This is a genomic window from Burkholderia vietnamiensis LMG 10929 (assembly GCF_000959445.1).
In the GTDB taxonomy this organism is placed as follows: Bacteria; Pseudomonadota; Gammaproteobacteria; order Burkholderiales; family Burkholderiaceae; genus Burkholderia; species Burkholderia vietnamiensis.
Genome location: NZ_CP009631.1, coordinates 1586513 through 1642169 on the forward strand (window position 1 = coordinate 1586513; position 55657 = coordinate 1642169).

51 protein-coding genes and 1 tRNA gene (2 of these 52 cut by a window edge) are annotated in these 55657 nt (G+C 68.2%); 26 read left to right on the forward strand and 26 right to left on the reverse strand.

All coding sequences use genetic code 11. The features are described from left to right. A protein-coding gene (locus tag AK36_RS17245) for a translocation/assembly module TamB domain-containing protein (RefSeq protein WP_045578876.1) crosses the window boundary here: on the forward strand, positions 1 to 1048 show its final stretch. 3008 nt of this gene lie to the left of the window's left edge; the window shows 1048 of its 4056 coding nt (coding positions 3009–4056); its start codon lies beyond the left edge, outside the window; the stop codon is at positions 1046 to 1048. 97 nt (positions 1049 to 1145) lie between these two features. Here the strand turns inward: AK36_RS17245 and metG are convergent, their stop codons facing one another. Both metG and AK36_RS17255 read right to left on the reverse strand, forming a co-directional pair. Beyond that, the gene (metG, locus tag AK36_RS17250; RefSeq protein ID WP_045578877.1) at positions 1146 to 3311 is read right to left on the reverse strand and encodes a methionine--tRNA ligase; all 2166 of its coding nucleotides are present in this window, start codon (positions 3309 to 3311) and stop codon (positions 1146 to 1148) included. 374 nt (positions 3312 to 3685) lie between these two features. Then, a complete protein-coding gene (locus tag AK36_RS17255) occupies positions 3686 to 4327 on the reverse strand; it encodes a YiaD family glycine zipper/OmpA-like lipoprotein (protein WP_011885709.1) in 642 nt (213 codons plus the stop codon). 352 nt (positions 4328 to 4679) lie between these two features. Between AK36_RS17255 and apbC the strand changes: the two genes are divergently transcribed. From apbC to AK36_RS17280, 5 genes are all read left to right on the forward strand, one after another. After that, positions 4680 to 5771 (forward strand): iron-sulfur cluster carrier protein ApbC, encoded by a 1092-nt coding sequence (apbC, locus tag AK36_RS17260; protein ID WP_034192601.1) that lies wholly within the window; start codon positions 4680 to 4682, stop codon positions 5769 to 5771. A 134-nt stretch (positions 5772 to 5905) separates the two neighbouring features. Next, entirely contained in the window at positions 5906 to 6442 is a 537-nt protein-coding gene (locus AK36_RS17265) for a superoxide dismutase family protein (protein WP_014723460.1), read from the forward strand. A 115-nt stretch (positions 6443 to 6557) separates the two neighbouring features. Further along, positions 6558 to 7127 (forward strand): dCTP deaminase, encoded by a 570-nt coding sequence (gene dcd, locus AK36_RS17270; RefSeq protein WP_006398615.1) that lies wholly within the window; start codon positions 6558 to 6560, stop codon positions 7125 to 7127. Positions 7128 to 7208: 81 nt separating this feature from the next. Further along, positions 7209 to 9488: an arginine/lysine/ornithine decarboxylase gene (locus AK36_RS17275; RefSeq protein ID WP_011885706.1), complete on the forward strand. Its 2280-nt coding sequence runs from the start codon at positions 7209 to 7211 to the stop codon at positions 9486 to 9488. Further along, the gene (locus tag AK36_RS17280; protein ID WP_045578878.1) at positions 9488 to 10315 is read left to right on the forward strand and encodes a lysozyme inhibitor LprI family protein; all 828 of its coding nucleotides are present in this window, start codon (positions 9488 to 9490) and stop codon (positions 10313 to 10315) included. Before AK36_RS17275 ends, AK36_RS17280 begins: the two co-directional genes overlap by 1 nt. Before the next feature lie 103 nt (positions 10316 to 10418). On the opposite strand, the gene AK36_RS17285 is transcribed toward AK36_RS17280, so the two are convergent. The 3 genes from AK36_RS17285 to AK36_RS17295 all read right to left on the reverse strand — a co-directional run bounded on the left by AK36_RS17285 (position 10419) and on the right by AK36_RS17295 (position 13772). Beyond that, the gene (locus tag AK36_RS17285; RefSeq protein WP_045578879.1) at positions 10419 to 11102 is read right to left on the reverse strand and encodes an HAD family hydrolase; all 684 of its coding nucleotides are present in this window, start codon (positions 11100 to 11102) and stop codon (positions 10419 to 10421) included. Between the two features lie 103 nt (positions 11103 to 11205). After that, positions 11206 to 12615 (reverse strand): argininosuccinate lyase, encoded by a 1410-nt coding sequence (gene argH / locus AK36_RS17290; protein WP_011885703.1) that lies wholly within the window; start codon positions 12613 to 12615, stop codon positions 11206 to 11208. A 347-nt stretch (positions 12616 to 12962) separates the two neighbouring features. Beyond that, positions 12963 to 13772 carry a helix-turn-helix transcriptional regulator gene (locus tag AK36_RS17295; RefSeq protein WP_011885702.1) on the reverse strand — a complete coding sequence of 270 codons (810 nt, stop codon included), beginning with the start codon at positions 13770 to 13772 and terminating at the stop codon, positions 12963 to 12965. A gap of 185 nt (positions 13773 to 13957) precedes the next feature. Here AK36_RS17295 and AK36_RS17300 point away from each other — a divergent pair, with 185 nt between their 5' ends. Continuing rightward, on the forward strand, positions 13958 to 14710 hold the full coding sequence (locus AK36_RS17300; RefSeq protein ID WP_011885701.1) for a class I SAM-dependent methyltransferase: 753 nt from the start codon (positions 13958 to 13960) through the stop codon (positions 14708 to 14710). Positions 14711 to 14948: 238 nt separating this feature from the next. Here AK36_RS17300 and ppc read toward each other — a convergent pair whose 3' ends face one another. Further along, positions 14949 to 17954, reverse strand: a complete 3006-nt coding sequence (gene ppc, locus AK36_RS17305; protein WP_045578880.1) for a phosphoenolpyruvate carboxylase — start codon at positions 17952 to 17954, stop codon at positions 14949 to 14951. Between the two features lie 209 nt (positions 17955 to 18163). On the opposite strand from ppc, the gene hemC reads away from it, so the two are divergent. From hemC to AK36_RS17320, 3 genes are read left to right on the forward strand one after another with little or no spacing between them, the layout of a single operon-like run. Continuing rightward, complete coding sequence (gene hemC / locus AK36_RS17310; protein ID WP_045578881.1) at positions 18164 to 19165, forward strand: hydroxymethylbilane synthase; 1002 nt, start codon at positions 18164 to 18166, stop codon at positions 19163 to 19165. After that, positions 19165 to 21144 carry a fused uroporphyrinogen-III synthase HemD/membrane protein HemX gene (gene hemDX, locus AK36_RS17315; protein WP_045578882.1) on the forward strand — a complete coding sequence of 660 codons (1980 nt, stop codon included), beginning with the start codon at positions 19165 to 19167 and terminating at the stop codon, positions 21142 to 21144. The genes hemC and hemDX overlap by 1 nt, the downstream gene beginning before the upstream one ends. A 2-nt stretch (positions 21145 to 21146) precedes the next feature. After that, positions 21147 to 22334: a heme biosynthesis protein HemY gene (locus AK36_RS17320; protein ID WP_045578883.1), complete on the forward strand. Its 1188-nt coding sequence runs from the start codon at positions 21147 to 21149 to the stop codon at positions 22332 to 22334. 125 nt (positions 22335 to 22459) lie between these two features. On the opposite strand, the gene AK36_RS17325 is transcribed toward AK36_RS17320, so the two are convergent. The 3 genes from AK36_RS17325 to AK36_RS17335 all read right to left on the reverse strand — a co-directional run bounded on the left by AK36_RS17325 (position 22460) and on the right by AK36_RS17335 (position 26174). Further along, positions 22460 to 23764 (reverse strand): MFS transporter, encoded by a 1305-nt coding sequence (locus tag AK36_RS17325; RefSeq protein WP_011885696.1) that lies wholly within the window; start codon positions 23762 to 23764, stop codon positions 22460 to 22462. 142 nt (positions 23765 to 23906) lie between these two features. Beyond that, complete coding sequence (locus tag AK36_RS17330) at positions 23907 to 24665, reverse strand: SDR family oxidoreductase (RefSeq protein ID WP_011885695.1); 759 nt, start codon at positions 24663 to 24665, stop codon at positions 23907 to 23909. Positions 24666 to 24734: 69 nt separating this feature from the next. Then, positions 24735 to 26174 (reverse strand): aldehyde dehydrogenase family protein, encoded by a 1440-nt coding sequence (locus tag AK36_RS17335; RefSeq protein WP_011885694.1) that lies wholly within the window; start codon positions 26172 to 26174, stop codon positions 24735 to 24737. A gap of 239 nt (positions 26175 to 26413) precedes the next feature. Between AK36_RS17335 and ppa the strand changes: the two genes are divergently transcribed. Beyond that, positions 26414 to 26941 carry an inorganic diphosphatase gene (ppa, locus tag AK36_RS17340; protein ID WP_011885693.1) on the forward strand — a complete coding sequence of 176 codons (528 nt, stop codon included), beginning with the start codon at positions 26414 to 26416 and terminating at the stop codon, positions 26939 to 26941. 56 nt (positions 26942 to 26997) lie between these two features. Here ppa and AK36_RS31280 read toward each other — a convergent pair whose 3' ends face one another. After that, a complete protein-coding gene (locus tag AK36_RS31280) occupies positions 26998 to 27783 on the reverse strand; it encodes a GIY-YIG nuclease family protein (protein ID WP_080938683.1) in 786 nt (261 codons plus the stop codon). An 80-nt stretch (positions 27784 to 27863) separates the two neighbouring features. Next, the gene (locus AK36_RS17350) at positions 27864 to 29042 is read right to left on the reverse strand and encodes a GNAT family N-acetyltransferase (RefSeq protein WP_034192594.1); all 1179 of its coding nucleotides are present in this window, start codon (positions 29040 to 29042) and stop codon (positions 27864 to 27866) included. A 108-nt stretch (positions 29043 to 29150) separates the two neighbouring features. Between AK36_RS17350 and AK36_RS17355 the strand changes: the two genes are divergently transcribed. After that, positions 29151 to 30863 (forward strand): NAD+ synthase, encoded by a 1713-nt coding sequence (locus tag AK36_RS17355; RefSeq protein ID WP_045578884.1) that lies wholly within the window; start codon positions 29151 to 29153, stop codon positions 30861 to 30863. A 92-nt stretch (positions 30864 to 30955) separates the two neighbouring features. Beyond that, complete coding sequence (locus tag AK36_RS17360; RefSeq protein WP_006398637.1) at positions 30956 to 31294, forward strand: P-II family nitrogen regulator; 339 nt, start codon at positions 30956 to 30958, stop codon at positions 31292 to 31294. A 160-nt stretch (positions 31295 to 31454) separates the two neighbouring features. On the opposite strand, the gene AK36_RS17365 is transcribed toward AK36_RS17360, so the two are convergent. Both AK36_RS17365 and AK36_RS17370 read right to left on the reverse strand, forming a co-directional pair. Then, positions 31455 to 32540 carry a porin gene (locus AK36_RS17365; protein WP_011885689.1) on the reverse strand — a complete coding sequence of 362 codons (1086 nt, stop codon included), beginning with the start codon at positions 32538 to 32540 and terminating at the stop codon, positions 31455 to 31457. Positions 32541 to 33114: 574 nt separating this feature from the next. Next, positions 33115 to 34041, reverse strand: a complete 927-nt coding sequence (locus AK36_RS17370) for a LysR family transcriptional regulator (protein ID WP_045578885.1) — start codon at positions 34039 to 34041, stop codon at positions 33115 to 33117. 136 nt (positions 34042 to 34177) lie between these two features. Here AK36_RS17370 and AK36_RS17375 point away from each other — a divergent pair, with 136 nt between their 5' ends. After that, positions 34178 to 34675, forward strand: a complete 498-nt coding sequence (locus AK36_RS17375) for a GNAT family N-acetyltransferase (RefSeq protein ID WP_045578886.1) — start codon at positions 34178 to 34180, stop codon at positions 34673 to 34675. 58 nt (positions 34676 to 34733) lie between these two features. Here AK36_RS17375 and AK36_RS17380 read toward each other — a convergent pair whose 3' ends face one another. From AK36_RS17380 to AK36_RS17400, 5 genes are all read right to left on the reverse strand, one after another. After that, the gene (locus AK36_RS17380) at positions 34734 to 35513 is read right to left on the reverse strand and encodes an ABC transporter ATP-binding protein (protein WP_034192591.1); all 780 of its coding nucleotides are present in this window, start codon (positions 35511 to 35513) and stop codon (positions 34734 to 34736) included. An 18-nt stretch (positions 35514 to 35531) separates the two neighbouring features. After that, a complete protein-coding gene (locus AK36_RS17385; RefSeq protein ID WP_011885685.1) occupies positions 35532 to 36245 on the reverse strand; it encodes an ABC transporter permease in 714 nt (237 codons plus the stop codon). Continuing rightward, complete coding sequence (locus AK36_RS17390) at positions 36242 to 36931, reverse strand: ABC transporter permease (RefSeq protein WP_011885684.1); 690 nt, start codon at positions 36929 to 36931, stop codon at positions 36242 to 36244. The genes AK36_RS17385 and AK36_RS17390 overlap by 4 nt, the downstream gene beginning before the upstream one ends. Positions 36932 to 37170: 239 nt before the next feature. Further along, positions 37171 to 37947 (reverse strand): ABC transporter substrate-binding protein, encoded by a 777-nt coding sequence (locus tag AK36_RS17395; RefSeq protein ID WP_034192590.1) that lies wholly within the window; start codon positions 37945 to 37947, stop codon positions 37171 to 37173. Between the two features lie 491 nt (positions 37948 to 38438). Next, complete coding sequence (locus AK36_RS17400) at positions 38439 to 38987, reverse strand: Spy/CpxP family protein refolding chaperone (protein WP_034192589.1); 549 nt, start codon at positions 38985 to 38987, stop codon at positions 38439 to 38441. A gap of 226 nt (positions 38988 to 39213) precedes the next feature. On the opposite strand from AK36_RS17400, the gene AK36_RS17405 reads away from it, so the two are divergent. Then, positions 39214 to 39939 (forward strand): response regulator, encoded by a 726-nt coding sequence (locus tag AK36_RS17405; protein ID WP_009693256.1) that lies wholly within the window; start codon positions 39214 to 39216, stop codon positions 39937 to 39939. Then, positions 39923 to 41239: an ATP-binding protein gene (locus AK36_RS17410; protein ID WP_011885681.1), complete on the forward strand. Its 1317-nt coding sequence runs from the start codon at positions 39923 to 39925 to the stop codon at positions 41237 to 41239. The genes AK36_RS17405 and AK36_RS17410 overlap by 17 nt, the downstream gene beginning before the upstream one ends. A 40-nt stretch (positions 41240 to 41279) precedes the next feature. Here the strand turns inward: AK36_RS17410 and AK36_RS17415 are convergent, their stop codons facing one another. After that, positions 41280 to 41546 (reverse strand): double-stranded DNA-specific endonuclease, encoded by a 267-nt coding sequence (locus tag AK36_RS17415; RefSeq protein ID WP_011885680.1) that lies wholly within the window; start codon positions 41544 to 41546, stop codon positions 41280 to 41282. Between the two features lie 504 nt (positions 41547 to 42050). Between AK36_RS17415 and AK36_RS17420 the strand changes: the two genes are divergently transcribed. Beyond that, positions 42051 to 43808: an ABC transporter permease gene (locus tag AK36_RS17420; protein WP_034192588.1), complete on the forward strand. Its 1758-nt coding sequence runs from the start codon at positions 42051 to 42053 to the stop codon at positions 43806 to 43808. A gap of 22 nt (positions 43809 to 43830) precedes the next feature. Beyond that, positions 43831 to 45177 carry an ABC transporter ATP-binding protein gene (locus AK36_RS17425; protein ID WP_011885678.1) on the forward strand — a complete coding sequence of 449 codons (1347 nt, stop codon included), beginning with the start codon at positions 43831 to 43833 and terminating at the stop codon, positions 45175 to 45177. Between the two features lie 70 nt (positions 45178 to 45247). Here AK36_RS17425 and AK36_RS17430 read toward each other — a convergent pair whose 3' ends face one another. Continuing rightward, positions 45248 to 45745 carry a hypothetical protein gene (locus tag AK36_RS17430; RefSeq protein WP_011885677.1) on the reverse strand — a complete coding sequence of 166 codons (498 nt, stop codon included), beginning with the start codon at positions 45743 to 45745 and terminating at the stop codon, positions 45248 to 45250. Next, on the reverse strand, positions 45742 to 46332 hold the full coding sequence (locus AK36_RS17435) for a hypothetical protein (RefSeq protein ID WP_224020498.1): 591 nt from the start codon (positions 46330 to 46332) through the stop codon (positions 45742 to 45744). Before AK36_RS17435 ends, AK36_RS17430 begins: the two co-directional genes overlap by 4 nt. A 248-nt stretch (positions 46333 to 46580) precedes the next feature. Here AK36_RS17435 and AK36_RS17440 point away from each other — a divergent pair, with 248 nt between their 5' ends. The 3 genes from AK36_RS17440 to AK36_RS17450 all read left to right on the forward strand — a co-directional run bounded on the left by AK36_RS17440 (position 46581) and on the right by AK36_RS17450 (position 48906). Continuing rightward, positions 46581 to 46778: a hypothetical protein gene (locus AK36_RS17440; RefSeq protein ID WP_014723439.1), complete on the forward strand. Its 198-nt coding sequence runs from the start codon at positions 46581 to 46583 to the stop codon at positions 46776 to 46778. Positions 46779 to 46913: 135 nt separating this feature from the next. After that, complete coding sequence (gene otsA, locus AK36_RS17445; RefSeq protein WP_045578887.1) at positions 46914 to 48335, forward strand: alpha,alpha-trehalose-phosphate synthase (UDP-forming); 1422 nt, start codon at positions 46914 to 46916, stop codon at positions 48333 to 48335. Continuing rightward, positions 48328 to 48906: an AAA family ATPase gene (locus AK36_RS17450; protein WP_045578888.1), complete on the forward strand. Its 579-nt coding sequence runs from the start codon at positions 48328 to 48330 to the stop codon at positions 48904 to 48906. The genes otsA and AK36_RS17450 overlap by 8 nt, the downstream gene beginning before the upstream one ends. Before the next feature lie 25 nt (positions 48907 to 48931). Here AK36_RS17450 and AK36_RS17455 read toward each other — a convergent pair whose 3' ends face one another. Both AK36_RS17455 and AK36_RS17460 read right to left on the reverse strand, forming a co-directional pair. Then, the gene (locus AK36_RS17455) at positions 48932 to 50299 is read right to left on the reverse strand and encodes an MFS transporter (protein ID WP_045578889.1); all 1368 of its coding nucleotides are present in this window, start codon (positions 50297 to 50299) and stop codon (positions 48932 to 48934) included. A gap of 185 nt (positions 50300 to 50484) precedes the next feature. Beyond that, positions 50485 to 50865, reverse strand: coding sequence for a DUF5594 family protein (locus tag AK36_RS17460; RefSeq protein ID WP_014723435.1), 381 nt, complete (start codon positions 50863 to 50865; stop codon positions 50485 to 50487). A gap of 118 nt (positions 50866 to 50983) precedes the next feature. On the opposite strand from AK36_RS17460, the gene AK36_RS17465 reads away from it, so the two are divergent. Then, positions 50984 to 51385, forward strand: a complete 402-nt coding sequence (locus AK36_RS17465; protein ID WP_011885671.1) for a hypothetical protein — start codon at positions 50984 to 50986, stop codon at positions 51383 to 51385. Positions 51386 to 51557: 172 nt separating this feature from the next. Here the strand turns inward: AK36_RS17465 and AK36_RS17470 are convergent, their stop codons facing one another. Then, positions 51558 to 51887, reverse strand: a complete 330-nt coding sequence (locus AK36_RS17470; protein WP_011885670.1) for a hypothetical protein — start codon at positions 51885 to 51887, stop codon at positions 51558 to 51560. 143 nt (positions 51888 to 52030) lie between these two features. Here AK36_RS17470 and eco point away from each other — a divergent pair, with 143 nt between their 5' ends. After that, complete coding sequence (gene eco / locus AK36_RS17475) at positions 52031 to 52531, forward strand: serine protease inhibitor ecotin (protein ID WP_011885669.1); 501 nt, start codon at positions 52031 to 52033, stop codon at positions 52529 to 52531. A 370-nt stretch (positions 52532 to 52901) separates the two neighbouring features. Then, the gene (locus AK36_RS33035) at positions 52902 to 53249 is read left to right on the forward strand and encodes a hypothetical protein (protein ID WP_059862345.1); all 348 of its coding nucleotides are present in this window, start codon (positions 52902 to 52904) and stop codon (positions 53247 to 53249) included. Positions 53250 to 53529: 280 nt separating this feature from the next. On the opposite strand, the gene AK36_RS17480 is transcribed toward AK36_RS33035, so the two are convergent. Both AK36_RS17480 and AK36_RS17485 read right to left on the reverse strand, forming a co-directional pair. Further along, positions 53530 to 53604, reverse strand: a tRNA-Arg gene (locus AK36_RS17480). 150 nt (positions 53605 to 53754) lie between these two features. Continuing rightward, positions 53755 to 53937, reverse strand: a complete 183-nt coding sequence (locus tag AK36_RS17485; RefSeq protein WP_011885645.1) for a rubredoxin — start codon at positions 53935 to 53937, stop codon at positions 53755 to 53757. Positions 53938 to 54132: 195 nt separating this feature from the next. Between AK36_RS17485 and AK36_RS17490 the strand changes: the two genes are divergently transcribed. Both AK36_RS17490 and AK36_RS17495 read left to right on the forward strand, forming a co-directional pair. Then, positions 54133 to 54537: a DUF4399 domain-containing protein gene (locus tag AK36_RS17490; protein ID WP_045578890.1), complete on the forward strand. Its 405-nt coding sequence runs from the start codon at positions 54133 to 54135 to the stop codon at positions 54535 to 54537. Between the two features lie 245 nt (positions 54538 to 54782). Further along, positions 54783 to 55657, forward strand: the start of a protein-coding gene (locus AK36_RS17495) for an ATP-binding cassette domain-containing protein (RefSeq protein ID WP_045578891.1). It continues 1075 nt past the right edge of the window; 875 of the gene's 1950 nt are visible here — the first part of the coding sequence; the start codon lies at positions 54783 to 54785; its stop codon lies beyond the right edge, outside the window.

The following is a 55657-nucleotide window of genomic DNA, read 5'->3' on the forward strand; positions in this document are numbered from 1 at the left end:
CGGCCGCGTGCGGCTCGACGGCGAGGCGCCCGACCTGACCGCGAGCATCGTCGCGGACAAGCTCGAGCTGTTCGCCGCGCCGGACCGCAAGCTGTCGCTGTCGGGCAAGGCGACCGTCGCGAACGACGGGCCGCGCGGCGCGCTGTCGATCGACGGCAAGTTCGTCGTCGATCACGCGCTGTTCGACCTGCCCGAGCAATCGGCGCCGCACCTGTCCGACGACGTCGTGATCGTCGGCCCCGAGGGCACGGTGCGCGGCGACGTGCAGACGGGTACCGCGGCGGCCAAGCCGCAGAAGGTCGAGAACAAGCCCGCGCCGTCGCTCGCGCCGCGCGCGAACATCGACATCGGCCTCGGCAACGATTTCCGCTTCAAGGGGCACGGCGCGGATCTCGGGCTGCGCGGCACCATCACGGTGATGAGCGCGCCGGGCGTGCCGCTGCGCGCGGTCGGCAACGTGCGCGTGACCGAAGGCTCGACCTACACGTCGTTCGGCCGCAAGCTCGCGATCGAGAACGGCTTCTTCACGTTCAACGGCCCCGTGTCGAACCCCGGCGTGAACATCCTCGCGATGCGGCGCAATCAGGAGGTCGAGGCCGGCGTGCAGGTGACCGGCACGATCCAGTCGCTGACGGTCAAGCTGGTGTCGGAGCCGAACGTCACCGACAACGAGAAGCTGTCGTGGCTGCTGTTCGGGCACGGCACCGACCAGGGCAACAACGTCGGCCAGCAGGGCACGATGACGGCCGCGCTCGCGCTGCTCGGCAGCGTGACGGGCAAGCGGGTCGCGCAGACCTTCGGCCTCGACGAATTCTCGATCGGCCGCAGCGACGTCGGCCTGACCGATCCGCAGGTGATCCAGGTGTCGAAGGCGATCAACGAGCGCTTCGTGCTCGGCTTCGAGCAGGGCTTGCAGTCGGCCAGCAACGCGTTCAAGGCGACCATCAACCTGACGCGCTTCTGGTCGGTGTCCGCGTACGGCGGCACGTTCCAGGGCGTCGATCTGAACTACACGCGGCGCTTCGACCGCTGGTTCAGCCAGCGCTGACCGAGCCCACGCACGCACGGCCCGTGGCGCGACCATGAAAAAAGCCCCGCACGTCATCGTGCGGGGCTTTTTCGTTGTGGCGGGTGCGGCGGGCCGCTTACTTCACGCGCATGCCGGGCTTCGCGCCGCTGTGCGGCTCGAGGATGTAGAGGCCCGGCTCGGCCTTCTCGTCGGCGGCCGACGCCGCGAGCACCATCCCTTCGGAGAGCCCGAACTTCATCTTGCGCGGCGCGAGGTTCGCGACCATCACCGTCAGCTTGCCGACGAGCTGCTCCGGCTGATACGCCGACTTGATGCCCGAGAACACGTTGCGGGTCTTTTCCTCGCCGACGTCGAGCGTGAGCTGCAGCAGCTTGTCCGAGCCTTCGACGGCCTGGCACGCGACGATCTTCGCGATGCGCAGATCGATCTTCGCGAAGTCGTCGATCGAGATCGGGCCGTCGTTCGCGGCGTTCGCGGCGGCGGCCTTCGCGTTCGCCTTGGCCGGCTTCGCGTCCTTCGCGGCGGCGGCGCCGGTCGCGCCCGAGGCGGCCGCCGCAGCAGCGCCGTCGGCCTGCAGCGAACCGCGGTTCGCGGCGAGCAGCGCGTCGATCTGCTTCGCGTCGACGCGCGTCATCAGATGCTGGTACGCGTTGATCGGCTGCGCGGACGACAGCGGCTTCGCGGCATCGGCCCATGCGAGCGGCGCGATCCCGAAGAACGCCTCGACGGCCTGCGCGACGCGCGGCATCACCGGCTTCAGCGCGAGCGACAGCAGGCGGAACGCCTCGAGGCTCACGCTGCAGGTCTCGTGCAGCGCGACCGCGTTGGCCGGATCCTTCGCGAGCTCCCACGGTTTCGCGCCGTCGACGTACGCGTTGACTTCGTCGGCGAGCTCCATCGTCTGGCGCAGCGCGCGGCTGTATTCGCGGGCTTCGTAGTGCGCGGCGATCGAGTCGATCGCGCTGCGCAGCTTCGCGACGAGCGGATGATTCATCGCGCTGTCCTGCACGCGGCCGTCGAAGCGCTTGATCAGGAAGCCGGCCGCGCGGCTCGCGATGTTCACGTACTTGCCGACCAGATCGCTGTTCACGCGCGCCTGGAAGTCGTCGAGGTTCAGGTCGATGTCTTCCATCGTCGCGTTCAGCTTCGCGGCGAAGTAGTAGCGCAGCCACTCGGGGTTCAGGCCCGTGTCGATGTAGCTCTGCGCGGTGATGAACGTGCCGCGCGACTTCGACATCTTCGCGCCGTCGACGGTCAGGAAGCCGTGCGCGAACACGTTGGTCGGCGTGCGGTGGCCCGAAAATTCGAGCATCGCCGGCCAGAACAGCGTGTGGAAATACAGGATGTCCTTGCCGATGAAGTGATACTGCTCGGCCGTCGCGCCCGGGCGGACCCACGCGTCGAAGTCGATGCCCTTGCGCTCGCACAGGTTCTTGAAGCTCGCGTAGTAGCCGACCGGCGCGTCGAGCCACACGTAGAAATACTTGCCGGGCGCGCCGGGGATTTCGAAGCCGAAGTAGGGCGCGTCGCGCGAGATGTCCCAGTCGGCGAGCTTCGCTTCGCCGGCGTCGCCGAGCCATTCGCGCATCTTGTTGGTCGCTTCGGGCTGCGCGAGGCCGCTGACCCAGTCGCGCAGGAACGACTCGCAGCGCGGGTCGGACAGGCGGAAGAAGTGGTGCGTCGACGTCTTGCGCACCGGCGTCGCGCCGGACACGACCGAGTACGGGTTCAGCAGGTCGGTGGGCAGGTAGGTCGAGCCGCACACTTCGCAGCTGTCGCCGTACTGGTCCTTCGCGTGGCACTTCGGGCATTCGCCCTTGATGAAGCGGTCCGGCAGGAACATTTCCTTGACCGGGTCGTACGCCTGCTCGATCTCGCGCTCGGCGATCAGGCCGTTTTCCTTCAGCGCGACGTAGATCTTCTCGCTGAGCACGCGGTTTTCGTCCGAATCGGTCGAATAGAAATTGTCGAACGACACGCCGAAGCTGTCGAAGTCGCGCTTGTGCTCGGCCCACACGCGGTCGATCAGCTGCTTCGGCGTGAGGCCTTCCATCTCGGCGCGCAGCATGATCGGCGTGCCGTGCGTATCGTCGGCGCCGATGTAGTAGACCTCGTGCCCGTGCATTCGCAGCGTCCGCACCCAGATGTCGGTCTGGATGTACTCGACCAGATGGCCGATGTGGATCTGGCCGTTGGCATAGGGAAGGGCGGACGTAACGAGGATCTGGCGGCTGCCTTGCGGCGCCGCGGCCTGCACGGAAGCGAGGTCGGTTGCGGACATAGGGTCTGTAGAAGGAACGGCTAAACGACGGAAACTGCGATTCTAGCAGGGGCGCGGGTCGCCCAGTCGGGCCGGGGCGGTGCGAGGGCGGGCGCGGCGTGCGGCGCCCATGAAGTGCGTGCCCGGCGCTGCGATGCTGCGCCGCAGCACGAAAATTCCGGGCAAAAAAAACCGGGGCGGATACGGCCCCGGAGCAACAACGACAAGAGGAGAATGGTGACGCGCCGGCTGCGCCAGCCGCGTACCGTAAAGACAGACCGCGGGTCGCGACAGAAGTTCGAAATTTTTTTCGATTTGTTACGGAGCCCGCGGCAAGCCTTGTGGCACGCGGCCGCGCGCCGAATGCGCGGCCTCGTCTCCGGTCGTCGTGCCGCTTACTGCTGCGCTGCGCGCAGGTAGATTTCGACGCGGCGGTTCTGCGCGCGGCCGGCTTCGGTCGCGTTGTCCGCGATCGGGTTCGACGCGCCCATGCCCTGTGCCGACAGGCGGCCGCCGGCGACGCCGCGCTGCACGAGCGCATTGACGACGCTCTGCGCGCGGTTCTGCGACAGCGTCTGGTTCAGCTGTGCCGAGCCCGTGCTGTCCGTGTAGCCGACGATCGAGGCCGTCACTTGCGGGTTCTGGTTCAGCGTCGTCGCCAGATCGTTCAGCAGCGGCGTGAATGCCGGCGTGATCGCGTACTGGTTGGTGGCGAACGTCACCGAGCTCGGCACGTTCAGCTTCAGCGAGCCGTCCGGCTGCTCGGTCACCTGCGTGCCCGTCTTCGCTGCCGACGGCGCGAGCTTGTTCTTGATCGCCTGCCAGTTGTAACCCGTCACGCCGCCGACCAGCGCGCCGACGCCCGCGCCGATCGCCGCGCCCTTGCCGCCGCCGGCCAGCGCGCCGATGCCCGCGCCCAGCGCCGCGCCCGTGCCGGTGCCGACGGCCGTGTTGTTGCCTTGCTGCGTGGCGCAGCCGGCGAGCAGTGCGCCGGCGAGTGCGAAGACGGACAGGCGAGTCGCGATTTTCATGTTCATCTTGGATTCCTCTGTTGGTTGAACGAGTCGACAACGACGACAAACATCAGGTGCGGCTCCGTTGCACGGACGCCCGGAAAACGGCGGGCAGGCCCGTGTAGACGGTTGCCGCGAAGGCGGCTGCATGCCCTGTTCGCCAGCGGGGCTGTTCGTACAGGGCGACGCATCAGCCTCTACAATATAGGCGGTTCGCGGCCGATTTGGCCCCATAGCATACCGCACGCGAAGATTGCGCCGTCGTGCGCATTCGCGCAATGGCGTGCAACAGATTCTTTCACTTTTCCTGATTTTTGCTGCGTAATTTGATCTTTTTTGACGATTGCGCGTGGAAAAACGATTTCACGGAGTTTCGATGAGCATTGACCGGGCACAAGTCGACGCCGCGCTGGCGGCTGTCGTCGACCCCAACACCGGCCGTCCGTATGCGGCCAACAAGGGCGTGCGCAACGTCGCGATCGATGGCGACGTCGTGGCGGTCGACGTGGTGCTCGGCTATCCGGCGCGCAGCCAGCACGATGACGTGCGCGCGCGCGTCGCGGCGGCCCTCCAGGCCGTGCCGGGCGTGCGTGACGCACGTGTCGCCGTGTCGCAGGAGATCGTCGCGCACACGGTGCAGCGCGGCGTGAAGCTGCTGCCGAACGTGAAGAACATCGTCGCGGTCGCGTCGGGCAAGGGCGGCGTCGGCAAGAGCACGACGGCCGTGAACCTGGCGCTCGCGCTCGCCGCCGAAGGCGCGTCGGTCGGCATTCTCGACGCCGACATCTACGGCCCGTCGCTGCCGACGATGCTCGGCATCCACGGCCAGCGCCCCGAGTCGCCGGACAACCAGTCGATGAACCCGCTGGTCGGCCACGGGCTGCAGGCGAACTCGATCGGCTTTCTGATCGACGAGGACAATCCGATGGTGTGGCGCGGCCCGATGGCGACGTCGGCGCTCGAGCAGCTGCTGCGGCAGACCAACTGGCGCGAGCTCGACTACCTGATCGTCGACATGCCGCCGGGCACCGGCGACATCCAGCTCACGCTCGCGCAGCGCGTGCCGGTGACGGGCGCGGTGATCGTGACGACGCCGCAGGACATCGCGCTGCTCGACGCGAAGAAGGGGCTGAAGATGTTCGAGAAGGTCGGCATTCCGATCCTCGGCATCGTCGAGAACATGAGCATCCACGTCTGCTCGAACTGCGGGCACGAGGAGCACATCTTCGGCGCGGGCGGCGCCGAGCGGATGGCGAAGGACTACGACGTCGACGTGCTCGGCAGCCTGCCGCTCGACATCGCGATCCGCGAGCGCGCCGACAGCGGCACGCCGACGGTCGTGGCCGACCCGGACGGCGCGCTGGCGCGGCGCTATCGCGACATCGCGCGCGGCGTCGCGCTGGCGATCGCGGAACGGGCGCGCGACATGACGTCGAAGTTCCCGTCGATCGTTGTTCAGAATACTTAAAGCCCTTGCGGGGCGGGCCTGCACGCTGTTTACGGCGCCGCGAGGCGCGGTATCATGGCGACTTTTCCCGGGTCCCTTTACCCGCCCGGTATGGCCGCCGTGTTACAACGGCCGCCAGCCGGCATGAGGATCGAATGAACCAACGACACCACGGCGCGTGCGTCGGCCGCGCGCGGCGCGCGCTGCTGACCGCCGCCGCGCTGGGCCTGCTGGCCGGCTGTACCTCCTTTTCCTCGACGCACGAGAAGCGCGCCGACGCCCAGTTGCAGCCGACCGTCGGCTCGCAGGCGCGCGGCGCGGTCACGTTCGTCGAGCGCCCGGACGGCGTCCAGGTCACTTACAACCTGGTCGGGCTGCCGCCGAACACCGATCACGCGCTGCAGGTGCACGAACGCGGCGACTGCAACGCCGGCGACGGCTCGAGCGCCGGCCAGGTGTTCGCGCCGGCCGCCGACCGGCTGCGCGCCGGCGCGCGCGTCGCCGGCGATCTCGGCAACATCCACGCGGACGCGAACGGCGTCGCCGCCGGCTTCATCGTCGCGCCCGATCTGGCCCTCGACGGCGTGCGCTCCGCGTTGAACCGCGCGGCGCTGGTCTACCGCGACCCGAGCGATCCGGCGTTCGCGCAGCACGGCGCGGGGCCCGCGCTGGCCTGCGGCGTGATCCGTTGAGCGCCGCCGCGTACACGCGGCGATCATCGCGTAAAATGTCCGGTTTTCCCGGCTGCCGCGTCGACGCGGCGGCCGCCGTCTGTCACCGTCACGCACCGTTTCCTGGCGCCCCGTTATGAGCATCAAGTCCGACAAGTGGATTCGGCGCATGGCCGAAGAACACAAGATGATCGAGCCGTTCGTGCCCGATCAGGTTCGCGCGTCCGAGGACGGCCGCAGGATCGTCAGCTACGGCACGTCGAGCTACGGCTACGACATCCGCTGCGCGGACGAATTCAAGATCTTCACCAACATCAACTCGACGATCGTCGATCCGAAGAACTTCGACGAAGGTTCGTTTGTCGATTTCAAGGGCGACGTGTGCATCATCCCGCCGAACTCGTTCGCGCTGGCCCGCACCGTCGAATATTTCCGCATCCCGCGCACGGTGCTGACCGTCTGCCTCGGCAAGTCGACGTACGCGCGCTGCGGAATCATCGTCAACGTGACGCCGTTCGAACCCGAATGGGAAGGCTACGTCACGCTGGAATTCTCGAATACCACGCCGCTGCCCGCGAAGATCTACGCGAACGAAGGCGTCGCGCAGGTGTTGTTCTTCGAAAGCGACGAAGTGTGCGACGTGTCGTACGCCGATCGCGGCGGCAAGTATCAGGGTCAGCGCGGTGTCACGCTGCCGAAAACCTGATCTGCTTGCATAACGTCTCACCAGTTTCCGGGTGACCGCTGCGCGTGACGCGCCGCGGTCGTTCTTTTTGGAGAATCGCCCATGAAGTTTCGTTTCCCCGTCGTCATCATCGACGAAGATTTCCGCTCCGAGAACATCTCGGGCTCCGGCATCCGGGCGTTGGCCGAAGCGATCGAGAAGGAGGGCGTCGAAGTCCTCGGCCTCACGAGCTACGGCGATCTGACGTCGTTCGCGCAGCAGTCGAGCCGCGCGTCGTGCTTCATCCTGTCGATCGACGACGACGAACTCATGCTCGGCGAAACGGGCCCGGACGGCGAGCTGCCCGAACTCGCGACCGCGATCATCGAGCTGCGCGCGTTCGTCACCGAAGTGCGCCGCCGCAACGCGGACATCCCGATCTTCCTGTACGGCGAGACGCGCACGTCGCGCCACCTGCCGAACGACATCCTGCGCGAGCTGCACGGCTTCATCCACATGTTCGAGGACACGCCGGAGTTCGTCGCGCGGCACATCATCCGCGAGGCGAAGGTCTATCTCGACTCGCTCGCGCCGCCGTTCTTCAAGGAACTCGTGAAGTACGCCGACGAAGGCTCGTACTCGTGGCACTGCCCCGGCCACTCGGGCGGCGTCGCGTTCCTGAAGAACCCGCTCGGCCAGATGTTCCATCAGTTCTTCGGCGAGAACATGCTGCGCGCCGACGTGTGCAACGCGGTCGACGAGCTCGGCCAGCTGCTCGATCACACCGGCCCGGTCGCCGCGTCCGAGCGCAACGCCGCGCGGATCTTCAGCGCCGATCACCTGTTCTTCGTGACCAACGGCACGTCGACGTCGAACAAGATCGTGTGGCACGCGACGGTCGCGCCCGGCGACATCGTGCTGGTCGACCGCAACTGCCACAAGTCGATCCTGCACGCGATCACGATGACCGGCGCGATTCCGGTGTTCCTCACGCCGACGCGCAACCACTTCGGCATCATCGGGCCGATCCCGCGCGACGAATTCAAGCCGGAGAACATCCGCAAGAAGATCGAGGCGAACCCGTTCGCGCGCGAGGCGCTGCGCGAGAACCCGGACATGAAGCCGCGTATCCTCACGATCACGCAGAGCACCTACGACGGCGTGATCTACAACGTCGAGATGATCAAGGACCTGCTCGGCGACCTGCTCGACACGCTGCACTTCGACGAAGCGTGGCTGCCGCACGCGACCTTCCACGACTTCTACCGCGACATGCACGCGATCGGCGACGGCCGGCCGCGCACCGGCGCGCTGGTGTTCGCGACGCACTCGACGCACAAGCTGCTCGCCGGCATCTCGCAGGCGTCGCAGATCGTCGTGCAGGACTCGGAGAACCGCACGTTCGACAAGCACCGCTTCAACGAGGCGTATCTGATGCACACGTCGACGAGCCCGCAGTACGCGATCATCGCGTCGTGCGACGTCGCGGCCGCGATGATGGAGCCGCCGGGCGGCACCGCGCTCGTCGAGGAATCGATCGCGGAGGCGATCGACTTCCGCCGCGCGATGCGCAAGGTCGACGCCGAATACGGCGACGACTGGTTCTTCAGCGTGTGGGGCCCGGACGACCTGTCGGCCGAGGGCATCGGCTCGCGCGAAGACTGGATGCTCAAGCCGAACGATCACTGGCACGGCTTCGGCTCGCTGGCCGAAGGCTTCAACATGCTCGACCCGATCAAGGCGACGATCATCACGCCGGGGCTCGACGTCGACGGCGAGTTCGGCGACACGGGCATCCCGGCCGCGATCGTCACGAAGTATCTGGCCGAGCACGGCATCATCGTCGAGAAGACGGGCCTGTACTCGTTCTTCATCATGTTCACGATCGGCATCACGAAGGGCCGCTGGAACTCGATGGTCACCGAGCTGCAGCAGTTCAAGGACGACTACGACAACAACCAGCCGCTGTGGCGCGTGCTGCCGGAGTTCGTCGCGCAGCATCCGCGCTACGAGCGCGTCGGCCTGCGCGACCTGTGCACGCAGATCCACGACGTGTACCGCGCGAACGACATCGCCCGCCTGACGACCGAGATGTACCTGTCCGACATGGAGCCGGCGATGAAGCCGTCGGACGCGTTCGCGAAGCTCGCGCACCGCAAGATCGACCGCGTGCCGCTCGACGAGCTCGAAGGCCGCGTGACGAGCATCCTGCTCACGCCGTATCCGCCGGGCATCCCGCTGCTGATTCCGGGCGAGCGCTTCAACAAGACGATCGTGAACTACCTGCGGTTCGCGCGCGACTTCAACGAGCGCTTTCCCGGCTTCCATACCGACATCCACGGTCTCGTCGCGGAAGAAGTGAACGGCCGCGTCGAGTACTTCGTCGATTGCGTGCGCGACTGATGGCGACGCGCGGACGAATCCGGACGATGCGCGCGGCGGCGGCCGCGGTCGTCGTCTGGGCGGCGGGGATCGCCGGGCAGGGCGCCGCGCACGCGGAAGTCGCGGCCGCCGACCCGATCGACGTCGCGATGCGGCAATGCCTCGCGCGGCGCGACCGGTCGTCGACGGCCGGCCAGATCCAGTGCATGGGCGAAGCGCAACGGCAGTGGCAGACGGTGATGGACGGCGCGTACCAGCGCCTGTCGAACGACGCGCCGGCCGACGTGAAGCGCGGCTGGCAGGATAGCCAGCGTCGCTGGGTCACGTGGCGCAAGGACGAGATTCAACTGCTGAAGGCCGTGTACGACACGACGCGCGGCACGTCGTATGCGATGTCGAGCGCCGACATGCAGCTGCAACCAGTGCGCGATCGCGCGCTGGCGCTGCGGGCGGCGGCCGACCGCTACGCGCCGGCGGCGGTGCCGGTCGCGGCCACGAGCGGCGCGGCAGCGGCCGCCGCGGCAACGGCCGCCGCGGCAACGGCCGCCGCGGCAACCGGCGGCAAGCCGGCGAACGCGGCGCCGCGCGATGCCGCGCTCGCCCGCGTGCGGCCGTGCGCGCAGGATGCTTCGTGCGAGCACGCGCTGTTCGACCTGAACCGCTATTACCAGAAGCTGCGCCGCAAGATGCCCGCGCATTCGGCGGCGACGCTGGTGCGCGCGCAGCGCGCGTGGGTCGCGTTCCGCGACGCGACCGCGCCGCTCGTCGGCGAGGAAGGGCGTGTCGATCTGATCGGCGCGCGGATCGCGACGATGAAGCGGCTATCGGAGACGGCGGGGAACAAGTAACGCGCGTTGTACCGCCGGTTGGCGGGCACGTCACGCATGAACGAACGGGCACCTTCGGGTGCCCGTTTGCATATGGGCCGCGCCGGCCGCGCGGTGCAGGGCGTCAAGCCGGTTGCTGCGTGTCCAGTCGGCCGAACCACGACGGCACGAGCGCGAGCGCGTCGTCGAGCGACGCCAGCACGTGCAGGCTCAGCGCGACGATCTCGGGCGTGGGCGCCTTCAGGTCGGGCACCGTGACGACCGAGGCGCCGGCGCCGGCCGCCGACTGCGCGCCGAAGTCGCTGTCCTCGAACGCGACGCACGCGTGCGCGGGCACGCCGAGGCGCTCGGCCGCGAGCCGGTAGACGGCCGGGTCGGGCTTGCCGAGCGCGACTTCGTCGCCGCCCGCGATCGCGTGGAAGTACGGCAGCACGCCGACGGCGTCGAGGCGCGCACGGATCACGTCGCGCGCGGACGACGACGCGACCGCGCACGGAATGCCGGCCTGCGCGAGCGTGTCGAGCAGCGCGCGCGCACCGGACTTCAGCGGAAACTTCGGATGCGGCTCGGGCGCGGCGAGTTGCTCGCGCACGCGGGTGCGTACGGCGTCGAACGTGTCGGTGTCGCCGATCAATCGCGCGAGGATCACCTGGCCTTCGGCGAACGAACGGCCGACGATCTGCAGGTAGTCGATCTCGGTGAGCACCACGCCGTGCGCGGTCGACACGTCGATCCACGTGTTCATGATGGTCCGCTCGGAATCGACGAGCAGGCCGTCCATGTCGAAGAGCGCGGCGGAGAAGGTCATCGTCGGTTTCCGGGAAGCGGCGAAGCGGGGCAGGCAACGGGCGGCGCGACGGCCGCCCGGATCATGGGAATGGGACGCCGAAGCGTCCGTGCGCGACGGCCGCTTACTCGCCGAGGGCGGCGCGCGCGGCCTTGATCGCCGCACGCACCTGGTCGGGTGCGGTGCCGCCCGGATGGTTGCGGCTCGCGACCGAACCTTCGAGCGTCAGGTAGCCGAACACGTCGTCGCCGATCAGGTGCGCGACGTTCGGCAGTTCCTGCTTCATCTCGTCGAGCGTCAGGTCGGCGAGATCGATGCCGCGATCGTCGCAGATCCGCACCGCGTGCGCGACGGCTTCGTGCGCGTCGCGGAACGGCAGGCCGCGCTTCACCAGGTAATCGGCGAGGTCGGTCGCGGTGGAGAAGCCCTGCAGCGCGGCCGCGCGCATCGCGTCCGGCTTCACGGTGATGCCCGCGACCATCTCGGCGAAGATCCGCAGCGTGTCGGCGACGGTGTCGACCGTGTCGAACAGCGGCTCCTTGTCTTCCTGGTTGTCCTTGTTGTACGCGAGCGGCTGGCCCTTCATCAGCGTGAGCAGCGCCATCAGGTGGCCGTTGACGCGGCCCGTCTTGCCGCGTGCGAGCTCGGGCACGTCGGGGTTCTTCTTCTGCGGCATGATCGAGCTGCCGGTGCAGAAGCGGTCGGCGATGTCGATGAAGCCGACGCGCGGGCTCATCCACAGCACGAGCTCTTCCGAGAAGCGCGACACGTGCGTCATCACGAGCGCGGACGCGGCCGTGAATTCGATCGCGAAGTCGCGATCCGACACCGCGTCGAGCGAATTCGCGCAGATGCCGTCGAAGCCGAGCGTCTTCGCGACCGCATGACGATCGATCGGATAGCTGGTGCCGGCGAGCGCTGCCGCGCCGAGCGGCAGACGGTTCACGCGCGTGCGGCAGTCGCGCATGCGCTGCGCGTCGCGCGTGAACATCTCGACATAGGCGAGCAGATGGTGGCCGAACGTGACCGGCTGCGCGACCTGCAGGTGCGTGAAGCCCGGCATGATCGTGTCGGCGTTCTGCTCCGCGAGATCGAGCAGCGCGCCGCGCAGGTCGTTCAGCAGGCCGCCGATCCGGTCGATCTCGCCGCGCAGCCACAAGCGGATGTCGGTCGCGACCTGGTCGTTGCGCGAGCGGCCCGTGTGCAGACGCTTGCCGGCGTCGCCGATCAGCGCGGTGAGGCGCGCCTCGATGTTCAGGTGGACGTCCTCGAGATCCAGCTGCCATTCGAATTCGCCGCGCTCGATCTCGCCCTTGATCTGCGCCATCCCGCGTTCGATCGCGGCGAGGTCGTCGGCGCTGATGATCTTCTGCGCGGCGAGCATGCTCGCGTGCGCGAGCGAGCCGGCGATGTCGACGAGCGCGAGGCGCTTGTCGAAAAACACCGACGACGTGTAGCGCTTGACCAGCTCCGACATCGGTTCCGAGAAGCGGGCCGACCAGGCCTCGCCCTTTTTGTGCAGTTGGGACGTCATGGCGATTCTTCGAAGGGGAGTTGGGCGGCCGTATGCCGCCGAGGGAATCCCGCAATTCTAGCATTCGTGACTCGCGCGGCCGCGCGGGGCATGGGGCGGCGTGGGGCGGAGGCCGGGACGTGCAGCCGTGCAGCGGGCCAGCGTGCAGATGCGCAGACGCCAGAGGTGCAGACGCGCTCAGGAGTGCAGGCGTACGGACGCGCCGGGGTTCAGGCGTCGGGCGCCCTGCCGCGCTGACATATCAGGCCCGGGCGCCGATGCCGGTGTCGCAGATCGCAAGTCGCGGACCGCAGACCGCGCACCAAGCACCAAGCACCAAGCACCGCCGCCCGCGCGCCTCCCCCGCCTCAGTCGCGCACGAGCACGACCAGCTTCAAATCTTCGCGGTGCGCGGGTTTCAGCGTGATCTGCTGATAGACGACGCGGCCGTCGGCCGGATGATCGAATTCGCGCCGTCCGCCCTCGCGCTCGAACACGTCCTGCGACGCCCAGTACTGCGCGAACGCCTCGCTGCCGGCCATCAGCGCATCGATCAGCGCGCGGGTCGGCGCATCGGCGAGGTGGCGGATCGAGTCCGCGCGAAATTCGGCCGCGAGCCGGCGCGCGCGCGTCTCCCAGTCGACGATCAGCGTACGCGCGGACGGCGCCATGAACGTGAAGCGCAGCAGATTGCGATCGTGCTCGCCGTCGAGCCAGCCGGTAAACAACGCGGCGGCCGGCGCGTTCCACGCGAGCGCGTTCCATTGCCGGTCGAGTACGTACGCGGGCGTGGCGATCGCGGCGACGGTCGCCGCGAGCGTCGGCGGCAGGTCGCCCGCCGCGACGTCGGGCTCGGCCGGGTCGCGCTGCGCGGCCAGCTCGAACAGGTAGGCGCGCTCGGCCTTCGACAGCTGCAGCGCGACGGCGATGCGCGCGAGCGCGTCGGCCGACGCGGACACCGGCCGGCCCTGCTCGATCCACGTGTACCAGGTCGGGCTGACGCCGCACAGCTGCGCGACTTCCTCGCGCCGCAACCCCGGCGTGCGGCGGCGCGGGCCGGGCGGCAGGCCGACGGCCTGCGGCGACAGACGTTCGCGGTGCGCGCGGATGAATTCGCCGAGCGCACGGGCGGGCGTGGCATCGAGCGGCGGGTGAGGGGCAGTGGACGGCTGGTTCATGCGAATGCGGCTGAAACGACTCGTGCGAACGGATCGACGTAAAAGGGCACGCCGGGCGCGGCAAGCGCCAGGCAGGTGTAACGAATACCAGAATAACCGCTTAACTTGTACTGGTACCAACGCGGCCCTATTGTAGCGATTCGCGCGCTGGCAGGCAGCGGGCGCATCCAACCAAGGAGCGAACGATGAAACACCACGACCAGGTCGCCGACGCATTCGGCACGACGGCTGCCGCCTATCTGACGAGCACGGTCCACGCGACGGGCGCCGATCTCGACATGCTGGCGGCCGCCGTGCGCGCGACGCCGGCGGCCGCGGTGCTCGATCTCGGCTGCGGCGCGGGCCATGCGAGCTTCGCGGTGGCGCCGCACGTGCGCGACGTGGTCGCGTACGATCTCGCGGCGCCGATGCTCGCGACCGTCGACGCCGCCGCGCGCGAGCGCGGGCTCGCGAACGTCCGCACGCAGCAGGGGCCGGCCGAGCGGCTGCCGTTCGAGGCGGGCAGCTTCGACTGGGTGATCAGCCGGATGAGCGCGCATCACTGGCACGACGTGCCGGCGGCGCTCGCCGACATGCGCCGCGTGCTGAAGCCGGGCGGGCGCGTGCTGATGATCGACATCGCGGGCAACGATCATCCGTTGCTTGACACGTATCTGCAGGCGGCCGAAGTGCTGCGCGATGCGTCCCACGTGCGCGATTACCGCGCCGACGAGTGGCTCGCGATGTTCCGTGGCGCCGGGTTCGACGCGCAGGTGCAACGCCGCTGGCGTTTGCCGATCGATTTCGACACGTGGGTGCAGCGGATCCGCACGCCGGCCGACAGCGTCGCGGGCATCCGCGCGCTGTGGGCGCATGCACCGGACGAAGTGCGCGGCTACTACGCGGTGCAGCCGGACGGCTCGTTCGAGCACGATGCGCTGCTGATCGAAGCGTGCTGATCGGCGCGCAGTGACCGAAGCCCACTGAGCAACGCCCGCACCGACCGGCGCGCGCAACGCGCCGCGCCGCGCGATGAAAAAAGCCGCGATACGCAAGAGCGCGTATCGCGGCTTTCGTTTGGCCGCTGCCGTTCGCGGCGGCCGTGGCGACCGTGGCGACCGTGGCGACCGTGGCGACCGTGGCGCGAAGCCGGCGCGAAGCTATGCGCCACGCCCCAGCCACCGCGCCGGATGCGGATCAGCCCGTGTTGCGCAGCCCGGCCGCGATCCCGTTGATCGTCAGATGAATCCCGCGGCGCAGACGCGCGTTCGTGTCGCCCGCGCGGTGACGCTTGATCAGCTCGACCTGCAGGTGGTTCAGCGGATCGAGATACGGGAAGCGGTTCTTGATCGAGCGCGCGAGCAGCGGGTTGGTCGCGAGGCGCCCTTCGTGCCCGGTGATCTCCGCGAGCGCCTGCGCCGTGCGCTCCCATTCGGCGACGATCCGCTCGAACACGTGCTTGCGCAGCTTGCGGTCGGCGACCAGCTGCGCGTAGCGCGACGCGACCGCGAGATCGGTCTTCGCGAGCACCATGTCCATGTTCGACAGCAGGTTCGCGAAGAACGGCCAGGTCTTGTTCATCTTCTTCAGCAGCGCGACGCGCTTCGTGCGCGCGGCCGCGTCCGGCGCGCCGTCGAGATACGCGCTCACCGCGCTGCCGAAGCCGTACCAGCCGGTCAGCAGCAAGCGGCACTGGCCCCACGAGAAGCCCCACGGAATCGCGCGCAGATCCTCGATCCGGCGGTTCTTCGGGTCCTGCAGCTTGCGCGACGCCGGGCGGCTGCCGATGTTCAGCTCGGCGATCTCGGTGATCGGCGTGGCCGCGAAGAAGTAGTCGGTGAAGCCGGGCGTTTCGTAGACGAGCGCGCGATACGACGCCATCGCCGCGTCCGACAGCGCCTGCATCGCGGCTTCGAACGCGGGCAGTTGCGCGGGCGCGTTCGACTGCGGCAGCAGCGACGCCTCGAGCGTCGCGGCCACCACGGTTTCGAGGTTGCGCCGGCCGATCTCCGGGTTGGCGAACTTGCTCGCGATCACCTCGCCCTGTTCGGTGAGGCGGATCTGGCCGTTCACGGTGCCCGGCGGCTGCGACAGGATCGCCTGATAGGTCGGGCCGCCGCCGCGGCCGACCGTGCCGCCGCGGCCGTGGAACAGGCGCAGCGTGATCTTGCGGTCGCGGAACAGGTCGACGAGCGCGAGTTCCGCGCGATACAGCTCCCAGTTCGACGTCAGGAAGCCGCCGTCCTTGTTGCTGTCCGAATAGCCGAGCATCACTTCCTGCTCGGCGCCCTGATGCGCGATCAGCGCCTCGATGCCCGGCAGCGCGAAGTATTCGCGCATGATGCGCGCGGCGTCGCGCAGGTCGGGAATGGTTTCGAACAGCGGGATCACCATCAGGCCGTTGCGCGCGCTGTCGTGCGCCGCGCCGAACGCACCTTCGAGCAGGCCCGTTTCCTTCTGCAGCAGCAGCACCTCGACGAGGTCGCTGACCGTCTCCGTGTGCGAGATGATGTAGTTGCGCACCGCGCGCGGCCCGAACTGCGCGCGCACCTCGCGTGCCTTCTCGAACACGCCCAGCTCGCTTTGCGCGAGCGCCGAGTATTCGATGTACGGCGAGCGCAGCGGGCGTGGATCGGCGAGCGCGGCCAGCAGCGCGATCAGCTTGTCGTCCTCGGACAGCGACGCGTAGTCGGCATGCACGCCCGCGCGCGCGAACAGCTCGGCGACCACCGCTTCGTGGATGTCGGAGCTCTGGCGCAGGTCGATGCTCGCGAGGTGGAAGCCGAACACTTCGGCTGCGCGCATCAGCGGCGTGAGGCGCGGCGCGGCGAGCGACGCGCCGTGATGTTCTTCGAGCGACGCGGTCAGCACCTTCAGGTCGGCGACGAACGCTTCGGAATCGGCGTACGGCACCGCGCGCACCGGCGGCGCGCCGCGGCCGGCGCTGCGCACCGGCACGGTGCCCTCGCCGAGGCGCACGCGGGCGCTCGCCGCGAGCCGCGTGTAGATGCCGATCAGCGCGCGGCGGTAGGGTTCGTCGACGCGGTGCGGCGACTGGTCCGGCGACGCGGCGGCGAGCGCCTTTACCGCGTCGTTCGCGCCCACCAGCAGGTTCGACACGGAGAGTTCGGCGCCGAGCTTGTGCACCTGCTCCAGATAGTGTTCGAGGATCACCGCGGCCTGGCGGTTGATCGCTTCGTCGAGCGTCGCGGCCGTCACGTTCGGGTTGCCGTCGCGATCGCCGCCGATCCAGCTGCCCATCTGGAAGAACGCGGGCACGCGCGCGGGCAGGCCGTGCTCGGCGAGCGCGGCTTCGATGTCGCCGTACAGCGCGGGCAGTTCGTCGAGGAAGGTGGCGCGGTAGTACGACAGCGCGTTCTCGATCTCGTCGCCGACCGTCAGGCGCGCGTCGCGCAGCATGCGCGTCTGCCACAGCGCGGTCACGCGCGCGCGCAGCATCGATTCGTTGTAGGCGCGTTCGCGCGCGGTCAGCGGCTGGTCGCGTTCGGCGAGCAGGCGCGCGATGTCGTGCTGCGCGTCGAGGATGCTCTTGCGCTGCACCTCGGTCGGGTGCGCAGTCAGCACCGGCACGATCAGCGCATCGTCGAAGAAGCGCTGCAGCACGCGCTTCGATGCGTTGCCGCTCGTCTTCAGCTGTTCGAGCGCGTACGCGACGGTGCCCGGTTGCGGCGCGGAGCCCGCGAGCGCGTGAATGCGGCGGCGGCGGTTGTGATGGCGATCTTCCGCGATGTTCGCGAGATGCGAGAAGTAGCTGAACGCGCGCACCACGCTCACCGTCTGTTCCGGCGTCAGCTTGCGCAGCTTCTTCTCGAGCGTCTGCGCGGCTTGGCTGTCGTCCTCGCGGCGAAACTTCACCGCGGTCTGACGAATCGTTTCGACGACGTCGAACACGGTGTCGCCTTCCTGTTCTCGCACGACGTCGCCGAGCAGGCGGCCGAGGAAGCGGATGTCCTCGAACAGCGGGCCGTCCTTGTCCTCGCGCGTGCGCGCGGCGGGCTTCGACGCGCCGGCCGCCTTCGTCGTGCGTTTTGTCTGACGTATCGAGTCTTTCGGTTTCGTTGCCGGTTTCGTTGCCGGTTTCGCACGGCCGTTCGCGACGGTGGCGAGGGCGCCCGTCTGGGCGTCGGTGGAGGGCAGGGCAGCATTGCGGCGCGCCGTACGCGCCGATCCGGAAGACTTCACGATGGGTTTCCTTGGGAAAGCTCGAGTCAAAAGGGACTGCGGGGACTGCGGAACTGCGGTCAAGCAACCAGCTACGTGCGGCACATCCGCGCATCGGTGGCGCCGCGCGCGCGCCCGGGCGCCGCGGATGCAGGCGCCGCGCCCGGGCGGGCGGGGGCCTGCGTGCTACCATTGTTCGGTCTTCAATCCCGTCCTTCGATGTTCCAGCAATGAATTCCGAGACCTTTTCGGCCGGGCCGAAATCGGCGCCAGCCCCCGCGACGTTGACGATTGCGTCGCGCGAGAGCCGCCTGGCGATGTGGCAAGCCGAACACGTGCGTGATGCGCTGCGCAAATTATATCCAGCTTGTGACGTGAAAATCCTCGGGATGACGACGCGCGGCGATCAGATTCTCGATCGCACGCTGTCGAAGGTCGGCGGCAAGGGCCTGTTCGTGAAAGAGCTGGAGAATGCGCTTGCCGACGGCCGTGCCGATCTCGCCGTGCATTCGCTGAAGGACGTGCCGATGGCGCTGCCCGACGGCTTCGCGCTGGCCGCGATCATGGCGCGCGAGGACGCGCGCGACGCGTTCGTGTCGAACGACTACGCATCGCTCGACGCGCTGCCGGCGGGCGCCGTCGTCGGCACGTCGAGCCTGCGCCGCGAAGCGATGCTGCGCGCCCGCTATCCGCATCTGAACGTGCTGCCGCTGCGCGGCAATCTCGACACGCGTCTCGCGAAGCTCGACCGCGGCGACTACGCGGCGATCATCCTCGCGGCCGCCGGCCTGAAGCGCCTCGGCCTCGAGGCGCGGATCCGCGCGCTGATCGACGTCGAAGACAGCCTGCCGGCCGCCGGCCAGGGTGCGCTCGGCATCGAGATCGCCGCGCACCGCAGCGACGTCGCGCAATGGCTCGCGCCTCTGCACGACCCGCACACCGCGCTCGCGGTCGAAGCGGAGCGGATGGTGTCACGCGCGCTCGGCGGCAGCTGTGAAGTGCCGCTCGCCGCGCATGCGGTGTGGCGTGCCGGCGAGCTGTACCTGACCGGCCGCGTGTCGACCACCGACGGCCGGCGCGTGCTGAGCGCGCAAGCGTGCGGCGCGGTCATGACCACCGCGGATGCGCTCGCGCTCGGCCGCGCGGTGTCCGACGAGCTCGACGCGCAGGGCGCGCGCGACATCGTCAATGCATTGCTCGCCGGCTCGCAGGTCGGCAAGGGCGACGCCTGATGGCGGGCGGCGCGCGCGCGTTCACCGCTGTCCTGACCCGCCCGGACGGCCAGTCGGCCGCCCTTGCGGCGCAGCTCGCCGACGCCGGCTGCGACGTGCTCGAATTTCCGCTGATCGACATCGCGCCGCTCGACGATCCGGCGCCGCTCGTCGCCGCGTTCGCGACGCTGGCCGACTACGCGCTCGTGATCTTCGTGTCGCCGAACGCGATCGACCGTGCGCTCGCGCACTACGGCGCGATCTGGCCGAATGCGCTGCCGGTCGGCGTCGTCGGCCCCGGCAGCGTCGCGGCGCTCGCGCGTCACGGGATCGCGGCGCCCGCGCATCGCGTGATCGCGCCGCAGGCGGGCGCCGACGGCGGCGTGCCGCGCTACGATTCGGAAAGCCTGTTCGCCTGCATCGAGGCCGCCTTCGGCGGCGCGCAGGCGCTCGCAGGCAAGCGCGTGCTGATCGTGCGCGGCGACGGCGGCCGCGAATGGCTCGCCGAGCGCCTGCGCGAAGCCGGCGCCGAAGTCACGCTGGTCGCGGCATACCGGCGCGTCGTGCCCGAGCCGCGGGTCGGCGCGTGGGAGCGCGTGCATGCGCTGCTGGCCGGCGCACCGCACGCGTGGCTCATCACGAGTTCCGAAGGCGTGCGCAACCTGCACGAACTCGCGCGGACCCATTTGAACGACGCCGAGATCGACGCCCTGAAGCATGCGCGGCTCCTCGCGCCGCACCCGCGGATCGAGCAGACCGCGCGCGCACTCGGTTTTGATAGGATTACGCTGACCGGCGCGGGCGATGAGCGCATCGTCCGCGCGTTTCGAACGATGGCCGACGAGGCCGTCCAACCGGCGACAGCCGCACCGGTGACTAAACGCATGACAGATACCAACGATTCCAAAAGCGTCGCTTCCCAGCCGGCCGCTGCCTCCGCGCCGCCGCGCAGTCCCTCTTACGTTGCGTCCGAACCGCCGGCGCGCCGCGGCGGCAGCGCGGCGCTGTGGTTCGTCATCGTCGTGCTCGGCTGCGCGGCGGGCGTCGGCGGCTATGCGCTGAACCGCAAAGTCGACCGGCTCGACGCTTCGTTCGTCGCACGCCAGAAGTCGCTCGACGCGCAGACGGCCGAGCTGCGGACGAAGACCGAACAGGCGCTCACGGGCACGCACCAGGTCGACACGCAGCTCGCGCAGCTCGACGGCAAGCTCGCCGACGCGCAGAGCGCCCAGCAGGCGCTGCAGCAGCAATACCAGGACCTGTCGCGCAACCGCGACGCATGGATGCTCGAGGAAGTCGACCAGATGCTGTCGAGCGCGAGCCAGCAGCTGCAGCTGACCGGCAACACGCAGCTCGCGCTGATCGCGCTGCAGAATGCCGACGCGCGCCTCGCGACGTCGCAGAGCGCCCAGGCCGTCACCGTGCGCAAGGCGCTCGCGCAGGACATCGAGAAGCTGAAGGCCGCGCCGTCGGCCGACCTCACGGGCCTCGCGATCAAGCTCGACGACGCGATCGCGAAAATCGACGCGCTGCCGTTGTCGGGCGAGGCGATCGTTGCGCACGCGGCGCCGCAGGCCGCACCGGCCGCCGCGTCGTCCGCTGCGCCCGCCGCCGCGGCCGGCGAGCCGCGCTGGAAGGTGTGGTGGCACGATTTCTCGGCGGGCCTCGGCCAGCAGTTGAAGAGCCTCGTGCAGGTGCGCCGCATCGACAACGCGGACGCGATGCTCGCGTCGCCCGACCAGGGCTACTTCGTGCGCGAGAACGTGAAGCTGCGCCTGCTCACCGCGCGGCTGTCGCTGCTCGCGCGCAACGACGCGGCGATGAAGTCCGACCTGCATGCTGCGCAGGCGTCGCTCGGCAAGTATTTCGATCAGGCCTCGAAGGACACGCAATCGGTCGAGGATCTGCTCAAGCAGGTCGACGGCGCATCGCTGACGGTCGCGGTGCCGAACCTGAACACGAGCCTGAACGCCGTTCAGCAGTTCAAGAGCCGGGGGTAACGATGACGCTTCGAGGAATCGTCTGGCTCGCGATCCTGTTCGCGATCGCCGCGGCACTCGCCACCGTCGGCCGCTTCGACGCGGGGCAGGTGCTGCTCGTCTATCCGCCGTACCGTGTCGACGTGTCGCTGAACCTGTTCGTGATCGGCATCGTCGTGCTGTTCATCGTCGTCTATGCGCTGATGCGCATCGTGCGCAACATCTGGCTGATGCCGCGGCGCGTCGCCGCGTATCGTGCGCGTGCGCGCAACGAGAAGGCGCAGTCGTCGCTGCGCGATGCGATCGCGAATCTGTACGCGGGCCGCTTCTCGCGCGCCGAGAAGGCCGCGCGCGATGCGATGGCGGTCGACGCGAACCAGGGTGCGGCGAGTCTCGTCGCCGCGACCGCCGCGCACCGCATGCACGAGTACACGCGTCGCGACGACTGGCTGTCGAAGGTCGACGCGCCCGAATGGCAGGACGCGCGGCTGCTCGCGACGGCCGACATGCGCGCCGATGCACGCGACGCCGACGGTGCGCTCGCCGCGCTGGCCGATTTGCAGGCGGGCGGCAAGCGCATCCACGCGCAGCAGGTCGCGCTGCGTGCGCAGCAGCAGCTGAAGAACTGGGCCGAGGTGCTGAAGCTGGCGAAGGCGCTTGAGAAGCGCGACGCGCTGCATCCGGCCGCCGCGGTCCGGCTGCGCCAGCAGGCGGCCGAGAATCTGCTGCGCGAGCGTTGGCACGATGCGGACGCGCTGCTCGAAGTGTGGCAGTCGCTGTCGGCGCTCGAGCGCCAGTCGCCGCGCCTCGCCGATCTCGCGGCCGAGCTCCTGGTGTCGCTGGAGCGCCGCACGGAGGCGCGCCGCATCGTCGAGGATGCGCTTGCGCACAACTGGGATGCGCGGCTGTTGCGCCGCTATCCGGACACGGCCGGCAACGACGCGCTGCCGCTGATCCAGAGGGCCGAGGGCTGGAAGAAGGATCATCCGGACGATGCCGACCTGCTGTTCGCGCTCGGCCGGCTGTGCCAGCAACAGCAGCTGTGGGGCAAGGCGCAGTCGTTCCTGGAGGCCGCGCTGAAGCAGGCCGACAACGACGCGCTGAAGGTGCGCACGCATCGCGCGCTGGCCCGCCTGTTCGAGCATCTCGGCGAAACCGACAAGGCCGCGAAGCACTATCGCGAAAGCGCGCTCGCGATCACGACGGTGTGACGCGCGCGGCGCGCGTTCGCCGCACGATCAAAAGCCCCGAACGCCTTCCGGCTTCGGGGCTTTTTTGCGCGTGTGCGCGGCTGGCCGGCGGGGCGGCGGCCGGCCGCGGCGTCACGCCGCGCGCCTCATTTGTCGACGAGCCGCTTCGGCACCGACAGCGCGAGCAGGCCGCCGAGCACGAGGAACGCGGCGAGCAGATACATGCCGGCATCGTTGGCGCCCGTCGCCTGCTTGAGCCAGCCCATCATGTATGGGCTCAGGAAGCCCGCGAGGTTGCCGATCGAGTTGATCATCGCGATGCCGGCCGCGGCCGCCGCGCCGCCGAGGAACGCCGTCGGCAGGCTCCAGAACAGCGGCAGCGTCGTGAGGATGCCGATCGTCGCGAGCGTGAGGCCGAGCATCGCCAGCGCCGTCTCGTGCGCCCACATCACCGACAGCACGAGCCCGAGCGCGCCGATCGCGGCCGGGATCGCGAGGTGCCAGCGCCGCTCGCGCCGCTTGTCCGCGCTGCGCGCGATCAGGATCATCGCGACCACCGCCGCCGCATACGGAATCGCGGACAGCAGGCCGATCTTCAGCGTGTCGGTCACGCCGGTCGCCTTGATGATCGTCGGCAACCAGAAGCCCACGCCGTACAGCCCCATCACGAACGAGAAGTAGATCAGCGCCATCAGCCACACGCGCGGGCTCGACATCACGGCGCCGAGCGCGAGGTCTTGCTTGGTCGCTTCCTCCGCGTCGACGTTGCGCGCGAGCAGCGCCTTTTCCTCGTCGGTGAGCCACGCCGCGCGCGCGATGCGGTCGTCGAGCGCGAAGAACACCAGCACGCCGGCCAGCACCGACGGAATCCCCTCGAGCAGGAACAGCCATTGCCAGCCGTGCCAGCCGCTCACGCCGTTGAACGCCTTCAGGATGAAGCCGGAGAGCGGCCCGCCGATCACGCCGGACAGCGCGACGGCCGTCATGAAGAAGGTGGTCATCCGGCCGCGCCGGTGCGCGGGATACCAGTACGTGAGGTACAGGATCACGCCGGGGAAGAAGCCGGCCTCGGCGACGCCGAGCAGGAAGCGCATCACGTAGAACATCGCGGGTGTCGTGACGAACATCGTCAGGATCGAGATCACGCCCCACGTGGCCATGATGCGTGCGATCCACACGCGCGCGCCGACCTTGTGCAGGATGATGTTGCTCGGCACCTCGAACAGGAAGTAGCCGAAGAAGAAGATCCCGGCACCGAGCCCGTAGACGGTATCGCTCAGATTCAGGTCGCTCGCCATCTGCAGCTTCGCGAAACCGACGTTGACGCGATCGAGATACGCGACCACGTAGCACAGCAGCAGGAGCGGCGTGAGCCGCCACGACACCTTGCGGTAGGTCGCTTCCTCGAATGCGCCGGACGAGCCCGGCAGCGAATGCGTCGATGTTGCCATGTTGTCTCCTGTCCTTTCTTGTCGTGGGTCGTGATGGGCCGGATCGGGCGCGCGGGCGCGCGATCCGGTGTCGTGCGAAGCATGGCCGGTGCGTGACGCCGGCGCCGGCCGGCAGCGGCGGCGCGGCGCCGTTGCCGTCGTGCTAGATGCAGCGGCCGCCGTCGACTTCGAGGCAGACGCCCGTGATGAACTCGGCTTCGTCGGATGCAAGGTAGAGCGCGGCGTTCGCGATGTCCTGCGGCGTCGAGAAGCGGCCGAGCGGAATCGTCGACAGGAACCGGCGGCGGTTTTCGGGCGTGTCCTCGCAGCCCATGAACTCGGTCATCAGGCCCGTTTCGCCGAGCACCGGGTTGATGCAGTTCACGCGGATCCGGTCGGGGCCGAGCTCGGCTGCGAGCGACTTGCTGGCGGTGATCATCGCGCCCTTCGTGCTGTTGTACCAGACGAGGCCGGGGCGCGGCCGCACGCCGGCCGTCGATGCGACGTTGACGAACACGCCGCCGCCCTGCGCGCGGAAGTACGGGACGAAGGTCTGCACGCTCCAGAACAGGCTCTTCATGTTCACCGCGTACACGCGATCGAATTCGGCTTCCGTCACGTCGAGCACCGGCTTGTTGCGGTGCGTGGTGCCCGCGTTGTTGACGACGATCTGCACCGCATGGAAATCGTCGAGCGCGGCCTGCAGCAGCGCACGCCAGTCGGCGTCGCGCGACACGTCGCCGGCGAATGCGATCGCCTTGCCGCCGGCCAGCGCGATCTCGCTCGCCACGCGCTCGGCCGCCGCGCCGTTCAGGTCGTTGACGACGACGTTCGCGCCTTCGCGCGCATACGTCTTCGCGATCCCTTCGCCGAAGCCCGAGCCGCCGCCCGTGACGACGGCCGTCTTGCCGCTCAACCGCATGGTTTGTCTCCTGTGTTGGAAGAGTGCAGGGTGCGCCGCTGCCGGCTGCTTCCGCCCGCGCGGCGCGGTTCAGCCGTGCCGGATCGCGATCGTCTTCAGCGCGGTGAAGCCGTACAGCGCCTCGAAGCCTTTCTCGCGCCCGTGGCCCGAATGGCCGACGCCGCCGAACGGCAGCTCGACGCCGCCGCCCGCGCCGTAGTTGTTGATGAACACCTGGCCCGCGCGCACGCGCCGCGCGAGGCGCAGCTGGCGCGCGCCGTCGCGCGTCCAGATGCCGGCGACGAGCCCGTACGGCGTGCCGTTCGCGAGCGCGACGGCTTCTTCCTCGTCGACGAAGCGCATCGCCGCGAGCACCGGGCCGAATACTTCCTCCTGCGCGAGCCGATGCGACGGCGGGACGTCGCGCAGCAGCGCGGGCGCCTGGTAGAAGCCGCTTTCCGGCGCGTCGGCGACGACCTGGCCTTGCGCGGCCATCGGAATGCCGTCGTGCTGCGCATCGGACAGGAAATCCCAGACGCGCTGCTGCTGCTTCGCGTTGATCAGCGGGCCGCAGTCGAGGTCCGCGCGGCTCGGGCCGACGCGCAGCGCGTTGAACGCGGTGGCGAGCCGCTCGACCAGCGGCTCGTAGGCCGCATGCTCGATCAGCACGCGGCTGCCGGCCGAGCAGGTCTGCCCGCCGTTCTGCACGATCGCCGACACGAGCACCGGCAGAGCGGCGTCGAGGTCGGCGTCGGCGAACACGATCTGGGGCGATTTGCCGCCGAGCTCGAGCGTGACGGGCACGTGATTCTCGGCGGCCATCTGGGCGACCAGCTTGCCGGTCGCGGGCGAGCCGGTGAACGAGATGTGGTCGATGCCGGGGTGGCGCGCGAGCGCGGCACCGGCTTCGTGACCGTAGCCGGTGACGACGTTCAGCGCACCGGCCGGCAGCCCGGCCTCGATAGCCAGCTCGGCGACGCGCAGCACCGACAGGCATGCGTCCTCGGCCGGTTTCACGACGCACGCGTTGCCGGCGGCCAGCGCCGCGCCGACGCTGCGCCCGAAGATCTGCATCGGGTAATTCCACGGCACGATGTGGCCGGTGACGCCATGCGGCTCACGCACCGTCAGCACCGTGTAGCCGGCTTGGTAGGGAAGCGTCTCGCCGTGCAGCTTGTCGGCGGCGCCCGCGTAGAACTCGAAATAGCGCGCGAGCGCGGCGGCGTCCGCGCGCGCCTGCTTCAGCGGCTTGCCGGTATCGCGCGCCTCGATCGTCGCGAGTTCTTCGATGCAATCGGTGACGCGCGCGGACAGCCGCATCAGCACGCGGCCGCGCTCGGCGGCGCTCGCCGCGCCCCACGGGCCCGCGAAGGCGTCGCGCGCCGCGGCGACGGCGCGCTCGATGTCCGGCGCCGTGCCGCGCGCGATCGTCGCGAACGGCCGGCCGTCGGACGGGTCGACGACGGCAATCGGCTCCAGCTGCGCGGGCAGCGTCCATTCGCCTGCGATGAAGTGCTTCGCCTGTTCCATGCGTGCTCCTGTCTCCGGGTGGGCGCGTACCGCGGGTGCCGCGGCGGCCGTGCATCGCGGCCGCCGTGCGGCATCGCTCGCGGTCAGTGGCAGAACGTCCGGACCGATTATCACGCCGATCGTCATCCGGACGCCACCGGTCGATTGGCTATAATGGCGCATTCCCTGCGGGGAGGCCCGCGGCCGCGCACCGGTCGAGGCACCCTGCGCCGCATTCCCATCGACCAACAGAGAGCGCTATGAGCTTCAATCATGTTCCGGCCGGCAAGGACCTGCCGCACGATTTCAACGTGATCATCGAGATCCCCGCGCAAAGCGATCCGGTGAAGTACGAAGCCGACAAGGAGCTGGGCCTCCTCGTCGTCGACCGCTTCATCGGTACCGGCATGCGTTATCCGGTGAACTACGGCTACATCCCGCAGACGCTGTCGGGCGACGGCGATCCGGTTGACGTGCTGGTGATCACGCCGTTCCCGCTGCTGGCCGGCTCGATCGTGCGTTCGCGCGTGCTCGGCATGCTGCAGATGACCGACGAGTCGGGCGTCGACGCGAAGCTCGTCGCGGTGCCGCACGACAAGGTCTGCCCGATGACGGCGAACCTGAAGTCGATCGACGACGTGCCCGAGTATCTGAAGGACCAGATCAAGCACTTCTTCGAGCAATACAAGGCGCTCGAGAAGGGCAAGTGGGTGAAGGTCGAAGGCTGGGCCGGCATCGACGCCGCGCACAAGGAAATCGCCGACGGCGCTGCGAACTACAAGAAGTAAGCCGAATGGCCGGCTTCGCGGCCGGTTCGCTCGCATCGCAAACCGCGCGTGTCTCGTCAGGAGGCCGCGCGGTTTTGTTTTGTGTGCGGTTTGCCGCGGGCGCCGGGCGGGCGCGGTGCGGCGGAGGGCGGTGCGGATTGCGCGCGTTTCGCGGCGGTCGTGCGGCGGGGGGCGGTGGTGACGGGTGGGGTTGCGGCGTCCTTCGCAGCGGGTTTGGCGTCGGGCTTCGCACCCGACCTTGCGCCGGACTTCTCGTCGGATTTCGCTCGGAGCTTTGCGTCGGAGTTGGCCTGCGGCTTGGCAGCGGGCCTCGCACCTGGCCTCCTGCCGGACTTCACACCGGGCTTGGCGTCGGACTTGGCTTGCGGCTTGGCGGCGGGCTTCGAGCCTGGCCTCGCGTCGGACTTCTTGTCGGACTTGGCGTCGGGCTTCGCATCTGACTTGGCACCGCGCCTCACCCCGGACTTCGCTCGCGACTTCTGCGCGTCGCCGGCCGACACCGCGCTTTCTTTCGCGTTCTTCGCGCCGCCCGACGCGACGCTTGCCACGGCGCCTCCGTCGCTCGATATCCCGTCCGGCAATACCGAAGCGAGCGTCCGCCCGCCAGCCGCCAGCTCCCGTTTCTGCGCGGCCGTGAGGCGTTTCACCCAATACTCGGCGCGCGATGCGCTCGACCGGTCGGGCAACGGGAACGACGCGAGCACCGCGCGCGGCTTGCGCGAGCGCGTGTAGCGGGCGCCCTTGCCGGACGCATGCTCGTCGAAGCGGGCGGCGACGTCGGTCGTGATGCCCGTGTAGACGCTGTCGTCGGCGCACTCGATCAGATACAGAAACCAGGACATGGGAACGCGGCAGGCTGCGAAGCCGTCAGTGTCTCAGAAATGAAGGCGGCCGCCGCGAAACACGCGTGGCGCGAGCGTCGTCACGTGCCGCGGCGGAACGGATCGTGTTCGCGCAATTCGTCGACGTAGGCGTGGATATGCTCGGTCTCGCGCTCCAGAAAGCGCGCCACCGCATCGGAGAACGCCGGATGCGCGAGCCAGTGCGCGGAATGCGTGACGGTCGGCAGAAAGCCGCGCGCGAGCTTGTGCTCGCCTTGCGCGCCGCCCTCGAAGGTATCGAGCCCGGCCTCGATGCAGAACTCGAGCAACTGGTAGTACGCCGTCTCGAAATGGAGGCACGGCACGTGTTCGAGCGCGCCCCAGTAGCGGCCGTACAGCGTGCCGCCGCGGCCGTCGGCGCCGCGCCGGTACACGGCGAGCGAGCTCGCGATCGGCCGCCCGTCTGCTTCGGCGATGACCAGCAGCAGATTCTCGGGCATCGTCGCGCCGATCGTGCGGAAAAACTCGAGGTTCAGGTACGGGCTCGAATAGTGCTCGCGATAGGTCTGCCGGTAGCAACGCGTGAAGAAGCGCCAGTCGGCATCGGTGATCTGCTCGCCGGCGAGCCGCCGGAACGTGATGCCGGCGTCGCGCACCTTGCGCCGTTCCGCGCGGATGTTCTTGCGCTTCTTCTGCTCGAGCGTGCCGAGGAAGTCGTCGAAGTCGCGATAGCCGTCGTTGAGCCAGTGGAACTGCACGCCCTCGCGCAGCATCATGCCCATCGATTCGAGCAGGCGGGCCTCGTCGCCGGTCGGAAACAGCACGTGCAGCGACGACACGTCGCTCTGCTCCGCGAACGCGAGCAGCGTGGCCGCGAGGCGGCGGCGCGCGTCTTCGTCGGCGGCGAGCAGGCGCGTGCCCTGCACCGGCGTGAACGGCACCGCGCACAGCAGCTTCGGGTAGTAGGGCAGGTCGTTGCGCTGGTACGCGTCGGCCCATGCCCAGTCGAACACGTATTCGCCGTACGAATGCTGCTTCGCGTAGACGGGCGCGGCGGCCGCGAGGCGGCCCGTGTGCGCGTCGGTGAGTGTGACGAAGTGCGGCGACCAGCCGGTGTCGTCCACTGCGCAGCGCGCGACGTGCAGCGCGTCGAGGAACTCGTGGCGCAGGAACGGCGTCGGCTGCGCGTCGCGTTCGAGCAGCGCGTTCCATTCGTCGGCCGGCACCTCCGCGGGAGACGACAGGATGCCCGTGCGATAATCGATGCGTTCGTGTTTCAAGCGTGAATCCGTACTGTTGGATGCCGCCGGAAGCGTGCCGCGGTGGCTCGCGTCCGGGGCGTTTCGTCAACCGTTCAGCGCGCGCCGCCCGGCTGCGCCGATGCCGTCATGAAGACCCGACTCGCTCTTGCCCAGATCAACGTCACCGTCGGCGATTTCGCCGGCAACGTCGCGCGGATCGTCGCGGCCGCCCACGCAGCGCACGACGATGGTGCGCATCTGATGATCGCGCCCGAACTCGCGCTGTCGGGCTATCCGCCCGAAGACCTGCTGCTGCGGCCCGCGTTCTACACGGCGGCCGCCGCCGCACTCGACGCGCTCGCCGACGCATTGCGCGAGTTCGACGGGCTCGCGGTGCTGGTCGGCCATCCGCTGCGCAGCGCGGCGGGCGAGGCGGCCGGCGGCGAGCCCGCCGTCGATGGTAATGCAAACCGCCCGATCGAGCGCGGCGTGCCGCCGGTCGACACGTACAATGCGGCGTCGCTGATCGTCGGCGGCAAGATCGTCGGCACCTACCGCAAGCAGGATCTGCCGAACGCCGACGTGTTCGACGAGAAGCGCTACTTCGCGACCGACACCGAGCCGCTCGTGTTCGAGCTGAACGGCGTGAAATACGGCGTGATCATCTGCGAGGACGCGTGGCACGCATCGGCCGCGCAGATCGCCAAGGCCGCCGGCGCGCAAGTGTTGCTGATCCCGAACGGCTCGCCGTATCACATGAACAAGGAGGCGCTGCGCATCGACATCCTGCGCGCGCGGATCCGCGAGACCGGCTTGCCGATGGTGTACGTGAACCTGGTCGGCGGCCAGGACGAGCTCGTGTTCGACGGCGGCTCGTTCGTGCTGGACGGCGACGGTGTGCTGGTCGCGAAGATGCCGCTGTTCGACGAAGGCCACGCGATCGTCGAATTCGACGGCGCACGGCCGCTGCCGGGCGCGATCGCCCCCGAGTTGCCGGTCGACGCGCAGGTTTATCGCGCGCTCGTGACCGGCGTGCGCGACTACATCGGCAAGAACGGTTTTCCCGGCGTGCTGATCGGGCTGTCGGGCGGCGTCGATTCGGCGCTGGTGCTGGCCGTCGCATGCGATGCGCTCGGCCCCGAGCGCGTGCGCGCGGTGATGATGCCGTCGCGCTACACGGCCGACATTTCGACGACCGACGCGGCGGAGATGGCGCGGCGCGTGGGCGTGCGCTACGACGAGATTGCGATCGCGCCGATGTTCGACGCGTTCCGCGCGGCGCTCGCGGGCGAGTTCGCCGGCCGCGCGGAGGACGCGACGGAGGAGAACATCCAGGCGCGCATTCGCGGCACGCTGCTGATGGCGCTGTCGAACAAGTTCGGCTCGATCGTGCTGACGACCGGCAACAAGAGCGAGATGGCGGTCGGCTACTGCACGCTGTACGGCGACATGGCCGGCGGCTTCGCGGTGATCAAGGACATCGCGAAGACGCAGGTGTACCAGCTGTGCCGCTACCGCAACGCGACGCCCGATTACGGCACGCGCGACGTGATCCCCGAACGGATCCTGACGCGCGCGCCGTCGGCCGAGCTGCGCGAGAACCAGACCGACCAGGACAGCCTGCCGCCGTACGACGTGCTGGACGCGATCATGCGGATGTACATGGAAGAGGACCGGCCGCTCGGCGAGATCGTCGCGGCCGGCTACGCCGAGGCCGACGTCGCGCGGGTGACGCGGCTCATCAAGATCAACGAATACAAGCGCCGCCAGGCGCCGATCGGCATTCGCGTCACGCACCGGGCATTCGGACGCGACTGGCGCTATCCGATCACGTCGCGCTTCACCGAGCGGGTCGACTGACCGGCGCCCGGCTTAGCCCTGATTAGCGCCTACTAGCGCTTACAATCGGGATCGCGATTCTGCATCCAAACGAGCATTGAGGGACAACCATCATGAAACGCATCACCGCCATCATCAAGCCGTTCAAGCTGGACGAAGTCCGCGAAGCGCTCGCCGAAGTGGGCCTCACCGGCCTGACGGTGACGGAAGTGAAGGGCTTCGGCCGCCAGAAGGGCCACACCGAGCTGTACCGCGGCGCCGAATACGTCGTCGACTTCCTGCCGAAGATGAAGATCGAGGTGGTCGTCGCGGAAGCGCAGGTCGATCAGGTGATCGATGCGGTGATCGGCGCCGCGCGCACGGGCAAGATCGGCGACGGCAAGATCTTCGTGTCCGACGTCGAACGCGTGATCCGCATCCGCACCGGCGAAGAGAACGAAGCGGCGGTCTGAGCGTCGCCGCCGGCCCGCGCGGTCGTACCGCGCAGCGGGGCGCACGATTGCGGGCCGCCCAATAAAAAACGGTGCGGATACCCGGTTGGGTACCGCACCGATACGCGCCTCTCGCAGCAGCGTGGAAAGTGTTGTCGATTCGTTCTTTGACGGCGCCCGATCAGAACAGGTGCTGGATGCCGGCGTAGACGCCGGTCTGGCTGCCGCCCGGATGCGGGTTGCCGGTCGACACGGCGGTGCCTGCACCGTTCGCGTTCAGACCGAAGTTGGCCGTCGAGCTGTTGCGCACCGTCGCGGCCTGCAGGTCGAACAGCGTGCGCTTCGAGATGTTGTACGAACCGCCGATCGTGTAGATGTTCGCGTTGCCGCCGCCGTGGTTCGCGTTCACGTGATACACGGCCGCGATCAGCGCCGCTGCCGGCGTGGCCTGCCACGTCACGCCGCCCCACACCTGTTGCGTACCCGTCACGCCGGCGTTCACTGCCGGGCCGCCGCTGCCGTCGGCGCGCGATGCCTGGTAGGCCGCCTGAACCTTGAACTGGCCGAGGAACACGTTCACGCCCGCGAAGTATTCACGCGAGTAGTTGAACACGTCCGAGAAGCGGCCGTTGCTGTCGCGCGTTTCGTCGTAGATGCCGCGCAACTGGAACAGCGAGTTCGTGTAGGTGACCTGACCGCCCATTGCACGACCCGGTTGGCCGGCCGTCGTGTTGCCGTTGAAGCTGGTCGAGTTCGAGAACGAGAATTGGCCGTAGAAGTCGAGGCCGTAGAGCGACGGCGACTGGTACGACACGTTGTTGCTGGTCTTGTTCCAGTTGCGGCCGCGCACCAGCGATGCCGTCGACCAGGCCGACTGGCCGAACGGGTCGAAGTCCCACACGCCGTTCGCGATCGCGAGTTCGCGACCCAACAGCAGCGTACCGTAGCGATCGTTCGAGATCCCGACCGTCGCGAAACGATCCCAGATCGAGCCGCTCGTGCCCAGGCCGCCGTTCATCGTGTTGAACGCGCCTTCGAGGTGGAACAGGACCTTGTTGCCGCCGCCGATGTCCTCGCTACCCTTCAAGCCCCACAGGCTCGTGCCCCAGTCGCCGCTTTCCGCGCGCACTTGGTGGCCGTTCTGAAGGCCGTTCAGGTACTCAATGCCGGCATCCAGGCGACCATACAGCGTCACGCTGCTCTGCGCGTGCGCCGTCACCACCCCAGCAGCCATCAGCGCGGCCGCGACCAAAGCTTTCTTCATCATCTCCTCCATACCCTGTCAAAAAGTCAACCCAGACTGCACGAGATGCCCGTTGCAGCGAGCGCCGGGCAAAAGCGAAAAGCGGGATAACCAGGGAGACCTCGTGCAAGGCCGGTTCGGCGCCGCACGCGGGCAAGCAGACGGAAAACCGTTGAGCGGTCCCGCGCGGCCGGGTGGGCTTGCGGGGTCTCCTTGTTGTGTCGTGAAGCTAAACTACATTTCACGAACTTCGTTTTGCTACTTTGGTTACTAATTTAGCAAAAATACAATTTTGTGGCGATGGAAATCGTTGTTTGACTAGCGCATGTCGCCAAATTGCCATGCAACACGGGTCGTCACGGTGGCAAGGACTACCGTCGATCGCCGGAAAACCCTTGTCCTGCAAGGGATACATGGATTCTCCAGACATGGGTCAAGGATTGCCACTATTGACGACGCAGCGGGTGTCGGCGTAAGCGGCGGGAAGGCAGGATTGGTAAGTAATTCGTAATAAGTTGGCGGCGCTTCGACGTCGTGTCGACGCGGCCGCGCACGGCCGTCGGCGGCGCGCGAGGCGGGGGCTTGGGCGCGTTGCGGGTCAGCCGGGCGCCGGCCGCGCGGCGAGCAGTTGCGCGCGAAGCCAGCGATGCGCGTCGGTGCGCGCGTGCTTCGCGTGCGAGTAGATCTTCACCGTGTAGCGCGGGATGTCGAACGGCGCGGCGTAGATGCGGATCGGCGCCGCGTGCTGCAGCACCTGCGCGGCGCGGTTCGGCACCGTCATCAGCAGCGTCGACCCGGCGATCACGAACGGCGCGGCCAGCACGCTCGGCAACTGCATGGCCACCTGCCGGGCAAGGCCGAGCCGGTCGAGCACGTAGTCGACCACGCCGCGCGGCTCGTTCCACGGCGTGACGACCACGTGGCGGGCCGCGAGGTACTGATCGAGCGTCAGCCGGCTGCCCACGTCCGGGTGCGTCGCGCTTGCGATCACCGCGTAGTCGTCGGAGAACCAGTCGAAGTCCTCGATGCCCGGCGCGGCGGCGACCGATTCCTCGTGATAGCCGAGCGCGAAGTCGATCCGGCCTGCCGCCAGCTCGTCGGTCGCGATCTTGCGGTCGGAGTGAACGATGCGGAAGCGCAGATGCGGTGCGACGCGCTCGATGCGCGCGAGCAGCGCCGGCAGCACGGCGAACGCCGTGTAGTCGCTGGCGGCGAGCACGAACGTGCGGTCACTCTCCGCGGGATCGAAGCGACGCGCGCGGGCGAGCCCCTTCGACATCGTGTCGAGCGCCTCGGCGGCCCAGCCGGCGATATCGTCGGCGCGCACGGTCGGCTGCATCTCGTTGCCGAGCCGCACGAACAGCGCGTCGCCGATCGCGTCGCGCAGCCGCGCGAGCGCGTGGCTCAGCGCCGACGGGCTCATCGCGAGTTCGTGCGCGGCAGCGGCGACCGAGCGGTGGCGGTACAGCGCGTCGAACGCGAGCAGCAGGTTCAGATCGAGACGGCGCAGGTCGGGATGCATCATGTTCAGATCCGGATGAAGAAACTGCACTTCCTGCAGCAGTGCCGCGACCGTAGCATGTCGCTACGCGCAGCGCCACGTGCAACCGCGCGCTCGCTGCAATCCGCCGTCAATCCGGGCCGAAGGAGGGCTCCCCGCCGTGCAAATCGACATCCGTTCCGCGACCGTCGCCGACGTGCCGCAAATCCTGCGTTTCATCACCGAACTGGCCGTCTACGAGAAGGCCGAGCATGAAGTGGTCGCGACGCCCGCGTCGCTCGAGCGCAGCCTGTTCGGCGAAGGCTCGCCCGCGCACGCATTGATCTGCGACGTCGACGGCGAACCGGCCGGCTTCGCCGTGTATTTCTTCTCGTACTCGACGTGGCTTGGCCGGCAGGGGCTGTATCTGGAGGATCTGTACGTGTCGCCGCGCTTTCGCGGCGCGGGCGCCGGCTTGCGGCTGCTCAAGGCGCTCGCGCGGATCGCCGTGGACACCGGCTGCGGGCGGTTCGAATGGAGCGTGCTCGACTGGAACGAGCCGGCGATCCGCTTCTACGAAAGCGTCGGCGCGGCGCGGCAGGACGAATGGGTGCGCTACCGCCTCGCAGGCGACGCGCTGCGCGCGTTCGCCGACGGCGCGCCGGTCGACGTCGCGTAAACGCAAAAACGGGCGCCGCGTGGGCGCCCGCTTCGGGTTTACGCCGCGCCTGGCGGGCTTACTTGAGGCTGCCCGACAGGAACGCGCGCAGTCGCTCGCTCTTCGGGTTGGCGAACACGTCGGCCGGCACGCCTTGTTCCTCGACGCGCCCCTGATGCAGGAACATCACGTGGTTCGACACGTTGCGCGCGAAACCCATCTCGTGCGTGACGACGATCATCGTGCGGCCTTCCTCGGCGAGCTTCTGCATCACCTTCAGCACTTCGCCGACGAGCTCCGGATCGAGCGCCGAAGTCGGCTCGTCAAACAGCATCACGTCCGGATGCATCGCGAGCGCGCGCGCGATCGCGACGCGCTGCTGCTGGCCGCCGGACAGATGCGACGGATACTGCTTCTCGACGCGCGGCGCGAGGCCGACCTTCTCGAGGTATTCGCGCGCGCGGTCCTCGGCTTCCTTCTTCGGGATGCCGAGCACGTTCACGGGCGCTTCCATCACGTTCTCGAGCACGTTCATGTGCGACCACAGGTTGAAGTGCTGGAACACCATCGCCAGCTTGGTGCGCACGCGCTGCAACTGCTTCGCATCGGCCGCGCGCAGCGCGCCGGTCTTGTCGGGCGTGGTGCGCACTTCCTCGCCGTCGACGACGATGCGGCCAGCGTTCGGCTGCTCGAGGAAGTTGATACAGCGCAGCATCGTGCTCTTGCCGGAGCCGGACGAGCCGATCACGCTGATCACGTCGCCGGAGTTCGCCTTCAGCGACACGCCCTTGAGCACCTCGTTGTCGCCGTACCGCTTGTGCAGATCGTCGACGAAAAGCTTCTGAGTCTGGGAATTCATCAATAGTCCTGCGAAAACTTACTTGCCTTGCGGGCGCAGATACGCGAGCCAGCGGCGCTCGGCCTGGCGGAACAGCCACACGAGCGTGAACGAGATCACGAGATAGAGCAGGGCGGCGATGCCGAATGCATGGAACGACATGTAGGTCGCCGAGTTGACGTCGCGCGCGATCTTCAGGATGTCCGGCACGGTCGCGGTGAACGCGACGGTGGTGGCGTGCAGCATCAGGATCACTTCGTTGCTGTACAGCGGCAGCGCGCGCCGCAGCGCCGACGGCAGGATCACGCGACGGTACATCGTGAAGGTGGACATCCCGTACGCGCGCGCCGCTTCGATCTCGCCGTACGACGTCGCCTTGATCGCGCCGGCGAAGATCTCCGTGGTGTACGCGCAGGTGTTCAGCGTGAACGCGAGCAGCGTGCAGCGCATCCCGTCGCGGAAGAACGCATCGAGCAGCGGCGTGCCGCGCACGATCTGCAGGCTGTAGAGGCCCGTGTAGCAGAGCAGCAGCTGCACGTACAGCGGCGTGCCGCGGAACACGTAGGTGTAGAGCCACACCGCGCCCGACAGCCACTTGCGCTTCGACACGCGGGCGACCGCGAGCGGCACCGACAGGCAGAAGCCGAGGCCGATCGACACGACCAGCAGCCACAGCGTGATCGCGACGCCGGTGGTGCGGAAGCCGTCGGTATAGAGGTAGTTGCGCCAGTATTCTTGGATGAGTTCGATCATAGGTCAGCCTTGCGGACACCGGTCGAGTAGCGCTTTTCGAGCCACATCAGCACGAAGTTCGACATCGTCGTGATCGCGAGATACACCGCGCCGGCGATCAGCGTGAAGAAGAAGAACCGCAGCGTGCCCTTGCCGGCGTCCTGCGACGCCTTGACGACGTCGGCGAGGCCGATGATCGACACGAGCGCCGTCGATTTCACGAGCACCTGCCAGTTGTTGCCGATGCCCGGCAACGCGAAGCGCATCATCTGCGGGAACATGATCCGCGTGAACACCTGCCAGTTCGTCATCCCGTACGCGCTGCCGGCCTCGAGCTGGCCGCGCGGCACCGACAGGAACGCGCCGCGGAAGGTCTCGGTGAAGTAGGCGCCGTAGATGAAGCCGAGCACCAGCACGCCGGCGAGAAACGGATCGATGTCGATCTGGTCCCAGCCGAGCGCGTCGGTCGCCATGTTCAGCCAGATCTGCAGGCTGTAGAACAGCAGCAGCATCAGCACGAGGTCGGGGACGCCGCGAATCAGCGTCGTGTAGACGGTGCCGATGCCGTTCGTCAGGCGGTTGCGCGACAGCTTCGCGCCCGCGCCGAGCAAGCCCAGCAGGAACGACAGCGCGAGCGACAGCACCGACAGTTTGATGGTTTGCCAGGTGCCCGCGAGGATCAGCGGGCCGTAACCTTGTAGAAACATATGTGGTCCCTGGTGTGGTCCCAGAAGGCGCACGTCGTGCGCCGCGAAAGACGCGCCCGCCAAGCTGCGCGGAACGCCCCGTGCATATCATGACCGTCCGCCCCCGGCAGCGATGCCGGGCCGGCCTGCCGCGACCCATGACGGGCGGCAGGCGGTGGAGGCGGGCGGCGCGTGGTCGACTGCCTGTGTTGCGCGGATGCGGGGCCGCCCCCGCATCCGCTTCCCGTCATTGTCCGGGCTCAGCGAGCCGAATAGACGCTGAACGAAAAATACTTGTGCGACAGCCGGTCGAAGGTGCCGTCCTTGTGCATGTCGGCCAGCGCGTTGTTGATCTTCAGCTTCAGGTCGGTGTCCTGCTTGCGCAGGCCGATCGCGGTGCCGTCGCCGATCGTCTTCGGATCCTTCACTTCCGGCCCGGCGAACGCGAAGCCCTTGCCGCGCGGCGTGCGCAGGAAACCGTAGTCGGCCTGCAGCTCGTCCTGCAGCGTCGCGTCGAGGCGGCCCGAGCCGAGGTCGGTATAGACCTGGTCCTGGTTCTGGTAAGGAATGACCGTCACGCCTTGCGGTTCCCAGTAGGCCTTCGCGTAGCTTTCCTGCGTCGAACCCTGTTCGACGCCGACGCGCTTGCCCTTCAGCGATGCGACCGTCGGCTGCAGCGGCGAGCCGGCCTTCGCGATCATTCGCGCGGGCGCGTCGTAGACCTTGTCCGAGAAGTCGATCTGCTCGCGGCGCTTGTCGGTGACGGTCAGCGACGACACGATCACGTCGTACTTCTTCGCCTTCAGCGCCGGAATGATCCCGTCGAGATCCTGCGCGACCCACACGCACTTCACGTTGATCCGCTTGCAGATTTCCTTCGTGAGGTCGACGTCGAAACCGACGATCTCGCCGCTCGGCGCGGTCGACTCGAACGGCGGGTAGCTGGCATCGACACCGATCCGCACGGTCTTCCACTCTTTCGCGAAGGCGCTTCCCGCCACGAGGGCGAGGGCGGCGCACAGGGCGGCCTTCTTCATTTCCATCCTTTTGTCGCTCACTTCCGGGTGACGCTCGCGGCCGGTCGTGCCGGGCGCCGCGGCGTATTCTAGACGGCCAAAATTCGTGTTTCGGCGCGCTGACATCGGCGCTTGCCGCACGGGCGAACGCCAAAAGGGCGGTATTTTACCCGAACGCGAAAGCCGGAAAACGGCAATCCGGCTCGATCGACGGATTCTTCGAACCGGCTGTTGCGGCAATCGATGTATTGATAACGGCCAGCGCGTCGATTGGGCTCGTCAGTGCAACGATTCGATCGCGGCGCTCGTGGGCTCCACGTAAACCCCGGGGGCAAGGAAGGCGACGGCGGTGCGGGCAGGGCGGGCGAAACGCGCGCGAAGCCCGCTCCGGACCGAGACGCGTTCGGACTTGGCCGGTTCGACGCTGCCTGAAATGAAACAAGAGACGCGGGCACGAAGCCACGCGTCTCCTGCAATGCCGCCGGCGAGCGGTCGGCTTACTGCGGGCCGGCTTACTGCGCCGGTGCCGACGCGGCCTTCGCCGCGCGGTGCTGCTCCCAGCGCTCCTTCATCTTCTCGTGACGCTGCTCCATCCGCGCGAATTGCTGCTTGAGCGCCGTGCTGACGGTGGTCTTCTGCTGGTCGTTCAGCCCGTTGTAGAAGGCGAGCCATGCGGCGGCGCTCTGCTCGCGCAGCTGCGCGTTCTGCTGCTCGGCCTGCTGGCGGGCCGCGTGCATCGCGTTCAGGTCGAGAATCGGCTGGTTCTGCTGCGCGCTGAACTGCTCGCGCAATTGCTCGTGGCTCTTGCGCATCGCCTCGTGGTTCTGCTTCATCGTGTTGACGGCCGCTTGCCACTGCTGTTCCTGCGACGCGTTGAGCTTGAGTTGATCGTGCAGCTTCATGATCGCGCCGAACGGGCCGCCGTCGTGACCGCCATGCATCATGTGCATGCCGGGGCCGCCGGGCGGCGGCATGTCGGCGGGCGGCGCGGCATGCGCGGTGCCGAAGGCGAGAGCGAGCACGGTGGCGGCTGCGAGGGCCGCGCGGGAAGTCTTGTACATTTCGGAAACTCCTTGAATCGAACGGGTCCGGCGATGCGATGCGCGGGGTAGTCCGCGTGCCGCATCCGGTAAGACGCAGGTTAGCGGGGCGTCCGCAGGCCGGTGTTACGCGGGGAGGTTGGCGGGTTACCGCGCATTACAGTTGGCTTGCGCGGTAACCCGCAGTAACCCTTTCGCGCGTTTGTCCCGTTCTTTCATGCCGCGCTCGCGCGCTAAACTTGCGGCCATGACTACCCAGATCCTCATCGTCGACGACGACCAAGAACTCCGAGACCTGCTGCGCGACTATCTCGTGCGGCAGGGGATGGAAGTGTCCGTGCTGCACGACGCGGCGACGCTCGAAAAGCGCCTCGAGCGCGAGCGCCCCGACCTGATCGTGCTGGACCTGATGATGCCCGGCGTGGACGGCCTGACCGCGCTGCGCCAGCTGCGCGCGGCCGGCGACGACATCCCCGTGATCATGCTCACCGCACGCGCGGACGACGTCGATCGCATCGTCGGCCTCGAGCTCGGCGCCGACGACTATCTCGGCAAGCCGTTCAACCCGCGCGAACTGCTCGCGCGCGTGCAGGCGGTGCTGCGCCGGCGCCGCGCGACGCCGTCGGCGGCGGCGCCCGAACAGCGCGAGCCGTTCGCCTTCGGCCGCTTCGTGCTCGACTTCCAGGCGCGCACGCTGTCGGTCGACGGCAAGCCGGCCACGCTGTCGAGCAGCGAATTCGCGCTGCTCAAGATCTTCGTGAACCATGCGCTGCGCACGCTCACGCGCGAGCGGCTGCTCGAGCTGCTGCACGGGCCCGAGTACGACGGCACCGACCGCGGCATCGACGTCCAGGTGTGGCGCCTGCGGCGCATCCTCGAAACGGATCCGTCGACGCCGCGTTTCATCCAGACCGTCCGCGGGCGCGGCTACGTGTTCGTGCCCGACGGCGAGGCCCATGCGCAAACCCATTGATTCGCTGTTCGGGCGGCTCGCGCTGCTCGTGATCGGCGTGCTGCTGTTGTCGCACTTCGCGTGGTTCTTCGCGATCCGGCTCGAACGCAGCCAGATGCAGACGCGTTATGCGGTCGAGGAGGCCGCGTTCCTCGTCGATGCAGTGCGCCAGCACATCCAGCGCACGCCCGACCAGCCGCTGCCGTCGCGCGTGCGGCTGGTGGCGCCCGACAGCCCCGACGTGCCGAAGACCGACGATTCGAATCTGCCGGTGCCGCTCAAGCGTTTCCGCGACGACGTGAGCGAGCGGATGCCGCGCGGCACGCAGGTCGAGATCGGCGCGCCGGGCCATCCGCCGGTGCTGTGGGTCAAGGAGCCGACCGACCGCAACTGGATCGTCGTGCCGGTGCAGCCGTTGCGCCCGCCGCGCTCGCTCGACCGCATGCTGCTGTGGCTCGGCACGATCTTCTCGGCCGGCGTGATCGCCGCGCTGTTCGCCGCGTGGCAGCTGCAGCAGCCGCTGCGTTCGCTGGCGCGTGCGGTCGCCCGCTTCGGCCGCGGCCAGCCGGTGCCGCCGCTGCGCGAGCGCGGCCCGCGCGAGCTGCGTCAGCTCACGCACGGCTTCAATCAGATGGTGGAACAGGTGTCGCAGGCGGAGAACGACCGCGCGGTGATGCTGGCCGGCGTCGCGCACGATCTGCGCACGCCGCTCGCGCGGATGCGCCTGCGCGCGGAAATGATGGACGACGCGCGGCTGCGCGACGGCGTGGTGCGCGATGTCGACTCGATGTCGCACGTCGTCGATCAGTTCCTGGTGTTCGCGCACGGCGGCGCGGACCGCAGCGAGCCCGTGCCGGTCGACGAGGCATGCGAGCGGATGGCGCGCAGCTATCGCGCGGTCGCGCCGAACGCACCGCCAGTCCAGACCCGTCTGACGGCCGGCGCAGGCTTCCTGCTGCCGACCGCGACGCTCGACCGGATTCTGTCGAACCTGCTCGACAATGCGCATGCGTATGGTGCGCCGCCCGTATTGATCGAGACGGCGCGGACTCAGGCGGGGTATCTGTTGTCGGTCAGCGACAGCGGCGGCGGGATCGCGCCGCGCGACCTCGCGGTTGCGACGCGGCCGTTCGTGCGGCTGGACCCAGCGCGCGGCGGGAACGGCCACAGCGGGCTCGGGCTCGCGATCGTCGAGCGGCTCGTGCTGAGGCTGGGTGGAGCGTGCGAGATCGGCAACCGCCCGGAGGGTGGCCTGCGCGTGGCGATGACGTTCCCGTTCGACGCGGTGCCGAAGGACGATCTGCGCGCACCAGGCGCGTAAGCGCCCGATGCGGCGCCTGCCCGGCAGGCGCCGCGCGGCATCATTCGCCGAACAGTGAGCCGAGCGTTTCGGCGGCGTTGCTGTCGATCGTGTTGTAGGTCACGCTCGTGGCCTCGAAGATATAGACGGTCGTATAGCGGCCGAGGCGCTCCAGGATTTCCTCCTGCAGCGATTCCGGCACGACGTTCATGTTCAGGTACCACGCCGTCGACGACAGCCGGGTCTGGAACGACCCGTATTCCTGCATCAGCTCGTAGAACGCATCGGCGTCCTGATCGCGGCAGACGATCACCAAGTTTCCTGCCATTCCCTTCCTCCCGCTGGTCGGTCGATCCCCGGCAGCGGTCGGACGACCGACGCCCGGGGGCCAGCCCCGATCATACCCGCTTCGTCGCGATCGCCCGTGACGCCCGACGCTGTTTGCGGCCGAGTGCGGCGGGCGGGTTCCCGCCCGGCCCGGATCACGGCATAATTCGGGCCTGCATGCTGGCTGAAAGACTGCGGCCGCGCTGCCTCGCGCCGCGGGGCCGCCGCATACGGTGCCGCGTGCGCGCCGGGCACGCACCGTGCGCTGCCCGCGCGGCGCCGTGCCGCTCCCGCACGGTTGTACCTGAAATACAGGTTGGTGTAGTGTCGTGCCGTCGCGGCCCGACTCGGCTCCGCCGGGGCGCAGCGTGCACGCACGGCGCATCGCGCCGGCGTGAGATCGTGAATCAATCGAATTACCGCGTCGAATTACCGCGCCCGTGCGCTTTGCCATGAATCAACATCGTCTGCCGGCTTCGTTCGGCCTTACCGGGGAGAGCGCCTGATGGACGTCGGATTCTTCAATCCGAACCGGACCGCCAACGCGTCCGCGTGGCGCGTCTTGCCGAACCGATGGGACTTCATCGCGTTCCCGCTGATCATCTGTCTGATCGCGATGGCGGTCGTCGGCTTCCACGAAACGATGGCGCCGATCGCGACGCTGCAGACGCAGAAGATCTCGCTCGACCCGTCGAACCTGCCCGAATACGCGTTGCGCACCACGCTGCGGATGCTCGCCGCGATGGTCGCGTCGCTCGCGTTCACGCTCATCTACGGCACGCTGGCCGCGAAAAGCCGGCGCGCGGGCATGGTGCTGATTCCGATCCTCGACATCCTGCAGTCGGTGCCGGTGCTCGGCTTCATCTCGTTTACGGTCACGTTCTTCCTCGCGCTGTTCCCGAGCCGCGTGCTCGGCGCGGAGCTCGCCGCGATCTTCGCGATCTTCACGAGCCAGGCGTGGAACATGACGTTCAGCTTCTATCAGTCGCTGCGCACCGTGCCGCGCGACCTCGACGAAGTCTCGCGCGGCTTCCATCTGACGTCGTGGCAGCGCTTCTGGAAGCTCGAGGTGCCGTTCTCGATGCCGGGGCTGATCTGGAACATGATGATGTCGATGTCGGGTGGCTGGTTCTTCGTCGTCGCGTCGGAGGCGATCACCGTCGGCAACCAGACGATCACGCTGCCCGGTATCGGCGCGTATCTCGCGCAGGCGATCTCGGACAAGAACCTCGGCGCGATCGGCTGGGTGATCCTGACGATGACCGTCGTGATCCTCGCTTACGACCAGTTGCTGTTCCGGCCGCTGATCGCGTGGGCCGACAAGTTCCGGATGGAGAACACCGCGTCTGGCGACGCGCCGCAATCCTGGCTGCTCGACCTCGTGCGCCGCACGCGGCTGATCCATCAGCTGCTGGTGCCGGCCGGCTGGTTCTTCGCGAAGGCCGCGCGGATTCCGCTGCGCCTGCCGGTGTCCGGCGCGATGCGCTTCTCGCTGCCGAAAGTCGAGAAGAAGGCGTCGCGCACCGTCGACATCGCGTGGGCCGTGCTCGTGGTGCTCGCCACCGTGTACATCGTGTGGCGCGTCGTCAGCTTCGTGGCGACCGGCGTCACGCTGGCCGAGGTCGGCCACGTGATCGTGCTCGGGCTCATCACGCTGCTGCGGGTGGTCGTGCTGATCTCGATCGCGTCGGTGGTGTGGGTGCCGATCGGCGTGCTGGTCGGGCTGCGCCCGAAGCTCGCCGAGAAGCTGCAGCCGCTCGCGCAATTCCTCGCCGCGTTCCCGGCCAACCTGCTGTTCCCGGTGTTCGTGATCGTGATCGCGCGCTTTCACCTGAACCCCGACATCTGGCTGTCGCCGCTGATCGTGCTCGGCACGCAGTGGTATATCCTGTTCAACGTGATCGCGGGCGCGACGTCCTATCCGAACGACTATCGCGAAGCCGCGACGAATTTCCGCATCCGCGGCTGGCAGTGGTGGCGTCAGGCCATTCTGCCCGGCATCTTCCCGTACTACGTGACGGGCGCGATCACGGCCTCGGGCGGCGCGTGGAACGCGAGCATCGTGTCCGAAGCGGTGCAGTGGGGCACGACGAGGATCGAGGCGCACGGCCTCGGCGCGTACATCGCGCAGACCACCGCCGCGGGCGACTTTCCGAAGATCATCCTGGGTATCGCCGTGATGTCCCTGTTCGTTACCCTGTTCAACCGCCTGCTGTGGCGCCCGCTGTATGCCTTTGCCGAAGCGAAGCTGCGGCTCGACTGAGACCGATTGAGAGCGAAACGCGATGCACAATCCGAATGCTGTAAACGCCCCCGTCCAGACGTCCCAGCCGCTTCAGCCGCCGCGGCCCGGCGCCGAAATCCTGCGCGTCGACCACGTGAGCCGCGGCTTCAACAAGACGCAGGGCGAATTGCTCGTGCTCGACGACGCGAACCTGTCGCTGCGCGAAGGCGAAATCGTCGGGCTGCTCGGCCGTTCCGGCTCGGGCAAGTCCACGTTGCTGCGGATCATCGCCGGGCTGATCGAGCCGACCGGCGGCGAAGTGACCTATCTCGGCAAGCCGCTGACCGGCCCGGCCGAGGGCGTCGCGATGGTGTTCCAGACCTTCGCGCTGTTCCCGTGGCTGACCGTGCTGCAGAACGTCGAAGCCGGCCTCGAGGCGCTCGGCGTGGGCGCGCGCGAGCGCCGCGAGCGCGCGCTGGCCGCGATCGACCTGATCGGCCTGGACGGCTTCGAAAACGCGTACCCGCGCGAGCTGTCGGGCGGCATGCGTCAGCGCGTCGGCTTCGCGCGCGCGCTCGTCGTCGATCCGACCATCCTGCTGATGGACGAGCCGTTCTCCGCGCTCGACGTGCTGACGGCCGAGACGCTGCGTACCGACCTGCTGGACCTGTGGACGCAAGGCCGCATGCCGATCAAGTCGGTGCTGATCGTCACGCACAACATCGAGGAAGCGGTGTTCATGTGCGACCGGATTCTGGTGCTGTCGTCGAATCCGGGGCGCGTGATCGCGGAGATCAAGGTGCCGTTCAAGCATCCGCGCAACCGGCTGGACCCGGCGTTCCGCAAGCTGGTCGACGACATCTACGCGAAGATGACCGCGCGCCAGACCGGCGAGGCGACCAGGAAGGGGCTCGAGCTCGGCAGCTGGCTGCCGCAGGTGTCGACCAACCTGATGGCCGGTTTGATCGAAACGCTCGCGATGGCGCCGTACCACGGCCGCGCCGACATGCCCGAAATCGCGCGCACGCTGCATCTGGAGGTCGACGATCTGTTCCCGATCGCCGAAGTGCTGCAGTACCTCGGCTTTGCCGACGTGCGCGAAGGCGACGTGTTCCTGACGCCGCCGGGCCGCGTGTTCGCCGAATTCGGCACACAGGAACGCAAGCTGATGTTCGCCGATCATTTGCTCAAGCACGTGCCGCTCGCCGCGCGGATCAAGAAGGTGCTGAACGAACGGCCGGGCCATCGCGCGCCGCGCGTGCGCTTCGAGCAGGAGCTGGAGGATTTCCTGTCCGACGGCGCGGCCGAGGAAACGCTCGACGCGGTGATCGACTGGGGGCGTTACGGCGAGATCTTCTCGTACAACGACCAGACCGAAATCTTCAGTCTCGAGGACGTCGAGTCCTGATTCGCCAGGCCGGGCCGCGCGGCCCGGCACACCGCCGCGCGGCGGCGTCCGACCGCCGCGCCGCGCAGCATCACTGCAGCGCGCCCCAGCGGTCCACGGCCGGTTCGGCCGACGCCCATTTCCATTGCTTGCCTTGCTGGCACGCGTTCGCGAAATACCAGTCGGCCTTGTCGCCATCCTTCACCGAGAACGCGAACTCCTTGCACAGCGCGAGCGCCGTCGAATAGGCGCGCGTCACGCGCACTTCGCCTTCGCCGTTCTCGAGCGGCAGCGTGTTGCTGACCTTCCACGGCTTCGCTTCGCCGACGGCCAGGCTGCCGGCCGCGTTCGCGATCGCGTCCTGCTGGTTCTGATGAAGCTGCTTCATCGTGCGATTGACGGCTTCGTCGGTCGCCGCCTGCACCGCGATGCCGACGCCGATGCCGACGGCCGGGTTCGCGGTCACGAGGCCCGTGGCCGCACCGGCGAGCGCGCCGCTCGCCGCGCCGACCGAGCCGCAGCCCGACAACGCCGCGCTCGCCGCCGCGCACAGCAGGCCGAGCGCCGCGATACGGATCGGGACGCTCATTGCAGCGCGCCCCAGCGTCCGGTGGCGGGCTCCGCCGACGCCCATTTCCACACCGGCCCGTCGCGGCAGATCGTGGCGACGTAGAACGCCGATTGCGCAGCCTTGTCGGCCTTGGCCGGCGTGTCGACGGCGAACACGATCTCCTTGCAGTCGAGCGGGCCGACGCTGATCATCCGGCTGACCGTCACGCGGCCTTGTTCGTCGTCTTCGATCGGAAACGAATGGTGCGTCGACCATGGCGCGACGCCGCCGACCTCGAGCGGGCCGGCAGCCTTCGCGATCTGCTCCTGCGTGTAGCGGTGCGCGACGCGCTGCGTGTACTGCACGCCCGCACGCGCGCCGGCCACGGCGCCGAGGCCGATGCCCGTCGCGACGGCCGCGTTGTTGGTGACCTTGGACGCGATTGCGGCGCCCGCGATACCGGCGCTGGCCGTCGCGCCTTCGCTGTACAGCGAGTTGCAGCCGGACAGTAGTGCGGCCGCGGCGAGCGCGGCCAGTGCGACGCGCGCCGGCATGACCGGGCGCCGCGGTTCGAAACGAATCTTCATCCCTGAGTGCAAGTCCTGTCTGGATGGGCGGCGCCGCATGCGCGCCCCGTGCCGCATCATTGTTTCGCAATTGTCATACGAAAACTGCAAAGCTTTGACAAATCGCGGTGCGACGGCTCGCGCGCGGACGCGCGGCGCTATTGTCGGACAGGCCGCCGGCGCAGGGTCGAATCGTTACAAATTGAAGGTAATTGTTACCTTCGCTCGCAATGAAGCGACCTAGACTCATTGTCTGTGGAATGTTTCAACGACGGCTTCGAGCCGCGCCGACCATGAGACACCCAGCCATGCACCGTTCGAAACGGTTTTCACCTCGGTCGTCCGATACGGGCGCCGAGCGCCCGCCGCCGCAGCCGGACGGGCCAGCGGCGCCGCCGGCCGGCGCGCCCGACGATGCGCCCACCGACGGCGATCACAACCAGGGCGGCGCCCGCCCGGAAGGGCTCGACTATCAGCGCGACCTCGGCCACGAGCAGGACGCTTGATTTCGTCGGCGCATTCCACTGCCGTAGTTCCCGGCATTTCCCGCAACTGAATCGCCGCGCGTCCGCCTGCGGGCGGCCCGCGTCCGCCGCGGCTTGCGCTGCGCGGCGACCTATCGAATCGAGGAGGGAAGTCGCATGAGCAGATTGATCGTGGTATCGAACCGTGTCGCCGCCGGCGAGGACACGCGCCCGAGCGCCGGCGGCCTGGCGGTCGGCGTGATGGACGCGCTGAAGCAAACCGGCGGCGTGTGGTTCGGCTGGAACGGCGAGATCGTCGGGACGCCCGACGCCGCGCCCGCGGTGCGGCGCGACGGCAACGTCACGTATGCGACGCTCGGCCTCACCCGGCGCGACTACGATCAGTACTATCGCGGCTTCTCGAACGCGACGCTGTGGCCGGTATTCCATTACCGAAGCGATCTCGCGCGCTTCGACCGGCAGGAGTACGCGGGCTATCTGCGCGTGAACGCGATGCTCGCCCGGCAGCTCGCCGCGCTGTTGCGGCCCGACGATCTGATCTGGGTGCACGACTATCATCTGCTGCCGTTCGCGCATTGCCTGCGCGAGCTCGGCGTGAAGAACCCGATCGGCTTCTTCCTGCACATCCCGTTTCCGTCGCCCGACATGCTGCGCGTCGTGCCGCCGCACGACGAGCTCGTGAAGTTCATGTGCGCGTACGACATCGCGGGGTTCCAGACCGACGCCGACAAGCGCGCGTTCGCCGACTACATCGAGCGGCGCGGGATCGGCACGGCGAGCGACGACGGGATGCTGCATGCGCACGGCCGGGTCGTGAAGGTCGCGGCCTATCCGATCGGCGTGTATCCGGACGCGATCGCCGAGGCGGCCGTCCAGTACGGCGGGCGCAAGCCGGTGAAGATGCTGCGCGACGCGCTCGGCGGCCGCAAGCTCGTGATGAGCGTCGACCGGCTCGACTATTCGAAGGGGCTGGTCGAACGTTTCCAGTCGTTCGAGCGTATGCTCGCCGGCGCGCCGGACTGGCAAGGGCGCGTGTCGTTCGTGCAGATCGCGCCGCCGACGCGCTCGGACGTGCAGACCTACCAGCGCATTCGCGAGACGCTCGAACGCGAGGCCGGCCGCATCAACGGACGCTTCGCGCAACTCGACTGGACGCCGATCCAGTATCTGAACCGCAAGTACGAACGCAATCTGCTGATGGCGTTCTTCCGGATGTCGCAGGTCGGCTACGTGACGCCGCTGCGCGACGGGATGAACCTGGTCGCGAAGGAATACGTCGCATCGCAGGACCCGGCCGATCCCGGCGTACTCGTGCTGTCGGAATTCGCGGGCGCGGCCGCCGAGCTGGGCGGCGCGCTGCTCGTCAATCCGTACGACCACGCGCAGATGGCCGATGCGCTCGCGCGCGCGCTGGCGATGCCGCTCGCCGAGCGGCAGGCGCGTCACGAGGAGAACCTCGCCCAGCTGCGCAACAACGACCTGTCGGTGTGGCGCGACACGTTCGTCGCCGATCTGCGCAGCGTTGCAGCTGCCGCCTCGGTCACCCAGCGCGCGGGCCGGCGGACCGCGCATGTCTGAGCGCGTCGACGGCGAAAGCCTCGACCAGGCGTGCGCGCGCTTCTTCGTCGTCACGGGCGGCCCGGGCTCCGGCAAGACCACCTTGCTCGATGCGCTGGAGCGCAGCGGCTTCGCGCGCTCGCACGAGGCCGGGCGCGGCGTGATTCGCGACCAGATGGCGATCGACGGCCCGGCGCTGCCTTGGCGCGACCGCGCCGCGTTCGCCGAGTTGATGCTGAACTGGGAACTGCGTTCGTACGAGCTGGCGCGACGCGCACGCGGACCGGTGTTTTTCGACCGCGGCGTGCCGGACGTGCTCGGCTACCTGCGGCTGGCGGGCCTCGCGGTGCCCGCGCACGCGGAGGCCGCGGCGCGACGGTTTCGCTATCACCGGCGCGTGTTCGTCGCGCCGCCGTGGCGCGAGATCTACACGGAGGACGCCGAACGGCGGCAGGATTTCGACGAGGCCGTGCGCACCTTCGACGTGATGGTCGCGTGCTATACGGCGTATGGCTATCGGCCGATCGAGCTGCCGCGCGCGAGCGTGAAGGCGCGCGTGCGGTTCGTGATGGATGCGCTCGACGCCGCGTGAGCGGCGCGAGCGGCGAGCGGCGGCATCACGCCGCGGTATCGGCCCGCGGCGACGCGATGCGTAGCGTGCTGACCACCGCGGCGACGGCTGCGAAGGCCGCCGCGGCATAGAGCGCGATGGTCGGCCCGTGCTGCGGCGCGACGCCGAAAATCAATGCGACCAGCGCGGCGCCGAGCGTCTGGCCGGTCAGCCGTGCGGTACTGAGCATCCCGCCTGCGCCGCCGCTGCGCTCGCGCGGCGCCGACGACAGCATCGCGCGATTGTTCGGCGACTGGAACAGCCCGAAGCCCGCCCCGCACAACGCCATCCGCCACACGATGTCGACGGTGCCAGGATGCGCGCCGATCGTCGCCAGCGACAGCAGGCCGGCCGCGAACAGCGCGAGCCCGATGCCGCCGAGGATGCCGGCCGAGTAGCGATCGGACAGCACGCCCGCGAGCGGCGCGGCGAACACGATCACGAGCGGCCACGGCGTCATGTACAGCCCGGTTTCGACCTGCGAGAAGCCGAGCGAATGCTGCAGCCAGAACGGCAGCGCGACGAACGCGAGCATCTGCGACGTGAAGGAGGCGACCGACGTGCCGATCGACAGCGCGAACATCGGAATGCGCATCAGGTCGACCGGCAGCAGCGGCGCCGGCTGCGACAACTGGCGCTTCACGAAGAAGTAGCCGATGCCGAGCGCGACCGCGAGTTCGGCCGCGACGTATGCGCGGCTTTCGCCGTGGCCGAGCCCGTCGACGGCCATGATCAGCAGCCCGAACACGCACGCGTTCATCAGCGCGCTCGCGAAGTCGTACGGTGCGTCGTGCAGCGGGTTCGCCGGCAACGCGCGCACGCTGCCGAACACCGCCGCGATGCCGATCGGCACGTTGACCGCGAACAGCCACGGCCACGACGCGAACGACAGGATTGCGGAGGCGACCGTCGGGCCGATCGCCGACGACAGCGCGACCACCATCGCGTTGATCGAGAGCCCGCGTCCCAGCATCGACGACGGGTAGATCATCCGCACGAGCGCCGCGTTCACGCTCATGATGCCGGCCGCGCCGAAGCCCTGGATCACGCGCATCACGGCGAGCATCGGCAGCGAGCCGGACAGCGCGCAGCCGAGCGACGCCGCGGTGAACAGCGCCAGCCCGGAGATGTAGACGCGGCGATAGCCGATGCGCTCGCCCAGCGATGCGAGCGGCAGCAGCGTGATCGTGACGGCGAGCTGATAGGCGTTGACGATCCAGATCGATGCGGCGTCGGAGGCGTGCAGGTCGCGCGCGATCGTCGGCAGCGCGACGTTCGCGATCGCGCCGTCGAGCACGGCGAGCGTGATGCCCAGTGCGACGCAGACGATCGCCCAGTAGCGTTGCGGAAGCGGCAGGCCGGTATCGGCGTTCATGTCGGGAGCGAAAGCGTGGTTGTCCGCGCGCCCGGGCGCCGGTTGCGTGCGCAACCACGCTCGCGGGCGCTGGCGATGGGGAATGACCCGGCCGGCACGACGGCGCCGAAGCGGGGCCGGTCGAGTGTATCACCGGGCCGCGTTGCGCGACGCCGGCGTACCGAGCCGCTTGCCGGCGCGCGCACTCAGCCTTCGAAGTCGAGCCCGCCGAGCCGTACCAGCGGTTCCGCCTGCGTGCGCGACGCGAGATCGATGTCGCGTGCGCTTTCCCAGGCATTCAGCTTCTTCGGCAGCGCGCTCAGGTAATGTTCGAAGCGCGCCGCGCCGTCGGGCTCCATCAGCCGTTCGATTTCGTCGGTGTCCCAGGTCAGTTCGAGGTTCAGCGGATAGGCGAAGCCGCTGACGTGCTCGTGCGGTGCGCTGCTGATGTGTACGCGGGTCGGTTGGCCGTGGCCGCCATACGGGACGACGTCGGCGTGCACGTGTTCGGCGAAGAAAGCGGCGATCGCGTGCGCGATGCGCGGCGCGAATTCGGTATCGAAACGGCGGGCGGTTTCGGGCTGCATGCGGGGCGTCTCCTATATGCCGAAAATCGTAGCACGGCAGCGCAGCGTTTCGCTGGGCGCGTGCCCGGTAATCGCGCGTTACCACTTGCTGCATCTATTACGGGCGGGCGCAGCCACAATGCATCGCATTCAGTACCACTTCGCGTGGGAGTCCATCATGAAGAAGATTGCCGCAGTATGTGTGCTCGCCGGTTCGCTCGTCGCGGCGGGGCCGGCCTCCGCGCACGGCCGCGACGGCGGTGCAGTGATCGGCGCGTTGATCGGCGGCGCGGTGCTCGGGGCGATCGTGACGTCGGCGATGAATCCGCCCGTCGCGTATCAGGCACCCGTGTATCAGGCGCCGGCTTACCAGCCGCCGACCTACTATCAGGCGCCGGCGTATCAGCAGCCCGCTTATCCGGCCTATCAGCAGGCGCAGTATCAGGACGACGGACCGAACTATTGCTACGACCGGTATCAGCGCGCGTATGTGTGCGGCGCGCCGGTGTCGGGCGGGTATGCGCAGCCGGGCGGATGGTGAGCGATTTCACCGCTGCACGCGGCGCCGAGCGTGGCGCGGCGTGCGGCATCACATCACGGAAGACGAAAGGCCCTCGCACGATGCGAGGGCCTTTCGTCATTTGATGGGGGGCCGGAGGAGCGCGGGCGGCCGGTGTGAGGATACAAACGGTTGCAATTGCGCGGCGCGACCATTAGTGGCGGTGGCCGCCGCCGTCGCCCGGACCGCGTCCGCCGTCGTTCCAGTCGCCCCGGCGTCCGCCGCCGCGGCCCCAGCCGCCACGGTTGCCCCAGCCACCGCGGTCGCGGTCCCAGTGGCGGTTGTCGCGGTGTCCGCGATCCCAGTCGCCGCCGCCGCCCCAGATATTGACGGTGCCGTAGACCGGCGCGGCGCCGTAGGCCGGCCCGTAGGCATAGCCGGGATCGGAATAGTACGGCTGCCCGTAGCTGTATCCGGCGTCCGGGGCGACGACGCAACCGGCGAGCAGCGTGGCGACGCTGGCGGTGGCAATGAGCTTCAGCATGATGATCTCCGTTGGTTCCGCTATGAATACCGCGGGCGGAGATCGGCGGCTGTTTGCAATTGTGTCGTGAAATTACGGTGCCGTAAGGTCTTGAGGTGAAAGTGTTAGCATCGGGAGCCTATTTGTCAGACAGGAGCACATCGATGAAATACGCGATCCGGGCCGCTTTGGCCGCCTTTTGCGTGACGACCGCCGGTGCGTGGGCGGCGGGGCCGGCATCGGCGCCTGCCGTGTCGGCCGAGTCGATCAAGATGTTCCCGCAACCGGCCGCCGGCCAGCAGCGCGCGGTGATCGCGCTGCCCGCGCTCGACAACGAGGCCGACGCGCGCGTCGAGCTGATGATCGGCAAGACACTGCCGACCGACTGCAATCAGCAGTGGTTCGGCGGCGAGCTTACCGCCGAGGACGTGAAGGGCTGGGGCTATACCTACTATCGGCTCACCGACGTGAAGGGGCCGGCGTCGACGCTGATGGCATGCCCCGGTCAAGCGCCGCAGCAACGCTTCGTGCAGGTGCGCGGCGATGGTCAGCTGTTGCGGTACAACAGCCGGTTGCCGTTGGTCGTGTATGTGCCGGAAGGGTTTGAGGTGCGGTATCGCGTCTGGCATGCGGCGAAGGATGTGGGGCAGGCGGGGATGCAGTGATGCTCGCGACGGCTCCCGCCGTCGCGCGCCTGAATCGACATTCGCGGGTTTGCCGTCACGTGGCAGCGCGCAATCGCATCGAGGACCGCGTGGGCTGAGAACTATGCCGTCGGCGACGCTCCCGCAAGACCCTGTCCGCAACGACTCGGTGCTTGACGATAGTGAAGCCCGCCGTCTCGATCGCAGGAGTTGATTGGCTGGCGATCAGTCGTGCTGCCGGGGGCATACCCATGCACAGAGACATGGCACCGCCTGTCCGTGCCCGGACGGCCCCTCGTTATCATCCCGCTACGGGAATCGGACGCTAGTACCAGAGAATACGCGAGCCATCGGCGAGAAGCTGCTGGCTCATGTGCGAGCTAACGCAACCATGAACGAATCACAAGACATCGCGAGCGCTGAGTCCGGGCCTTCATCAGGCGCGATCACGCTCGCTATTGCTACCTTCATCGGACTGTGGATTCCGTGGATCGGCTTTGCATACTGGTATGTCGAGGTCGGCGGATTTCATAGCGGAATTTTTACAGCCGGCACGACGGGCTTCCTTTTGTTTACTGCTGCCACGTGGGTCGTGACGCCCCTCTTTACATTGATTTACGTCTTTTATGCGATGCGCTCAGCGCTGCGCAATACATACGACCAAGTAATGTTCGCCGTTGAGTGTCTGATTCTTCTTGGAATGTGGGCGGTAGCGGCATCCCCATTTGTCGGCCGGTAGGTTGAAACGGGCGACACGGCGGCAACTCAAGAAAGAGGGGCTCGCCTCCGGTGTTGCAGCAGGTGAAGCGTGCAAACCATCGACCGGTTAGAGCGCTTCGCGTTCCGCACCTGCACGTCAGCAAGAGGCATTGTTGGTATCTGCTGATACCAACAAAAAATGCCAACCCTTTCCCCGGCTGCCACTGAGCAACCTTGATAACGATGCGACCCAACAGGCCGCCAGGTGGGCCTAAGCGGTCAATGTCTCGTGATTCTCGGGGAATGGTTTGAAGCTCGACTGGTCCCCCCGACAGGAATCGAACCTGTATCTAGCGCTTAGGAGGCGCTTGTTCTATCCATTGAACTACGGGGAGGGCCATGTCCGCGATATCGCGTGCTCAAGACGCGACCGGGACGGCAAGGTGGACAGCGCGCAGAGTATAGCAAACGCGCGGCGCGCCGGCGGAGCGAATACGATTCGCTCCGCGCGATCGCGTCAGAAGCTGCGCCTCAGAAACCCCGCCTCAGAAATCGACAACCACGAAATCTTCCTTGCCCACATCGCACAGCGGGCATCGCCAGTCGGCGGGGATATCGGCGAAACGCGTGCCGGCGGGGATGCCGTCGTCCGGCAGGCCTTCCGCTTCGTTGTAGACCCACCCGCAAATCAGGCAGACCCAGCTCTGGTATTCGGTTACTTCGCTCATGTGGTGCTCGGGAGGATGAAAGTCGCTGACGTCGTCCGCGGCGCGGCCAGCGGACGAGAGGCGCAATGGTACCGGAATTCCGCCGAACGCCCGCGCAACGTCGTTCAAGCGTGCGCATCGCGAACAACGTTCGCCGTCGCGCGGCCGGGACGCGCAGTGTATGCTTCGTGAACCTTTCAATCCGAAGGAGAAAACATGCTCAACAAGAAGTGGATCGCGGGTGCGGTTTGTGTCGCGGCACTGGCCGTGTCGACGCTCGCGCGGGCCGAGGCGCGCGTGTTCTTCGTCGAGCCGCAGGACGGCGCGACGGTATCGAGCCCGGTGCACGTCAAGTTCGGCCTCGAAGGCATGGATCTGAAGCCGGCCGGCGACATGACGCCCGACACCGGTCACCATCACCTGCTGATCGACGGCAAGCCGGTGCCGAAAGGCGACGTGATTCCCGCCACCGACCATTCGCTGCACTTCGGCAAGGGCCAGACCGAAACCGACGTCAAGCTGCCGTCCGGCCAGCACACGTTGACGCTGCAACTCGGCGACGGCGCGCACCGCTCGTACGGGCCGGAGATGAGCTCGACGATCACGGTCAACGTGAAGTAAACGCGTCCCACAAGCGGGCGCCCGGCTGCTAAGCGGCTACCAGGAAGCGGCCGTCAAGCGGCGGCCGGCCGCCCGCCGCATCGTTCGCACGGTGCCGGCGCCGCGGCGTGCCGACACGCTGCCGCCGTCAGCGCCGGCCGATACCCAAAAAGCCGCTCACCGCCATCGTCCATCCGGCCATCCCGGCGCACGCGTGCGCCACCGGTACAATGGGCGCTTCCGATTTCTCTCTTCGCCGTCTGCCCATGTCGCTTTATTCCATTACCGGTGCGCAACTCGCGTTCGGTCACGTCGCGTTGCTCGATCACGCGGACTTCTCGCTGGAGGCCGGCGAGCGCGTCGGTCTGATCGGTCGCAACGGTGCGGGCAAGTCGTCGCTGCTGAAGATCGTCGCGGGGCTCGCGAAGCCGGACGACGGGCTGATCACGCGCCAGCAGGAGCTCGTGACCGTCTACGTGCCGCAGGAGCCCGAATTCGAGCCGGGCGCGACCGTATTCGATGCCGTCGCGTCGGGGCTCACGCACACGCGCGAGGTGCTCGAAGAATACGATTCGATCGCGCACCGCCTCGCCGAAACGCCCGAAGGCGCCGAGCACGACGCGCTGCTCGCGCGAATGAACGCGCTGCAGTCGTCGCTCGATACGCACGACGCGTGGAACTGGCGCACGCGCGTATCGATGACGCTCGCGCAGATCGGCCTGACCGACGGCGACGCGCCCGTCGACGCGCTCTCGGGCGGCATGCAAAAACGCGTCGCGCTGGCGCGCGCGCTGGTGCTGCAGCCGGACGTGCTGCTGCTCGACGAGCCGACCAACCATCTCGACTTCGACGGCATCCGCTGGCTGGAAGAGCTGCTCGTCGCGCAGCGCGCCGGCCTGCTGTTCATCACGCACGATCGCGCGTTCCTCGACCGTGTCGCCACGCGCATCGTCGAGCTCGATCGCGGCCGGCTGCTGTCCTATCCGGGCAATTTCTCGGCCTACCAGACGCGCAAGGCGCAGCAGCTCGAAGTCGAGCGCGTGGAAAACGAGAAGTTCGACAAGCTGCTCGCGCAGGAAGAAGTGTGGATCCGCAAGGGCGTCGAGGCGCGCCGCACGCGCAGCGTGGGCCGCGTCGCGCG

What these genes read in the sequence shown, in the direction of transcription:
- hemDX (WP_045578882.1), top strand. Translation starts at nt 19,165, where the DNA reads ATGGCGGGCGGCGCGCGCGCGTTCACCGCTGTCCTGACCCGCCCGGAC.
- eco (WP_011885669.1), top strand. Translation starts at nt 52,031, where the DNA reads ATGAAATACGCGATCCGGGCCGCTTTGGCCGCCTTTTGCGTGACGACC.
- otsA (WP_045578887.1), top strand. Translation starts at nt 46,914, where the DNA reads ATGAGCAGATTGATCGTGGTATCGAACCGTGTCGCCGCCGGCGAGGAC.
- AK36_RS17400 (WP_034192589.1), bottom strand. Translation starts at nt 38,987, where the DNA reads ATGTACAAGACTTCCCGCGCGGCCCTCGCAGCCGCCACCGTGCTCGCT.
- AK36_RS17485 (WP_011885645.1), bottom strand. Translation starts at nt 53,937, where the DNA reads ATGAGCGAAGTAACCGAATACCAGAGCTGGGTCTGCCTGATTTGCGGG.
- AK36_RS17420 (WP_034192588.1), top strand. Translation starts at nt 42,051, where the DNA reads ATGGACGTCGGATTCTTCAATCCGAACCGGACCGCCAACGCGTCCGCG.
- AK36_RS17395 (WP_034192590.1), bottom strand. Translation starts at nt 37,947, where the DNA reads ATGAAGAAGGCCGCCCTGTGCGCCGCCCTCGCCCTCGTGGCGGGAAGC.
- AK36_RS17390 (WP_011885684.1), bottom strand. Translation starts at nt 36,931, where the DNA reads ATGTTTCTACAAGGTTACGGCCCGCTGATCCTCGCGGGCACCTGGCAA.
- AK36_RS17335 (WP_011885694.1), bottom strand. Translation starts at nt 26,174, where the DNA reads ATGGAACAGGCGAAGCACTTCATCGCAGGCGAATGGACGCTGCCCGCG.
- AK36_RS17490 (WP_045578890.1), top strand. Translation starts at nt 54,133, where the DNA reads ATGCTCAACAAGAAGTGGATCGCGGGTGCGGTTTGTGTCGCGGCACTG.
- AK36_RS17465 (WP_011885671.1), top strand. Translation starts at nt 50,984, where the DNA reads ATGCATCGCATTCAGTACCACTTCGCGTGGGAGTCCATCATGAAGAAG.
- dcd (WP_006398615.1), top strand. Translation starts at nt 6,558, where the DNA reads ATGAGCATCAAGTCCGACAAGTGGATTCGGCGCATGGCCGAAGAACAC.
- AK36_RS17275 (WP_011885706.1), top strand. Translation starts at nt 7,209, where the DNA reads ATGAAGTTTCGTTTCCCCGTCGTCATCATCGACGAAGATTTCCGCTCC.
- AK36_RS17415 (WP_011885680.1), bottom strand. Translation starts at nt 41,546, where the DNA reads ATGGCAGGAAACTTGGTGATCGTCTGCCGCGATCAGGACGCCGATGCG.
- AK36_RS17280 (WP_045578878.1), top strand. Translation starts at nt 9,488, where the DNA reads ATGGCGACGCGCGGACGAATCCGGACGATGCGCGCGGCGGCGGCCGCG.
- AK36_RS17295 (WP_011885702.1), bottom strand. Translation starts at nt 13,772, where the DNA reads ATGAACCAGCCGTCCACTGCCCCTCACCCGCCGCTCGATGCCACGCCC.
- AK36_RS17285 (WP_045578879.1), bottom strand. Translation starts at nt 11,102, where the DNA reads ATGACCTTCTCCGCCGCGCTCTTCGACATGGACGGCCTGCTCGTCGAT.
- AK36_RS17370 (WP_045578885.1), bottom strand. Translation starts at nt 34,041, where the DNA reads ATGATGCATCCCGACCTGCGCCGTCTCGATCTGAACCTGCTGCTCGCG.
- AK36_RS17450 (WP_045578888.1), top strand. Translation starts at nt 48,328, where the DNA reads ATGTCTGAGCGCGTCGACGGCGAAAGCCTCGACCAGGCGTGCGCGCGC.
- AK36_RS17330 (WP_011885695.1), bottom strand. Translation starts at nt 24,665, where the DNA reads ATGCGGTTGAGCGGCAAGACGGCCGTCGTCACGGGCGGCGGCTCGGGC.
- AK36_RS17255 (WP_011885709.1), bottom strand. Translation starts at nt 4,327, where the DNA reads ATGAACATGAAAATCGCGACTCGCCTGTCCGTCTTCGCACTCGCCGGC.
- AK36_RS17365 (WP_011885689.1), bottom strand. Translation starts at nt 32,540, where the DNA reads ATGATGAAGAAAGCTTTGGTCGCGGCCGCGCTGATGGCTGCTGGGGTG.
- AK36_RS17460 (WP_014723435.1), bottom strand. Translation starts at nt 50,865, where the DNA reads ATGCAGCCCGAAACCGCCCGCCGTTTCGATACCGAATTCGCGCCGCGC.
- AK36_RS17380 (WP_034192591.1), bottom strand. Translation starts at nt 35,513, where the DNA reads ATGAATTCCCAGACTCAGAAGCTTTTCGTCGACGATCTGCACAAGCGG.
- metG (WP_045578877.1), bottom strand. Translation starts at nt 3,311, where the DNA reads ATGTCCGCAACCGACCTCGCTTCCGTGCAGGCCGCGGCGCCGCAAGGC.
- AK36_RS17405 (WP_009693256.1), top strand. Translation starts at nt 39,214, where the DNA reads ATGACTACCCAGATCCTCATCGTCGACGACGACCAAGAACTCCGAGAC.
- AK36_RS17425 (WP_011885678.1), top strand. Translation starts at nt 43,831, where the DNA reads ATGCACAATCCGAATGCTGTAAACGCCCCCGTCCAGACGTCCCAGCCG.
- AK36_RS17410 (WP_011885681.1), top strand. Translation starts at nt 39,923, where the DNA reads ATGCGCAAACCCATTGATTCGCTGTTCGGGCGGCTCGCGCTGCTCGTG.
- AK36_RS17385 (WP_011885685.1), bottom strand. Translation starts at nt 36,245, where the DNA reads ATGATCGAACTCATCCAAGAATACTGGCGCAACTACCTCTATACCGAC.
- argH (WP_011885703.1), bottom strand. Translation starts at nt 12,615, where the DNA reads ATGACGTCCCAACTGCACAAAAAGGGCGAGGCCTGGTCGGCCCGCTTC.
- ppa (WP_011885693.1), top strand. Translation starts at nt 26,414, where the DNA reads ATGAGCTTCAATCATGTTCCGGCCGGCAAGGACCTGCCGCACGATTTC.
- hemC (WP_045578881.1), top strand. Translation starts at nt 18,164, where the DNA reads ATGAATTCCGAGACCTTTTCGGCCGGGCCGAAATCGGCGCCAGCCCCC.
- AK36_RS17430 (WP_011885677.1), bottom strand. Translation starts at nt 45,745, where the DNA reads ATGAGCGTCCCGATCCGTATCGCGGCGCTCGGCCTGCTGTGCGCGGCG.
- AK36_RS17355 (WP_045578884.1), top strand. Translation starts at nt 29,151, where the DNA reads ATGAAGACCCGACTCGCTCTTGCCCAGATCAACGTCACCGTCGGCGAT.
- AK36_RS17325 (WP_011885696.1), bottom strand. Translation starts at nt 23,764, where the DNA reads ATGGCAACATCGACGCATTCGCTGCCGGGCTCGTCCGGCGCATTCGAG.
- AK36_RS17435 (WP_224020498.1), bottom strand. Translation starts at nt 46,332, where the DNA reads ATGCGGCGCCGCCCATCCAGACAGGACTTGCACTCAGGGATGAAGATT.
- AK36_RS17320 (WP_045578883.1), top strand. Translation starts at nt 21,147, where the DNA reads ATGACGCTTCGAGGAATCGTCTGGCTCGCGATCCTGTTCGCGATCGCC.
- apbC (WP_034192601.1), top strand. Translation starts at nt 4,680, where the DNA reads ATGAGCATTGACCGGGCACAAGTCGACGCCGCGCTGGCGGCTGTCGTC.
- AK36_RS17455 (WP_045578889.1), bottom strand. Translation starts at nt 50,299, where the DNA reads ATGAACGCCGATACCGGCCTGCCGCTTCCGCAACGCTACTGGGCGATC.
- AK36_RS17360 (WP_006398637.1), top strand. Translation starts at nt 30,956, where the DNA reads ATGAAACGCATCACCGCCATCATCAAGCCGTTCAAGCTGGACGAAGTC.
- AK36_RS17300 (WP_011885701.1), top strand. Translation starts at nt 13,958, where the DNA reads ATGAAACACCACGACCAGGTCGCCGACGCATTCGGCACGACGGCTGCC.
- AK36_RS33035 (WP_059862345.1), top strand. Translation starts at nt 52,902, where the DNA reads ATGAACGAATCACAAGACATCGCGAGCGCTGAGTCCGGGCCTTCATCA.
- AK36_RS17440 (WP_014723439.1), top strand. Translation starts at nt 46,581, where the DNA reads ATGCACCGTTCGAAACGGTTTTCACCTCGGTCGTCCGATACGGGCGCC.
- AK36_RS17265 (WP_014723460.1), top strand. Translation starts at nt 5,906, where the DNA reads ATGAACCAACGACACCACGGCGCGTGCGTCGGCCGCGCGCGGCGCGCG.
- AK36_RS17470 (WP_011885670.1), bottom strand. Translation starts at nt 51,887, where the DNA reads ATGCTGAAGCTCATTGCCACCGCCAGCGTCGCCACGCTGCTCGCCGGT.
- AK36_RS31280 (WP_080938683.1), bottom strand. Translation starts at nt 27,783, where the DNA reads ATGTCCTGGTTTCTGTATCTGATCGAGTGCGCCGACGACAGCGTCTAC.